This is a genomic window from Exiguobacterium sp. (assembly GCF_020832205.1).
In the GTDB taxonomy this organism is placed as follows: domain Bacteria; phylum Bacillota; class Bacilli; order Exiguobacteriales; family Exiguobacteriaceae; genus Exiguobacterium.
Map to the genome: position 1 here is coordinate 1 of NZ_JAFIFD010000029.1, position 40,993 is coordinate 40,993.

At 52.9% G+C, this 40,993-nt stretch carries 36 protein-coding genes and 1 riboswitch; of the genes, 18 read left to right on the forward strand and 18 right to left on the reverse strand.

Going from position 1 to position 40,993, the window contains the following annotated elements:
* On the forward strand, positions 1 to 303 hold a 303-nt coding region (locus tag JJU47_RS06640; RefSeq protein WP_228617417.1), incomplete at its 5' end, for an AzlD domain-containing protein.
* 46 nt (positions 304 to 349) lie between these two features.
* On the opposite strand, the gene JJU47_RS06645 is transcribed toward JJU47_RS06640, so the two are convergent.
* Positions 350 to 1,828 (reverse strand): HD domain-containing phosphohydrolase, encoded by a 1,479-nt coding sequence (locus JJU47_RS06645; RefSeq protein ID WP_228617419.1) that lies wholly within the window; start codon positions 1,826 to 1,828, stop codon positions 350 to 352.
* A gap of 116 nt (positions 1,829 to 1,944) precedes the next feature.
* Entirely contained in the window at positions 1,945 to 3,726 is a 1,782-nt protein-coding gene (locus JJU47_RS06650) for a mechanosensitive ion channel (protein ID WP_228617422.1), read from the reverse strand.
* Between the two features lie 212 nt (positions 3,727 to 3,938).
* Here JJU47_RS06650 and JJU47_RS06655 point away from each other — a divergent pair, with 212 nt between their 5' ends.
* The 4 genes from JJU47_RS06655 to JJU47_RS06670 all read left to right on the forward strand — a co-directional run bounded on the left by JJU47_RS06655 (position 3,939) and on the right by JJU47_RS06670 (position 6,514).
* Complete coding sequence (locus JJU47_RS06655; RefSeq protein WP_228617425.1) at positions 3,939 to 4,352, forward strand: methylglyoxal synthase; 414 nt, start codon at positions 3,939 to 3,941, stop codon at positions 4,350 to 4,352.
* Positions 4,294 to 5,256: a hypothetical protein gene (locus tag JJU47_RS06660; RefSeq protein WP_228617428.1), complete on the forward strand. Its 963-nt coding sequence runs from the start codon at positions 4,294 to 4,296 to the stop codon at positions 5,254 to 5,256. The genes JJU47_RS06655 and JJU47_RS06660 overlap by 59 nt, the downstream gene beginning before the upstream one ends.
* Positions 5,257 to 5,374: 118 nt before the next feature.
* Positions 5,375 to 5,890 carry a YflT domain-containing protein gene (locus tag JJU47_RS06665; RefSeq protein ID WP_228617431.1) on the forward strand — a complete coding sequence of 172 codons (516 nt, stop codon included), beginning with the start codon at positions 5,375 to 5,377 and terminating at the stop codon, positions 5,888 to 5,890.
* Positions 5,891 to 5,902: 12 nt separating this feature from the next.
* Positions 5,903 to 6,514, forward strand: coding sequence for a YflT domain-containing protein (locus tag JJU47_RS06670; protein ID WP_228617433.1), 612 nt, complete (start codon positions 5,903 to 5,905; stop codon positions 6,512 to 6,514).
* Between the two features lie 39 nt (positions 6,515 to 6,553).
* Here the strand turns inward: JJU47_RS06670 and JJU47_RS06675 are convergent, their stop codons facing one another.
* Genes JJU47_RS06675 through JJU47_RS06685 form a run of 3 tightly spaced genes read right to left on the reverse strand, consistent with a single transcriptional unit; the run spans position 6,554 to position 9,813 of the window.
* A complete protein-coding gene (locus tag JJU47_RS06675; protein WP_228617436.1) occupies positions 6,554 to 7,516 on the reverse strand; it encodes a 2-hydroxyacid dehydrogenase in 963 nt (320 codons plus the stop codon).
* 23 nt (positions 7,517 to 7,539) lie between these two features.
* Positions 7,540 to 8,682, reverse strand: coding sequence for a YcjF family protein (locus JJU47_RS06680; protein ID WP_228617439.1), 1,143 nt, complete (start codon positions 8,680 to 8,682; stop codon positions 7,540 to 7,542).
* 12 nt (positions 8,683 to 8,694) lie between these two features.
* Positions 8,695 to 9,813 carry a GTPase gene (locus JJU47_RS06685; protein WP_228617443.1) on the reverse strand — a complete coding sequence of 373 codons (1,119 nt, stop codon included), beginning with the start codon at positions 9,811 to 9,813 and terminating at the stop codon, positions 8,695 to 8,697.
* Between the two features lie 81 nt (positions 9,814 to 9,894).
* Here JJU47_RS06685 and JJU47_RS06690 point away from each other — a divergent pair, with 81 nt between their 5' ends.
* Both JJU47_RS06690 and JJU47_RS06695 read left to right on the forward strand, forming a co-directional pair.
* Positions 9,895 to 10,281 (forward strand): VOC family protein, encoded by a 387-nt coding sequence (locus JJU47_RS06690; protein WP_228617446.1) that lies wholly within the window; start codon positions 9,895 to 9,897, stop codon positions 10,279 to 10,281.
* A gap of 95 nt (positions 10,282 to 10,376) precedes the next feature.
* Positions 10,377 to 11,177, forward strand: a complete 801-nt coding sequence (locus JJU47_RS06695; protein WP_228617448.1) for a formate/nitrite transporter family protein — start codon at positions 10,377 to 10,379, stop codon at positions 11,175 to 11,177.
* Between the two features lie 43 nt (positions 11,178 to 11,220).
* On the opposite strand, the gene JJU47_RS06700 is transcribed toward JJU47_RS06695, so the two are convergent.
* Positions 11,221 to 12,693 (reverse strand): alanine/glycine:cation symporter family protein, encoded by a 1,473-nt coding sequence (locus JJU47_RS06700; RefSeq protein WP_228617450.1) that lies wholly within the window; start codon positions 12,691 to 12,693, stop codon positions 11,221 to 11,223.
* Positions 12,694 to 13,165: 472 nt separating this feature from the next.
* Positions 13,166 to 13,250, forward strand: a riboswitch (cyclic di-GMP riboswitch).
* A gap of 23 nt (positions 13,251 to 13,273) precedes the next feature.
* On the opposite strand from JJU47_RS06700, the gene JJU47_RS06705 reads away from it, so the two are divergent.
* Complete coding sequence (locus JJU47_RS06705; protein ID WP_228617452.1) at positions 13,274 to 13,960, forward strand: hypothetical protein; 687 nt, start codon at positions 13,274 to 13,276, stop codon at positions 13,958 to 13,960.
* A gap of 168 nt (positions 13,961 to 14,128) precedes the next feature.
* Positions 14,129 to 15,100: a hypothetical protein gene (locus JJU47_RS06710; protein WP_228617455.1), complete on the forward strand. Its 972-nt coding sequence runs from the start codon at positions 14,129 to 14,131 to the stop codon at positions 15,098 to 15,100.
* Between the two features lie 50 nt (positions 15,101 to 15,150).
* On the opposite strand, the gene JJU47_RS06715 is transcribed toward JJU47_RS06710, so the two are convergent.
* From JJU47_RS06715 to JJU47_RS06770, 12 genes are all read right to left on the reverse strand, one after another.
* Positions 15,151 to 15,318 (reverse strand): hypothetical protein, encoded by a 168-nt coding sequence (locus JJU47_RS06715; protein WP_228617457.1) that lies wholly within the window; start codon positions 15,316 to 15,318, stop codon positions 15,151 to 15,153.
* A 1-nt stretch (position 15,319) separates the two neighbouring features.
* Positions 15,320 to 15,523: a YwbE family protein gene (locus tag JJU47_RS06720; RefSeq protein ID WP_024370994.1), complete on the reverse strand. Its 204-nt coding sequence runs from the start codon at positions 15,521 to 15,523 to the stop codon at positions 15,320 to 15,322.
* 64 nt (positions 15,524 to 15,587) lie between these two features.
* The gene (locus tag JJU47_RS06725) at positions 15,588 to 15,920 is read right to left on the reverse strand and encodes a hypothetical protein (RefSeq protein ID WP_228617459.1); all 333 of its coding nucleotides are present in this window, start codon (positions 15,918 to 15,920) and stop codon (positions 15,588 to 15,590) included.
* 38 nt (positions 15,921 to 15,958) lie between these two features.
* Positions 15,959 to 16,318, reverse strand: coding sequence for a monovalent cation/H(+) antiporter subunit G (gene mnhG / locus JJU47_RS06730; protein ID WP_024370996.1), 360 nt, complete (start codon positions 16,316 to 16,318; stop codon positions 15,959 to 15,961).
* Positions 16,305 to 16,580 carry a Na(+)/H(+) antiporter subunit F1 gene (locus JJU47_RS06735; protein WP_228617461.1) on the reverse strand — a complete coding sequence of 92 codons (276 nt, stop codon included), beginning with the start codon at positions 16,578 to 16,580 and terminating at the stop codon, positions 16,305 to 16,307. Before JJU47_RS06735 ends, mnhG begins: the two co-directional genes overlap by 14 nt.
* The gene (locus tag JJU47_RS06740) at positions 16,580 to 17,056 is read right to left on the reverse strand and encodes a Na+/H+ antiporter subunit E (protein ID WP_024370998.1); all 477 of its coding nucleotides are present in this window, start codon (positions 17,054 to 17,056) and stop codon (positions 16,580 to 16,582) included. Before JJU47_RS06740 ends, JJU47_RS06735 begins: the two co-directional genes overlap by 1 nt.
* On the reverse strand, positions 17,053 to 18,543 hold the full coding sequence (locus tag JJU47_RS06745) for a Na+/H+ antiporter subunit D (RefSeq protein ID WP_228617463.1): 1,491 nt from the start codon (positions 18,541 to 18,543) through the stop codon (positions 17,053 to 17,055). Before JJU47_RS06745 ends, JJU47_RS06740 begins: the two co-directional genes overlap by 4 nt.
* Positions 18,536 to 18,874 carry a Na(+)/H(+) antiporter subunit C gene (locus JJU47_RS06750; protein ID WP_024371000.1) on the reverse strand — a complete coding sequence of 113 codons (339 nt, stop codon included), beginning with the start codon at positions 18,872 to 18,874 and terminating at the stop codon, positions 18,536 to 18,538. The genes JJU47_RS06745 and JJU47_RS06750 overlap by 8 nt, the downstream gene beginning before the upstream one ends.
* Positions 18,874 to 19,311: a Na(+)/H(+) antiporter subunit B gene (locus JJU47_RS06755; RefSeq protein ID WP_024371001.1), complete on the reverse strand. Its 438-nt coding sequence runs from the start codon at positions 19,309 to 19,311 to the stop codon at positions 18,874 to 18,876. Before JJU47_RS06755 ends, JJU47_RS06750 begins: the two co-directional genes overlap by 1 nt.
* A complete protein-coding gene (locus JJU47_RS06760; protein WP_228617466.1) occupies positions 19,308 to 21,716 on the reverse strand; it encodes a Na+/H+ antiporter subunit A in 2,409 nt (802 codons plus the stop codon). Before JJU47_RS06760 ends, JJU47_RS06755 begins: the two co-directional genes overlap by 4 nt.
* Positions 21,717 to 22,159: 443 nt before the next feature.
* Positions 22,160 to 23,851, reverse strand: a complete 1,692-nt coding sequence (locus tag JJU47_RS06765; protein ID WP_228617468.1) for a glycoside hydrolase family 13 protein — start codon at positions 23,849 to 23,851, stop codon at positions 22,160 to 22,162.
* Positions 23,852 to 23,987: 136 nt separating this feature from the next.
* Positions 23,988 to 24,743, reverse strand: coding sequence for an alpha/beta hydrolase (locus JJU47_RS06770; protein ID WP_228617470.1), 756 nt, complete (start codon positions 24,741 to 24,743; stop codon positions 23,988 to 23,990).
* Positions 24,744 to 25,141: 398 nt separating this feature from the next.
* On the opposite strand from JJU47_RS06770, the gene JJU47_RS06775 reads away from it, so the two are divergent.
* From JJU47_RS06775 to guaC, 9 genes are all read left to right on the forward strand, one after another.
* A complete protein-coding gene (locus tag JJU47_RS06775) occupies positions 25,142 to 28,660 on the forward strand; it encodes a lamin tail domain-containing protein (RefSeq protein WP_228617472.1) in 3,519 nt (1,172 codons plus the stop codon).
* A gap of 100 nt (positions 28,661 to 28,760) precedes the next feature.
* Positions 28,761 to 29,987 carry an NAD(P)/FAD-dependent oxidoreductase gene (locus JJU47_RS06780; RefSeq protein ID WP_228617474.1) on the forward strand — a complete coding sequence of 409 codons (1,227 nt, stop codon included), beginning with the start codon at positions 28,761 to 28,763 and terminating at the stop codon, positions 29,985 to 29,987.
* A gap of 42 nt (positions 29,988 to 30,029) precedes the next feature.
* Positions 30,030 to 30,692, forward strand: a complete 663-nt coding sequence (locus JJU47_RS06785) for a hypothetical protein (RefSeq protein WP_228617476.1) — start codon at positions 30,030 to 30,032, stop codon at positions 30,690 to 30,692.
* Between the two features lie 98 nt (positions 30,693 to 30,790).
* On the forward strand, positions 30,791 to 32,749 hold the full coding sequence (locus tag JJU47_RS06790; protein ID WP_228617478.1) for a heparinase II/III family protein: 1,959 nt from the start codon (positions 30,791 to 30,793) through the stop codon (positions 32,747 to 32,749).
* 113 nt (positions 32,750 to 32,862) lie between these two features.
* Positions 32,863 to 34,872: a catalase gene (locus JJU47_RS06795; RefSeq protein ID WP_228617480.1), complete on the forward strand. Its 2,010-nt coding sequence runs from the start codon at positions 32,863 to 32,865 to the stop codon at positions 34,870 to 34,872.
* Positions 34,873 to 34,996: 124 nt separating this feature from the next.
* Entirely contained in the window at positions 34,997 to 36,247 is a 1,251-nt protein-coding gene (locus tag JJU47_RS06800) for an MFS transporter (protein ID WP_228617483.1), read from the forward strand.
* A gap of 141 nt (positions 36,248 to 36,388) precedes the next feature.
* Positions 36,389 to 37,573 carry an MFS transporter gene (locus JJU47_RS06805; protein WP_228617485.1) on the forward strand — a complete coding sequence of 395 codons (1,185 nt, stop codon included), beginning with the start codon at positions 36,389 to 36,391 and terminating at the stop codon, positions 37,571 to 37,573.
* A 111-nt stretch (positions 37,574 to 37,684) separates the two neighbouring features.
* A complete protein-coding gene (locus JJU47_RS06810) occupies positions 37,685 to 39,742 on the forward strand; it encodes a PAS domain S-box protein (RefSeq protein ID WP_228617487.1) in 2,058 nt (685 codons plus the stop codon).
* Positions 39,743 to 39,940: 198 nt separating this feature from the next.
* Positions 39,941 to 40,924, forward strand: coding sequence for a GMP reductase (gene guaC, locus JJU47_RS06815; protein WP_300997556.1), 984 nt, complete (start codon positions 39,941 to 39,943; stop codon positions 40,922 to 40,924).
* The last annotated feature ends 69 nt before the right edge of the window (positions 40,925 to 40,993 follow it).

Sequence of the window (40,993 nt, forward strand, 5' to 3'; positions counted from 1 at the left end):
ATGATCAGTTTATTTCTGCTCGTCTTAGCGATGGCGATCGTGACGTACATCCCGAGACTCGTGCCGCTCCTCTGGCTCAAGGAATTGAAGCTGCCGCCGCTCTTGAAACGTTTCTTATTGTTCACGCCTTACGCGGTGCTCGCAAGTCTTATTTTCCCCGAAATGTTGCACGCAACGAGCAACACGACTTCGGCCATCGCCGGTGGCTTCCTCGCCGCCGTCCTGGCCTTGTTGCGCATGAACCTCGTCCTTGTCGTCCTCGGCGGAATTGCCGGTGTGTACGTCATGGAAGCCTTTCTTTAACGAACAGGCGTGCTCTCAATTGATCGGGAGCACGCCTGTTTTCTATTCACGCAGACACCGCTTCACGTCGCAATTGAATGAACACGTCGACGAACGCCGCGTCCCATTGCGTCCCGCGTCCGCCTTCTAAAATCGAGAGCGCCTTCTCGACCGGCATGCCTTGGCGATATGGACGGTCCGACGTCATCGCGTCGTACGCATCAGCGATCGCCATGATGCGACCGAAGAGCGGAATCGTTTCCCCTGCGAGACCGTCCGGATACCCGCGCCCATCAATGCGCTCATGGTGTGAACGTACACCTGCCAAAATCGGCTGCAGCGAGTCTGGCAATGTGATTTGATTCAAAATGTGGATGCCGATGGTCGGATGCTCTTGGATTTGGGCGAACTCCTCGTCCGTCAATCTGCCTTCTTTCAGTAAAACATCATCGCGGACACCGATTTTTCCGATGTCGTGAAGGAGTGCCGACTTACGAAGCAACTCAATTTGATGCGAAGGCAATCGGAGAGCCGTCGCCAACTCAACCGAATACGCGGCGACACGTTCGGAATGCCCGGCCGTGTAGGAGTCTCGAGCGTCTAACGTCGCAGCGAACAAGACGAACAGACTGTTCAACAACTGTTCGTTCTCGGCCTCTCGGCGGGTCACGTTCTCGACCATATGATTGAACCCGGTCACGAGCCGACCGAACTCATCGGAAAAAGGGTTCGCGATCGGTTGGAGCTTTCCGGCATCAAGGGCGGCGACCCCTTCGGTCAACGCACCGAGCGGACGTTTGATACTGTCATATAGCAATATGCTGCTGAACGTGGCCACACAGACGATGACGACTAGGATGAGAGCGGCCCACCCCCAATACGCATCGACTTGTTCGACGTTCGATAATTGCACGCCTGAGGCGAGCGTGAACAACATGACAGGGAACACCCCGATGACGAGCATACTGAACAATAACTTCGTTCGGACACTGAGCGACTGGTACGTCGTGTGCAGCGGCTGACCCGTCAACTGTTCACTCTTTTTCTGTAAATGGAGAAGCATCGGTTCGACCGTACGATACGTTAAAAAGAATTCGATGAGGGCATGAAGAATCGCAATCAATACGGCACCGAGTGCAGCCAGCCCGATCATTCGATACGGCAAGTCGACCCACCCTCGTTGAATGGCAACTGCGGATAGAGCCATCGCTGGAATCGATAGCCCGAACAAGTGTGGACCGAGAATGCGTTTGACCGTCAGCACCGGGAAACGGCTCGTCTGACTGTACGCTTGTTGGAGCGCCGCATGATCCGGGAACTCGGTCAGACACACTGCCCGGATCGGTGCCACGTGTCGACGATACATGGACAGTTCAAGTCCGGCCATGACCGCCCCTGATGCGCCCATGATGGAAAATAAAATCATAATCTCAGACGTCGACAACTCAAGCGTCTGGAAAATAAATAAGCCGCCGACCCCGAATACAGCGATTCCTGATCCGAGCACGTAATTGAATAACAACGTCCGTTGAAACGTTTTAAACACAATATCCACTCCTGCCTCTGACTACTAATTACCTTATATATCGACTGTGCGACTCCAACTATTGATGCCAACACAAAAAAACAGGCCTCTCAGAGAGAGACCTGTGCAACTAACGATTACGGACGGAGTGGTCCTTCATTGTCATCAAGCGACCGGTTATCTTGGTCTGGCGTGATGTTTTCGTGGAACGGGTTCGGTTCTGGACCGTCGACGTTCGTCTGGTTCGGCATGTTCGTCCGATCCGCTTCACGTTTCAACTCTTGTTTCGTTTGATTCGCTTCACGTTTCGATTGATCCATGCCTTGTTTCGCCTGACGCTTCGCAGCTTCGGCTTCTTCGTTCATTTGGGCTTTTTCTTGTTCGAGTCCTTCTTTTGAGACTTCTGTCTCATCAATGCTTTTCTCAGCTTTTTTCAAGTAACGGGCCGCTGTTTCACGTCCACCGAGACCGAAGGCAAGGCCGAAAGCGAGAGCGACTGCACCGAGGATGAGCAAGAACGCCGTATTGACGATCATCGGCGCGATGCCGAGCTGACTGATTGCCATGAAGAAGGCAATCCCGAGAATCGCATATTTCGCTACGTGACGGAGAACGCTCGGTTGTCCCGCTCCATCGACGAGCACACTGCCGACGAGACGCTCTGCCATGTTAGCGAGCCAGAAACCGACGGCCAAGATGATGATGGCCGCGATGACCATTGGCAAGTAAGCGAAGATTGCTGTCGCAAGCGACGCCATGAAGTCGAGATTAGCGACTTGGAGCGCCTCTGAGACGAACAACAAGATCACGATGATTTGAACGATCGTTCCAATCACTTGAGCGACCGACGTCGATGACGCAGAACGTCCACCGAAGCCCATCTTTCCAGCGAGCGAGTTGACGCCTAAGTTCTCAAGGAGTGAGACGACGACACCTTTGAGCCACTTTGCAACGAACACACCGACGAGAATCAAGACGATGGCAACGATGATGTTTGGAATCATCGCCAAAATATTGTTAAGCATCGAAATCGCCGGATCTGAAATACCACGGATGTTCAACGCTTCAAGCGCTGAAATCGTGACCGGGATCATGATCAGGATGAACACGATCGTGCCGACTGCTTTCGCAAGGCTCGACCCTTTGACGTAATCCGATAAATGGAGTTTCTCAGCAAATTTGTTCAAACCTGCTGCTTCCAAGAACTTCGTTAAAATATCGCGTACGATTTTCGCCACGATGTAACCGATAGCGAAGATGAGTGCTGCCGCGACAAGTTTCGGAATGAAGGCAAGGAAACTGTTCAACAAATCTTCGAACGGTCCACTGATCCCGCGTAATCCGAGGGCGTCAAGGACGGCCGGGAGCGCTAATAGCAAGACGAGGTAGAAGACGATGTTTGCGACCGTATCGACCCATTTCGTTTGATTGACGCTCGTCGACTCTTGTCCGGTCTTTTCCATCAACTTGTTCAAGTTGAGACGGTGACCCGCCATCTGAATCGCTTTTTTCAACAACGTCGCGATAATCCAGGCAACGAGTAAAATGAGACCCGCTTTCACGACTCCTGTGATCAATCCAGAGAGCCCAGCATAGATTTGGCTGAACGGTTGCGTGACTGCTGGTACGTTCATAAATTCGAAGATGATCAAGAAGGCGAGGAGCAATACTCCAAAGAAGACGACCTTACCGATAATCCGTTCAGGCGTCCACCGCTTTTCCTCTCTTCCAGGCTTACCTGGTTCTCCTTCTTTTTTGACACCAACGCGTTCATCAAGGCGGGCTTTACGAAGCGCCTTGCGTGTCACGTTTTCCAGAACTTTCGCTAAAATAAAACCGACGACAAGGACTAAAAGTGCGAGTAAAAGATCTGGTAGCCATGACATGAACGTGTTGAAATTATATGTTGTATTGTTCATCCAACATCTTCCTCCTATCTCTTTTAAATTTTGGTTAACATTGACTCTCTGTATTAATACCAACATTTTCATGGGACTAAACCTCGCCTGTTTTATATAGTGTGATAAAGATTTAGGAATAATTGATTTTGCTTTCATTAGAAAGAAGACGTGTCTTTCCTAATCAAATGTGGTACGAATGAGGAGGAAAATCTTTTTTAGGAGGAGTCAAGATGAACATCGCCCTGATTGCCCATGACAAGAAGAAAGATGATTTGATTCAACTCGTGAAAACGTACGCCCACATCTTAGAGCACCATCAACTGTTCGCAACCGGCACGACCGGAACGCGTGTAGCCGAGGCGACCGGACTTCCGGTCCATTGTTTCAAGTCGGGACCGCTCGGTGGTGACCAAGAGATCGGGGCCGCCGTTGCCCGCGGAGAGATGGACATGATTCTCTTCTTCCGCGACCCGTTGACAGCCCAACCGCATGAACCTGACGTGAGTGCGCTCATGCGTCTTTGCGACGTTTATTCAATCCCGCTCGCCACGAACATGGGTGGAAGCGAGATTTTGATTCGCAGTATTGAACAAGGGGATTTCGAGGCGCGCCAACTCGACCATAACGACGAGCCGCCTTTATGAACCTTATAACGACAAGAAGAGAGGGATCATTCTGAAGCAACCAATATTTAACGATCCGGCCCTCCAAGCCTACTATGACCAAGTCCGAACCCATTTGTTGGAACTCGTCGACGACGAGGCAGAGGCAGAACGTTTACTCGAGAGCTTGGCCGGATACATCCATCAAGCCGAGAAGAACGGTCAATCACTTGAAGGACTACTAAAACAACACCCGAGTGAGTACGCTTTGTTTTTGGTCGAAAAGCCGGCCACGAACGAAGAGTTCAGACGACGATACCATACGATCGTCGAACAGTCCGACGAACTCAAGCCTCACGAAAAAACACAAGTCACCTGTGAGTTCGATTGGGCGATTGATCGCTTGAACGAGATGAAATTAAAATTGCAGGACATCGAGATGAGAGACGTCTCCTTCCTCGCCTATACGAAAATCGAGGCGATGAAATCATCGCGCCGCGCCTGGAACCAGTTCGGATGGCTGCTCGGCATGATTCTCGCTTTCGCCTATGCGAATCTGTTGCTTGTCATGGACGATTTGTTCAGCTTGCGTCTCTTTACTGCCCCGACCGGCACGTATGCGATCGACTATTTCGGGTTCGTCCTCCCGGTTCTGCTGACCGGGGCCGTCTTCGGGATCTTGACCCGATTTCGTCATCATTTCCAAACGCTTGGGCGACGCATCTTGTTCGCACTCTTCATCGTGCTCGTCTATATCGGTTTCGTCATTTTGACCCAACCGCTGCTCATGGCGCTCGAGTGGTCGTTTTTGATTCAATTGACCCCGATCTATGCGATCGTCCTGCTCGGCATCAGCGGATTCATGGCGTTATGGACTTTAATCGAATTCGTCTGGCGGAACACCCGCTGCCGACTCGGCAATGACGACATCATCATCTACTATTAAAATGTCACGCCTTTTCTTACGAGAAGGCGTTTTTTGTTTGAATCTAGCCAAGAACGGAAATTACTAATAGCGTGACGCCAATTTGTAAAGTACGACAACATAACAAAGGAGGCACAATATGTCTGACCGTAAAATTATCGGGCTGTTTGCAAGCGAGCAAGAAGTAATGGACAAAGTAGATGAGCTTCGGACGGCTGGGGAAGCCGAGAAGAACATGCACGTCGTCGCCAAGCGGGACGGGGAAATCTCCGCATTGCGCTATCATACCGACGTGAACGCCGAAGCCGGGATTCGTGACGTGAACTGGCTTGACCGCGTCAAATCATTCCTTCACGGAAGTGACCGAATTCGCGACGAGTTACGCAATATGGGGTTGAGTGACGCCGAGGCAGAAGAGTACCACACCGCGATCGACGCCGGCAAACTGTTGCTTTACGTCGATAAGCATTCATACGAGCGCTATCCGAACATGTATAAAAAAGATAGCGAGCTCGACCATGAAAAAGGGGAAGAAGCGGACGGCATCGCTTTTGATGCCAAACCGTTCAACGATCATGATGAAAAACCGCGCGGTACGAAAGACGACCCGATTGTGCGCGGCCATTCCGGACTAGAAGACCATCGCCGATTATAAGGAGGAACACACATGAGTGAGAAACGGTTCATTAGCATGTTCGACACCCAACAGTCAGCCCTCGGTAAAGTCGAGGAACTGCGTGCCAAAGGGTATAAGGATTCAGACATTTACGTCGTCGCCAAGCACGAGGATAACGTCTCGATTTTGCGTCGACAAACTGACGTCCACACAGAAGCGTCGCACGATACAGGCTGGTTCGATAAAGTCCGCGCTTTCCTAAGCGGTCATGAGGACGTCCATAGCGGCCTTCGCAACATGGGACTCAGTGAAGAAGAAGTCAAACGCCACTATCGCGACGTCGAAGACGGCAAAATCCTCATCTACGTCGACGAAGACTTCGAACGTCGCCACAATGAAGGCTTGACGATCGATTCGACGCCATACAACGATTCAAAGCATGACACGAGCCACCAAGGGCATCACACGGCGGACGGACTCGAAATCGATTCGAAACCGTTCAATGAATCGGTCGGAGACAATCCAAACCGGGCCGTTGATCCTGAACAGGACAAACTGGATGAAAAAGCTAAATTGAACGACAAAGAAGCGAAACTCCGCGGTCTCGATGACCGGGCGCTTCGTAACGACCATGAAGATCCGGATAATATCCGCCGCTTCTAAACAAAGCAAGGAGCCTGACACGTGTCAGACTCCTTTTTCTTATGTTAATCGGTTTTTTGGCTCTGCGCCGGTCAACACACTCATGATCGCTTCTCGGTTGAGTGCCATCATGGCGAGACGGGTTCGAATCGAGGCGCTGCCGATGTGCGGCAACGTCGTGACGTTCGGAAGCGTCAACAACGGATGATCCATCGAGATCGGTTCTTTCGCGAACACATCGAGGCCGGCTGCCCAGATCCGTTTCTCCTTCAACGCATCGTATAGCGCTTCTTCATCGACGATCTCACCGCGGGCGACGTTGATGAACACAGCCGTCTCTTTCATCTTACCGAATTCGGCGGCACCGAGCATACCGCGCGTCTCTTCAGTGAGCGGTGCGAGCACGACGACGAAATCAGACTCAGCGAGGAGTTCATCGAGTTCAGCGTAAACGAAACCGTACATCGATTCCGACTCATGCCGTCTTGTCCGGTTGTGATACAACACGTCCATATCAAACCCACGAGCCCGGCGCGCGACCGCTTCCCCGATGCGTCCCATGCCGATAATCCCGAGTTTGGCCCGATACACGTCCATGCCGACGTATCCCATCGGCGTCCACGACTTCCATTCCCCGGCCCGTAAATCACGTTCGGCTTCACCGAGACGGCGTGCCGTCATCATCATCAATCCGAAAGCGAGGTCTGCTGTCGTCTCGCTCAATACGTCCGGCGTATTCGTGACGATGATTCCCCGTTCCTTCGCTGCCTCCACGTCGATATTGTTGTAGCCGACCGCCAAGTTCGAGATGACTTCGAGATGAGGCGCTTGCTCGATCAATTCCCGGTCGATCGTATCGCTCAACATCGTCCACAGCCCATGGGCCGCCGCTGCTTCTTCGAGCAACACGTCACGCGGCACACTCACGGCCTCTTCTTCCCACATCCGTACGTCAAATTCCTCTCGCAGCGGAGCCACCGCTTCTTCTGGCAAGCGTCTCGTAATATAAATACGTTTCTTCATCCAATCGCTCCTCGTCTCTATAGTCAGTCTTTCTTTTTTGTCACCGGATTCTGTTCCATAAACTGTTCGAATAGCGAACCGAAGTCACTGTTGAGCAATTGTTCGATCGTCTTCGACGAATCCATCGCATTTCGGAAAGCGATCTCGTTGATGGCGAGACCGATCGCCCATGTGATGCCGGAAGCGACCGTCGCGTTGATGACGCTCGCCGCCGCGTTCGCCCCTGGGAAGAATTTCATCACGTTAAGTAAAATCGTCTTCGATAGCGCCCGGCCGATTTGGGGAATGATCGTACTCCCGATTAACGTCTTCAACATGTCATCGTTCGCTTTCACACCCCAATACCGGAACAAATGGACGCTCATCGTCACTTGAATCGGTGTCAACGCGATCGCGTCCGCGAACGGGAGCGGCACGGCGGCCGCGGTCCCCGCACTGGCGACGTAGCCCGAAATGATTCGATTCGCTTTTTTCCGCTTCAACTTGAGCATCGCTTCGCTCTCAGCGTGAATTTCCATGAGCAGTCCTTCTTGAAGCGACTGGTCGAGTTGATCGACGGACCACGTGACAAGACGTTCCCAGTCGAGATGGGCGCGTAGTTCCTGATCGTTTAACAGTTCTTCGGCGACACTGAGTTGGAATACCGCCTCGCTCGCCACCACATCTTTTAACTCGTTTCGTAAAGCGGCCAGTTCATCGGCATCGACTTGATCAATTTGCGTCAACAAGACAGCCACCGACGTCACGGCGCTCAACCGTTTGATGAGTGCCTGATCAAGAGGGGTGACCCGCTTCATCGATGCGTTGATGGCATACCAGACGAGGTGCATCTGTTCGGCAGCCCCTTTCGCTTGTGCCCGCTCCACAAAACCGATCACTTCGTCCGCATACGCCTCTTGCCGGGCGCTCCCGATTTCATAGCCTTCACTGTCGTAAAGGACGATGGCGACATCCTCACTCATAAACTGATGAATCCCTCGTGTGACCGGTTCCCCGGCCGCGACTTTCGTCAAATCCCGGCCGAACACGTGGTTGACGACCGAACTTTTACCCGATCCGGTGGCCCCGGCGATTAAAATATTCGGTTTCTTCACTTTTCCGCGTAACCGGTCCAATTCTTCTTTCAGGTCATACGTGTCTAAGTTGAACGGTATTTTTTTCTCCATCGGAATTCCTCCTCATTGACTGAGCGTTCGTCCGAGCCGGCGCATCTCTTCCTCGAAACCTCGGCGGACATCCAACTCAATCGTCTGTTTGACCAATTCGTATTGCTGATCGACCGCTTTTTTGATTCCTCGCTCCGCCGTCCGTCGTTTGAACGCCCAATAAATGAAATGGACACCGGGAATCATCCCGAGCACCATCTTACGAATCGTCCGCTTGAACGAGTAGTCGAAACCGAGCTCGACTCGACGTGTTTTGAACACGAGGTCAGAAGGCGCTCCGACGAGCGGATACCGTTGCATCAGTTGAATGTAGTGGCGGATTCCTTGCGACATCGCCTCTTCCGTCGTCTCGGCTGCCGCCTCGAGTGTCTGTTCTAAGTCTTTCTCGATGCGTCTAGCCTTCCAACTGATCATCGCCTGCGGCGTGATCATGCGGATCGTTTCAGCAGAGCGATAGCTTCGTTGACGCCACGCCTCGAGCTCGTCCAATAAGTGCCGAGTCAAATTGAGCGGCAATTTTCGTTCGACGTCCCGCCATAAGTTCGTCCGGTTTCTGTTCCATACGGCCTCATAACCGATATGCGGAACGACTTGCCCGCTCAGCAACTTCTTCTCGACACTGTTGACGCGAATGATCGCATCACGGGTCACACCGAGCTCACGGATCAAGACGTCTTCCATCGCCTCCGCCTTCTCGACGTTCATGGCGCTGTCTGGATTGTAGTTCGTTAAAATGATCGTCACGTTGCTCTGTTTCGCATAGAGCGGTTTTAAAATCGATTCTAGCTCGTACGCCTCTACTCGTCCTGAGTTGATGGACAACAAGTAATAGATGGTATGAAACCAGTCCGCGATGTCGAGCGCGCCTTCCCGTTCATTGACGATCGATAGGATTGCATCGTGCCATTCATCCGACCGGTCCGCCTCAAGCCCCCACGTGTCAAAAAAACGAAATAAGATGCCGCGCTCGAGGTCATAATACTCATACTCGTGCAACCCTTCGCCCGTCACTGGTCTGCCGGCCCGCGACTCGGCGACGTCACGTCCGTAAATATAGTTTAAAAACGCGCTCTTCCCCACCCCGGTCTTCCCCGCGATTAAAATGTTCGAGACAAGCCCCGTGTTGTCCATATCGTTCCCCCTGCCTTCATCGTATAATAACCATTATACTAAATGGACAAGTTTGAAACGTCCGACGAAAGGATGAGACAGATGTTGCACCATCTCGAACTATACGTCTCCGATTTGAAAAAAAGCCTCACGGCCTGGGATTGGCTCCTCACCGAACTCGGCTACACCGTCTATCAGCAATGGGAGCATGGCCGTAGTTACCGCTTCGGGGAAACGTATCTCGTCTTCGTCCAAACCGAGGCCGCACATCTGGAGCCCCCTTACCATCGAAAAAAGACCGGTTTGAACCACCTCGCCTTTCATGCGGAGTCACTCGATCAGCTCGAACGGTTGCGCCCAGAGTTGCCGCGTCACGGGTTCAGGGAACTGTATGCCGACCGCTTCCCTTATGCTGGCGGTCCGAACGATATCGCCCTCTATTTCGAGGACCCGGACCGGATCAAAGTCGAACTCGTGGCAACGATGTGAACGATTGGAACGGCACCTATCAAAAGTTTGTGAAAACAATTGCAAACTTTTATCTGACCTCCTAGACTTAAAAGTGTCTAAGGAGGTCTTTTCAAATGGAAAAACAAGTTGTGGAGTATATGGAAGAAGCTGCGTACAAAAAGGCGACGCTTCTGCGTCATTCTTTCGGCCAGTACGCACTCCGCTCGATTGTCGCTGGCTTTTTAATCGGGATCGGGGTCGTTTTCGCTTTTTCCGTCGGGAACATGTTCATCGACGTCCCTGGAACGATGCTGTTTGCCGGGATGAGCTTTTCTGTCGCTCTCGTCTTCATCGTTTGGATGGGCGGAGAGCTGTTCACGAGCAACACGATGTACTTGTATACCGGGGCGAAGCGAGGCCGGGTCGCGTGGCGTGACCTCGTTCACGTATGGGGCATCAGTTGGATCGGTAACTTGGTCGGTGCCCTCTTGCTCGTCGTCCTCGTCATCGGCGCCCACAGTATGGGTGAAGTCGGAAGTGATCATTTACTGTCCGTCGTGGCCGCGAAAAAAATGGGTGGCGACGCGTTCGCGATTTTTTTGAAAGGGATTCTATGTAACATCCTCGTCTGTATCGCCATTTTCATGCCGCTCAAGACGCAAAATGACGTTGCGAAGATCATGCTGACGATGTTGCCGGTCGTCGTGTTTTTCGCTGCCGGTTTCGAGCACTCGATTGCCAACATGGGCATCTTCGGACTCGCACTGTACTACGCGCCTTCTGAAATGATCAACATCGGGCTCGCCTTGAACAACTTGCTCTTCGCCACACTCGGCAATATCGTCGGTGGCGCCTTGTTCGTCGCCGGCACGTATGTCCATTTGAACGCACAATCTTCCTCGACTACCGTTAAATCTATCCGCCAAAACGCATAAAGACAGGGGCCCCGATTAGCAGGGCCCCTGTTGTTGCAATCGATTATGCTTTTGATGAGTCGGCAGCGGCCGCTTGGACCGTACCTTGCGCGACTTCGTCTTCTTCGACGTCCCAACACTCCGTGTTCTCGATGCCGAGTTTACGGGCCGAGAAGCGTGGGTTGAGACCTTGGGCGCGCTGTTCTTCATAGTCACGGAGGACTTTGAAGGCTACGCCGCCGAGAAGCGTGATCGCCGCCAAGTTGATGAGTGTCATGCCGGCCATGAACAAGTCGGCGAGGCTCCAAACGAAGCCGAGACTTGCGACCGATCCGAGGAAGACGAAGCCCATCGTGAGAAGACGGAAGCCGAAGACGGCACCTTTGCTCTTCTTGATGAATTCGATGTTCGTCTCACCGTAGTAGTAGCTACCTACGATTGAGCTGAAGGCGAACAAGAGAACGCTGATGGCGATGAAAGCAGGTGCCCACGAGCCGATTTGCTCAGCCAACGCGTTTTGAAGGAGGGCGATCCCTTCGCCGTTACCAGACGCGTAGCTGTCCGAAAGAAGAACGATAGCTGCTGTTGCCGTACAGACGATCAACGTGTCCAAGAAGACTCCGAGTGTCTGCATGAAACCTTGTTTCGCCGGGTGAGACACTTCTGCTGTCGCAGCGGCGTTTGGTGCCGAACCCATACCGGCTTCGTTCGAGAAGAGACCACGACGTACACCCATCATGATCGCCGCTCCGACCGATCCGCCGAACGCTTGCTCGAGACCGAACGCGCTTTGGAAGATCATGCCGAGGACTGCTGGCATTTCTGTGATATTCACGACGACGACGTAAAGAGCGACGATCAAGTAAAGGACTGCCATGAATGGGACGACGATCGCCGAGAAGTTCGCGACGCGTTGAACGCCTCCGAAGATGACGAGACCTGTCAACACGACGAGTACGGCTCCGCCGATGGCCGCTTCAAGACCGAACGCGTTGTCGAACGCTGCCGCGATCGTGTTCGATTGAACCGAGTTGAAGATGAGACCGAACGTGAAGGCGATCAATACCGCAAAGATGATACCGAGGACACGGTTGTTGAGTCCTTTTTCAATGTAGTAAGCTGGGCCGCCGCGGTACGCGACGTCGTCTTTCACTTTGTATACTTGAGCGAGCGTGCTCTCGATCATCGCTGTCGCTCCACCGAGGAGCGCGACGATCCACATCCAGAAGACGGCACCAGGACCGCCGAGTGTGATGGCGACCGTTACCCCGGCCAAGTTACCCGTTCCGATTCGTGTCGCCGCTCCAATGAAGAACGACTTCGCTGAACTGATGCTCTTGCCATCTTTCGCGAGTGTGACGTCTGATTTGTCAGTGACGACGCGGAACATTTCTTTTAAGTAACGGAATTGCATAAATCGTGTTTTGATGGTGAAGTAAATCCCTGCTCCGACAAGTGCGACGATCAACACGTACGTCCATAAAACGTTGTTTAAAAAGTCGACGCTTCCTTGCAATAAGTTTTGTACAGCTTCCATGAATAAGTTCCTCCCTGTTGTGTGAATCTGAAGTTGTTGAGATTTTATAATGTCTTGTTTTGAATTATACAAAGATTCTGACAATTAGCAATAATTTTTTTATAGGTTGGTTCACAGAAAGTTCACATAAAATTCGACATAAATCCCGAAAAACCGACACTTAAAGCGCTTACAAAAGTTTTTAAAAGAAATAAAAAATCATCAATTGCTTACATAAAGTTGACTATCCGTTACAGTTTTTTTGTCATTTCAGACTTTTTCTTCATTATATATACTATCTACATATATAAGTAGTAATAAATACCTATAAAATAATAATATAGGTAAATACAACCATTTTGACTTATACTGAATATAGTGAACCGCTTACAGCGAGTCATGATTGAGCGCATGCTTTTTGGGTAATGCGATGAAGCCTTCTCTGTATCTGGACACTTGGGGAAGGTGGAGCGAGTAGTGTAACCGGACCCCCTAATAGAAGGGGCGCGATGAAGTATAGACTCGTATATGGACACTTGAGCTATACGGAGCGAGTAGTGTAACCGACCCTCTTAATCTACTTTAAGAGGAGACTAAAACCATGAAAAAACAAGTTGGTATGACCATGTTGGCAGCATCACTATTATTTGTCGGAGCGGCTGACGCATCAGCAGCGACGAACGGCAAAACGGCGAGTAAGTTCGAATCACTCGCAGACGGCCGTCAAACGAACGGGATTGGCACAGGCGTCATCGAAGGGCTCGCCTTCTCAGGCACGGAACTCGTCGAAGGCGATGCCCTCACGATTTCGGTCGATGGCGTCGTCATCGATGGACCACTCGATACATTGAAATGGTCAATCACGGATCAATCTGGACAAGCTTATGACTTTGGCGACCATGTCCTTGCTCCTGGCACGTATACGTTCACAGTTCAAGCAAGCACATACTTCAAAAATGGTCAGAAAGCCGGTCTCGTCCATAGCACAACTGCACCACAGACCGTCTCGGTCACAGTCGTTGAAAAACCTGAGGCGGTCGCCGTCACAGTCGTTTCGGCTGAAGTAGTAGCTTACAACTATACCGTCGCCAAAACGAATGCTCATGGCGCCATTCTCGGCTATCACTTGGAAGCGACCGTCGCATTCAAGTTGAGCAATGGCGAAACGCTTTACGATACACGTCACTTCAATAACGTCCAACCGTCACAGTCACTCGGTTTCTCAGTGATCTACGGCGAAGAGACGTTCGTGACGTCATTCGCACCACCTGCTTACCCAGCAAAGTAAACGATTCACTTTCCCTAGTGCGCGCTCAAGCTAGGGATTTTTTTTTGATTTTTAGGACAATTTTCCCATATCTCTGAATGAATTCCGACTAACCGGGTAATGAATTACTATAGGTGCGCACCTTCTCTAACACCACGTTCAGTCATCACGAAGAAAGAAGGGAATGAGATGAAGAAGCATCGCAAATGGTGGTCACTGCTGTTCGTGCTCATGTTCGTGCTGTCGCTGTTGCCAATGAAAGGAGTAGTCGCGGAAGAAAGTAGCCAACAATGGTGTGTCTCGACGACGTCGGATAAAACGATCTATGCGGGACAAGACATCCCCATCGGTACGGTCGACTTTGAGTTTGTCGCAAACGGGCTGAAAATCGTGATTGATTTGAATGACGAGGTCGTGCTGAAAGACGCCGCTGAAAACATCAAGATTGATTTCCGTTTATTGACCGAATCGCTTGAACGGGGAAGCCCAGGGGCATACGACTTTAAAACGTACTCGAACGTCGATCCGACACACTTGCTGATTCCGTATGCGGATCTCGCCTTCTACCTCGGAGTGCCTGTATCGACGCTCTTGTCGGACGGATTCCAATTCAACGTCTTCCTTCACTTGGACACATTGGTGAATGGCGCTGACGAAACCGCCTATCCAGGCGATCCAGGTACCGGAAATCCTTGGGTCCGCTACGTCAAGTTGACGGTGGAAGAATGCACACCACCGCCACCGATGGACGATTATGACGTCTATACGCTCGGGTTCTGGAAAAACATCTTCAACTTCGACAAAGTGACGTTCTCGTACGGCACGGTCATCAACATTGGAGGAACAGATTACAGTGTGATTCATGATCGCGAGGCACTCGCCCTTCTCATGGATCCTGCGAAAAAAGGAATGACAGAAGAGAAACGGTTGATCATGCAGTTGACGGCTGCGAAAATCAACGTCCTCTTGAACGACGCTGACTTCAAAAACCTTGAGCTCGTCTATAGAGACAGCGGGGTCGAGGTCGGTTTGACAGTCGGTGAGATGATTGCCGGTGCTGACGCGGCACTTGCGAGCCAGAACATCGACCAAATGAAGTATTATCAACAACTGCTCGACGACTTCAATAACGGGCTTTTCATCGGTACGTCGCATGACTGAACGGGTGTGAACGAAGAAAAAGGCAGTCGCTCCAATTGAGCGGCTGCCTTTTAGATGCCTGTCCGTTTCTTCTGGTTATTCGGCTTCTTCGTCAACTGGTTCGTCAACGGTTTCTGCTTCGTCCCATGAAGTCCTGTCGGCACTTTCGTCTGACTTTGTTTCTTCTCGGCGAGTTTTTGCTTCATCGCCTCTTGAAAATTGAGTTTTTTCTCACTCATCTTATTCACCTCCAGCTTCGATCACTTTCACCCGACCGACCTGTCCATCGCTTAAGCGTACTTTAATGCCGTGCGGGTGACGCGGCGAGTTCGTCAAAATGTCTTTGACGACGCCTTTCGTCAACTTCCCACTCCGCTGATCTTGTTTAAGGACAATCTGGACGTGGAGCCCTGGGCGAATGTCCGCGCGTTTCGTGCCATCCATACCCGACACCCCTTTCCGTATAGTCAACCTCTATCATATGCTCTTTTCCCGCTTTTGTCACAACCTATTCGATGACGCCGATTTGAGCGAGTGCCGGAGTCACATAACTTTGGTCGGTGCGAAACGTCCGAACCGATCCGCCGCGGACGATACGGACGTCGACGACACCGCGTTTGAACGTCAACGTCACAATCGCGTGTCCGGCTTCATTGACAAGTTGTGCCGTGCCGTCAAGTTTGTGGTAGGCTTCTGTGAGGGCCCGGGCAAACAGGACATAATCGACTGTCTTGACGGCTTCGACGTGCCCGAAAATATCGATGGACACCGTCTTTCGACTAGCCCATACGATGGTCAGCCGATGCGTCTCGACTTCATTCCCGATTTCAATTCGATGCATCGAACCCCTCCTAAAAACACTCCCCGGAACGGAGAGTGTCAGTGTACGTCTTTTCGTGCTTCCGGATACTTCTTTTTCAAATCATCCTGCGTCGTCAATTTAGAGAGCGGGACGCCGGTCCGATACGCGGCCCGCGAAACCATGAGCGCGGCGAGCGGCGCCGTCAAGAAGACGAAGAGAATCGTCAGCAAGATTTTTCCGGAGAACATCCCTTCTGCCAACAAGAAGTAGAGGAACGTCCCGACCATGACGGTGATGACGCCGAGCGTGGCGCTCTTCGTCGCCGAATGCGTCCGCCCGTAAACGTCCGGAAAGCGAATAAAACCGATTCCGCCGACGAGACTGAGGAACCCACCGATCAGACAAAGAATCGCAACAATCCATTCAATCGCGGTCAAAGATATCCCCCCTCTCCACAAATTTCGACAGTGCAATCGTCCCGATGAACGCCAATATACCGATGACGAGGATGACTTCAGCGTAGGCGATCGTCTCCTGCAAGATCATCAAGATACCGATGACCCCGATGAGCGTGATACCGATCGCATCAAGCGCGACGATTCGGTCTGGCATCGTCGGCCCTTTCACCGTCCGGACGAACGAGATGACGAGTGAGATCGACATGAAGAACAACGCGATCATAAGCAACACTTTAAACATCAGTGCGTCACCTCCATTATCGCTTTTTCGAACGTGTCGTGAATCTCGCGAATCATCTGTTCCTTGTCCGGTACGTGAATCGAATGGACGAAAATCGACTTCTTGTCTTCTGAGAAATCCATCGATAACGTCCCCGGCGTCAGACTGATGAGCGAGGCAAGGAGCGTCAACTCCCAATCCGACTTGAGTTGGGTCGGGACTTCGATGATGCCGGGCTCGATGTCGAATTTAGGACTAAGGAGCACTTTGACGACATCGATGTTCGACATGATCAGCTCTTTGATAAATAACGCGATCAGTTTGAAGGCGGCGAAGACGCGGCGCATATAGAAATCGAAATGAAGGAAGCGGCGCAAGACGAACAAGATAAAGATCCCGACGATATAGCCGAGCAGGAAGTCGACACCGGTGTAGCTATTCCAAAGCACTGCCCACATGATGGCGATGACCGTGTTTAAGACGACTTGGAACGTCATGCTCCCCCTCCTTTCAAGACCGAATCAATATAAATCGATGGGTCGAGCAACTGGTTCGACGCCTCAAGGAAGAACGAGAGGATCGGCTGCGCCGCGACACCGAGCACCGTCGTCAAGATGACGAGCGGGATGGCCGGCAGCAACAAGTCGCCAACTTTCGTCTTGCCTTGTGCTTTCGTATGCTTCTGTTCGCCCCAGAACACGTACATGAAGATTTTGATCATCGAGAAGAGCGTCAGCATCCCGACGGCGAGCGCAATGCCGCCGACGACGTAGTGCTCGGTCTCAAAACTCGAGACGACGAGCGACAGTTTACTGACGAAACCGCTGAACGGCGGGATGCCGGCGATGGCGATCCCGGTGATGAAGAACATCCAGCCGAGGAGCGGATGCGTCTTCAACAGCCCGCCCATCTGTTTCAGGTCGGTCGTACCGGTAATACGTTGCGCCGTCCCTGCATAGAGGAAGAGCGCCGTCTTCACGATAATGTTGTGGACGATATAATAAATCGCCGCCGCAACCGCAAGACTCGTATATAGCCCGAGACCGATGACCATATAGCCGACCTGCGACACGATATGATACGACAGGATGCGTTTAAAGTCGAAGTTCGAGACGGCACCAAGGCCGCCGATAACGATCGTGACCGCACCGACCCAGATGAGAATCGGTTGGGTGAACTCTTGGTTGTGCGGGAAAATGAGCGTGAACGTACGGATGATCGCGTAAATCCCGACTTTCGTCAACAGGCCACCGAACAAGGCGGCGACTGCAGCCGGCGGTCCGAAGTACGAACGCGGCAGCCAGAAGTAAAGCGGGAACAATGCCCCTTTCATCCCGAAGACGATGAAGTAGAACATGGCGATGACGTTTAGCACACCGACTTGTTCAAGCTCGGCGACGCGCTCGGCGAGTTGCGCCATGTTGAGCGTGCCCGTCACGGCGTACGTGAACGCCATCGTCGCGATGAACAAAATCGAGGCGAAGATGTTCATGACGACGTACTTGAGCGACTCGCGCAGCTGGTAGTTCGTCCCGCCCATGACGATCAACACGTAAGACGAGATAAGCATCACTTCGAAGAAGACGAACAAGTTGAAAATGTCACCTGTCAAGAACGCCCCGTTCACCCCCGTCAACAAGAAGAAGTAGAACGGATAGAAGTAGAACTTCTCACGTTCCGGTGCGATTGTCCGAAACGCAAAGAAGAGACAGAGCAGACCGACGATCGCTGACATGAGTACCATGATAGCCGCGAACAAGTCGGCGACAAGAACGATCCCGAACGGTGCCGACCAATTCCCGACCTCGAGAACGACGACCCCTTCGGCCCGGACGACACTGAGCAAGTAAATCGCGACGCCGAGCATGAGGATTGCCGTCAAACCACTCAAGAAGCGCTGTAATCCGATTCGCTTCGAGAACAAAATCAAGATTGCTCCGACCGCGAACGGGATTAAAAATGGGAGTACGAGCAAGTTATTCATCAGCCGACCCCCTCAATTGTTCTAAATCGTCCGTCTTGAACGCTTTGTACGTCCGGTATGACAAGACGAGTAAAAATGAAGTCATCCCGAAACTGATGACGAGCGCCGTCAAAACGAGCGCTTGCGGCAACGGGTCAGCATAAGCTTCTGAATTTAAGTTAAGGAGCGGCGGGGTCCCGCTTTGCAGTCCCGACATCGTTAACAGTAAGAAGTGCGCCCCGTGCGACAAAAGGATTAAACCGAGCACGATTCGCAACAAGCTTTTCGTCAGTAACAGGTAAGTGCCGACCATGAAGAGGACACCGACCGTAATCGACATGAGTATTTCCATTACGAATCATCCTCCGCAATCGCTAAAATTATCGTCAAGGCAATGGCCACGACTACCAAGTAAATCCCGAGGTCGAACGGGAGCGCCGTCGACAGCTCGGTCGTCCCGAGGACCGGTAAGTCGTAGTAGTCAAAAAACTGGGTCAAAAACGGATAACCGAACAACATGCTCGATACACCTGTGAACAAGGCGACGAGCAGGCCGACGGCGATCATCGTCGTAAAGTTGAACGGAAGCGCCTTTTTAATGCGCTTCATGTCAAAGCCCAAATACATGAGGAGAAGCGCGCTCGCCGTCATCAATCCACCGATGAATCCTCCGCCGGGGTTGTTGTGTCCGGCGAAGAACAAGTAAATCGAAAATGCGAGCAAGACGAATGTGACGACCCGGGTGATGCTGTGGAGCATCAAATTGCTCGCTCTCACATGTCTCTTCATACGTCTTCTCCTCCTTTCAAGCGCAGTTTAATCAATGTGACAATCCCGAGGGCAGCGACGGCCAACACGAGCACTTCAAGCAGCGTATCGAGCCCACGGAAGTCGACGAGAATGACGTTGACGACGTTGTATCCGCCGGCGAGTTCTTTCGCATTCTCGAGGAAGTAATCTGAAATCGACTCGTATCCTGCCTCGTTCCCGAGTGCCGCCGAACTGAGGGCGACGAGTGTCATCATGACTCCGACGCCAATCGAGATCAACAGGTTCGCCACGTTCAGTCGCGGCGTGAACTTCTCTTTTCGCATTTCCGGCAAGTGATAGAAAGCGAGCATGAAGATGACGAGCGTCACCGTCTCAACGAGCAGTTTCGTCAAAGCGAGGTCCGGCGCGCGGAACACGATGAGCAAGAGCGCGAGCAAGAACCCGATGACCCCGACGACGATGACCGCCGTGATGCGGTGGTTCAAGAATGGGATCGTGACGATCGCCCCGATGAGGAGCGGGATCAGAATCCACATGAACGGCTCGATCACACTCGTATTCGCCGTATCGATAGCGAACGCATCGAACCGCCAGAACGTGTAGCCGACGAGAAGCAACATGAACGTGAAGATGTAAGCGAAGTAATCGCGCAACAGCCCTGTCATTTGAAGACGCGTGATCCACTGTGATCCCGACGTGAGGCCAGTGAGCGCATTGTCATAGAACCAGTTGAACGGGTCACGCTCGCGGTTGTAGATTGCAAGTTTCGCCCAACGGTGCATGAGATAGAACAAGAACGAGGCGATCAAGACGACACCGAGCGTCATGAGCAGTTCTGTGTTGACGCCGTGCCAAATCTTGATATTGACGACGAACTGTTCGCCTTCCGGCAAGACCGTCGGCAAAATCGCTTGTTTCGCCGGTTCAATGATCGAGTACGACAACAAGTTCGGGAACAAGCCGAAGACGATGACGAGCACAACGAGAATGATCGGGCTGATCAGCATCCCGATTGGCGCCTCGTGCACCTTTCGTTCATAGTTGCTCGGCTCGAACTTTCCGCGGAACGTGTGGAAGAACATGATCAAGCTGTAGAGGAACGTAAAGATACTCGCGATCCAGGCGATAAGCGGGAATAGAAAACCGAGCGAACCGACGTCGAAAGCTTCAAAGTTACGCACGTTCAACATCGCCGAGAAGAACTTCTCCTTACTCAAGAACCCGTTGAACGGCGGGAGCCCCGCCATCGAGGCGAGACCGATGAGCGAGACGGTGAACGTGATCGGCATGACCGTCATCAAGCCTCCGAGCTTGCGGATGTCCCGCGTCCCCGTCTCGTGGTCGATGATCCCGACCGCCATGAAGAGCGCGCCTTTGAACGTCGCGTGGTTGAACAAGTGGAAAATCGCGACGAGAATCGCTTGCGAGTAAATCGGGTCATCTGCCCCAACCGTCAGCGCAGCCGAGCCGACACCAAGGAGCGACATGATGAGACCAAGTTGGCTCACCGTCGAGAAAGCGAGAATCCCTTTCAAGTCCTTTTGCCGGACGGCTGAAATCGAGCCCCATAGGAGCGTCACGAGTCCGACGATCGACAGCGTCCAAAACCAAACGTTCGAGCCGCCGAATACAGGTGTCATCCGAGCGACGAGATAAATCCCGGCTTTGACCATCGTCGCCGAGTGGAGGTACGCACTGACCGGCGTCGGTGCTTCCATCGCGTCCGGCAACCAGATGTGGAACGGGAACTGGGCCGACTTCGTGAACGCACCGAGCAAAATGAGCAGCATCGCCGGAACGAACAGCGGGCTCGCTTGAACGACATCAACGTTGTCGATGATCGTCCGAATACTGAACGTGCCCGTCATTTGATAGAGCAAGATGAAACCACCGAGCATGGCGAGTCCGCCTGCGACGGTGATGAGCATCGACTTTTGGGCACCTTTCGTCGACTTGTCCTTATGGAACCAGTAACTGATCAGAAGCGCCGACGCCATGCTCGTCACTTCCCAGAACACGTACAAGACGATCAGGTTATCGGACAAGACGACACCGAGCATCGCCCCCATGAAGAGCATCAAGTATACATAGAAGTTACCGAGACGCTCTTTTTTAGACAGATAGAAGATGGAATAGAGCACGACGAGCGAGCCGATCCCAGTAATCAAAAGCACAAACAGCATGCTCAATCCGTCTAGATAAGCAGTGAAATCAATGCCGAGCGCAGGGATCCATGAAATGGTCGTCTCGACGACTTGGCCAGACGAGATGACCGGCAACCAGTTCATGAAATAGATGAACAGTGCCGTCGGCAACAGCCAGACGAACCAACCCGTATGAATTTTCGAGACGTACTTAAACAAGAACGGTATGATGAGCGCGAATAAAAAAGGCGATAAGATCACCCAATGCAGTGCGGACAATGTGTTCCCTCCTTCAACTTTTCTCAATATGCCTTGTAAGGTAATCTTTTACATTAGTGAATGTAGATTCCTTTTCTAAGGAGCGGATGATCGTTTCGGTTTTCTAAACTTCGATACCCGATTTTTCACCCGCTCAACCTCACACATTATTTTGAATGCTCTCTTGATTTGTTGTTGATTCCCAGTATAACTCACTTTTTCGTTCGATTCATCTCTCCCGCTCTCTCTAATTCAAATTCATATGACCTTGTTAATAAGAAGAAACGCGATATTTTTTTATTTTAAACGCCGTTTGTAAAAACCTTTTATTGTAAATTAATTTACTCTTAAATCCAAAAATGGCTCTTTAAAATCTTTTATTTTCAAACCTGTTACATCCTAAGACTCTCTGCAGGCGACAAAAAAAGCACTTCCGAGTCTTCGGAAAGTGCTTCTTTCTTCGGTCAAAGACGATAAAGTCTCGCCTCGAACGGTTTCAACATAAACGTTTCGGTATCGATCGGTTCTGGGTCCGTCTCGTTCGTCAAGACGAGGGTCGCCTCTAGAACGTCCGGGAGCGTGACGATGGCCGGATTCGCCGTCAAGTTGACGACAATCATGAAGCGTGTATTCTCGAACGCGCGCTCATAGACGTACGCTTGCGTATGGTCCGGTAAAGCGTCCGTGTAACTGCCGTACGTGAACGTCTCTTCGGCACGGCGAAGACGGATCATCGCTTTGTAGAACGATAGAATCGAATGCGCGTCTTTCGTCTGCGCCTCGACATTGAGCGTCTCGTACTCTTCGTGGACCGGCATCCACGGCGCTGCCGTCGAGAACCCGGCATGCGGCGAAGCGTCCCATTGAATCGGGGTCCGGACGTTGTCCCGGGACGTCCCCCACACTTGTTGCATCGAATCGATCTCGCTCATGCCGTTGGCGATGCGCTCGAAATACTCGTTTTTCGTGGCGACATCGTCGTAATCATGGATCGATGGGAGCGGCACGTTTTTCATTCCGATCTCTTGCCCTTGGTAGATGAACGGTGTCCCGTGCATGAAGAAGTACATCATTCCGAGCGCGGTCGCACTCTCCCTCCAATAGTGATTTTCATCACCGACGAGCGAGACGGCCCGGACCATGTCATGGTTTTCGATGTAAAGGGCGTTCCACCCCGTCTCGAGGAGCCCTTGTTGCCATTTGTCGAAGATTCGCTTCAACTCTACGACGTCAAGCGGAGCCAGGCGTGACTTTCGCATAATATCGACGTGGTCGAAGTGGAACGCCATGTTCATCGCCCCATTTTCCGGTCCCATCCATAAGTCCGCCGCTTCCGGCTCGATGCCGTTCGTCTCCCCGACCGTCATGATGTCGTATTTCGAAAACGTCTCGCGTTTCATCTCTTGGAGATAGTCGTGGATCCCCTCGATGTTCGAATACATCGAGAACGCCGTCACGTATGTTTTCCCATCCGGCGAGGGGAGGATCGTATCCGTCGGTTTCTTTTTAATGTGGCTGATCGCGTCGACACGGAACCCGTCGATGCCTTTGTCGAGCCACCAGTTGATCATATCGTAGATTGCCGTGCGCACTTCCCCGTTCTCCCAGTTGAGGTCGGGTTGTTTCTTTGAAAACACGTGCAAATAATATTGGTCGGTCTCGGGGTCGAGCTCCCACGCCGAACCACCGAAGATGCTCGCCCAGTTGTTCGGCGGTCCGCCATCTTCCCCGTCACGCCAAATGTACCAGTCTCGTTTCGGGTTGTCCTTCGACTGTTTCGACTCGACGAACCATGGATGCTCGTCTGACGTGTGGTTGACGACGAGGTCTAAGAGCAGCTTCATTCCGCGCGCATGGACGGCTTTAAGAAGTGCATCGAAATCTTCCATCGTCCCGAACTCTTCCATGATGCCTTGGTAATCGCTGATGTCATAGCCGTTGTCATCGTTCGGCGACTTATACATCGGACAAATCCAGATCACATCGATGCCAAGCTCCTCAAGATAATCCAGCTTCTCGATGATGCCACGGAGATCGCCGATGCCGTCACCGTTTGAATCTTTGAAACTGCGCGGATAGATTTGGTATGCGATCGCCTCTTTCCACCATGCCCGCGCGACCCCTTGTTGCTCCACTCGTCTGAACGCCGTCTCCATACGTCAATTTCCCCCTAGTGATTGTAGTCAATTTATAAAGAAGGTACATACCTGTTTTTACGTGAATCTAATCCTACAATAGCATTAGTGCAAGCGTTTGCAAATAGAGAGGGCACAAAAAAATGCAGTCCGTAGACTACATTTTCGTGACGGTCGCGACTTGTTCACAAAATGACGCAATGAGGTGGGAAAGTCGCTCCCGGTCGTGATCCATCGTGGCCACGTGATAGGAGCGCTCGAGCACGTCTCGTCGCTTTGGTGCTCGAATCTGTTCATGCAACCAAACCGAGTCTTCCGGCGGAACGACGTTGTCGACCGCGGAATGGATGACGTATGTCGGGACATTGATTTCAGAAACTTGAGGACGAACTTCTTCAATCAAGGCGAGCAACTCTCGAATCGCCGTCGTCGGCACGATTGGATAGACGATTTCATGAACGCCTTCCGCCAAAATATCCGGGTCGTCCTCATCGATGAAACGACACTCCCCGTCCTTCGCATGACAAGCATATCCCGGGACAGATAGTGCCGCGTTGATCGTGATGACGGCCTCGACTTTTCCAGCGAGCGCCGCTTTCAAAGCGAGCGTCCCGCCCATCGATTGACCGACGATAACGACGTGACGACATCGTTCTTGCAAAAAATGGAGCCCGTTGATGACCGTCTCGTACCATTGCTGATAAGTCGTCCCTCTAAACTCCTCCGGGTCTGTCCCGTGGCCGGCAAGCCGCGGGGCATACACCGTGAAGCCTCGGCTCATCAAATCGAGACCGACATCGTGAACGCTTTGCGGAGTCCCGTTGAACCCATGGCATAACAAGATGCCGATTCCATTTCCTTCATAGTAGAACGAGCCTGCTCCCGGTATGACCGGATAAGTTGCTGTCGTCATTTGTTTCCTCCTTTTAATCCACAGTTAGCCGATACATTTAATTTGTATTAGAGAATTGTAAGAGGAGAACGTCATTCCGTCAACCTAATTCGACAATCCAAAAACCCGTTTACCTTTGTCATCAAAATGTAACATGAACTTCGCAATAAGAGGATTGAGTTCTGACGTCTGCTTGGTTATGTTTAACATGTAGTTAAAAAGTTGGTAAATGATAACGAAATACACCAAACCATCCAAGAATTCAAACGCTTCGGCGATTCGACAAGTGGAGTAATGTAAGCGCTATCATTTATTGTTTGGTTTTTTTATGGAGGGGGCTAACCGACTCAACAAGCGACGACAACGAAGTGGGACATCGTATCGGACATCTTACATAAGTCAAGGGAGACGAAAAAAACATGGGGAATCAATCTACACGCTCGTTCAAAAAAATGACAGGGTTCGCTTTGTCGGTAGGACTCATCGCGAGCAGTTTGACGCCAATCGCGGCCAACGTGCAAGCAGAAGGACTCAATGCGACAGACTTATTCATCTCGGAATACGTGGAAGGCTCGAGCAACAATAAAGCCATCGAACTGTTCAACGGCACAAACTCGGTCATCAATCTCGCTGATTACAAGTTGGAGTTGTACACGAACGGTAGTGCGACAGCTGGAACGACATTGAACTTGACGGGGACGTTACAACCAGGGGCGACATACGTCATCGTCAACAGCGGTGCAAACGATGCGCTTAAAGCAAAATCGAACGCCACGAGTGGTGTGACGAACTTCAACGGGGACGATGCGATCGTCTTGAAGAAAGGGTCGACCGTCCTCGACGTGTTCGGACAAGTCGGCTTTGATCCTGGGACGAAATGGGGAACGACGGTCTCGACAGTGGATCAAACGTTAGTCCGCAAAGACACGGTCACAGCAGGCGATACGAACGGCAGCGACGCGTTCGAACCGGCCGACGAGTGGAACAGCCTTCCAATCGATACGTTCACAAACCTCGGGAAGCACACGTTCCAGGGCGTCGAGTATGGTAACGGCGGGACAATCGAAGAGCCTCCGGCACCGGCGACACCGATTTCGATCGCAGATGCGCGGACGCAAGCCGATGGCGCGACAGTGACGGTCAAAGGTGTTGTCACGGCGAAGCTAGCGAACACGATTTCCATCCAAGACGAGACAGGCGGTCTCTCGATTCGTCCGACGTCTCTTGCGGTCAACGTCGGTGATGAAATCGTCGTCACAGGCGCGCTTGGCTCGTATCGTGAACTCCTTCAATTGAACAACGCCGTCGTCGTCTCAAAACAAACGACGACCGTTCCGGCCCCGCAAGTGTTGACGGGCGACCAAATCAATGAAGACGTTGAATCTGAACTCGTCACCGTAAAGAACGTGACACTCTCGGGCAGCGGCCAAAACTTGACGGCGACAGACGGGACGAAAGAATTCGTCGTCCGTGATGAGCGCGGCATCCTTGATCTTCAAACGGACGTCAACTATTCATCGATCACTGGAATCGTCCAGCAGTTTGACAATACGTATCAAATCATTCCCCGCAGTGCAGCCGACACCGTGATCGATAATTCGGTCCTCCGTCCGGCCATCGCGACACCGGGTGCGGGTACGTTCGTCGGACCGCAAGATGTGGCGCTCACGACGACGACCGCCGATGCGGAGATTTACTACACGCTCGACGGTTCGGACCCGAAAGTGAACGGTATTCGCTACACGGCACCGATCCGCATCGAGTCGTCGAAGACGTTGAAGACGGCTGTCAAATCGAACGACACGTTCAGCGCCGTGACGACGTACGACTATAAAATCACGGACAAGATTCGCATCCACGATATCCAAGGCGCAAGCCATACGTCCCCGATGAACGGGCAGACTGTTGAAGGCGTCGAAGGGATCGTCACGTACTCGTTCGTATCGATGGGAACGACTTATTACTACATTCAAACGCCGGACATGGAAGCAGACCAGGACCCACGCACGTCTGAAGCGATCGTGTTGTACGGCGGCCGATCGATTCCTGGCCTCCAAGTCGGCGACCTCGTCAGCGTGAAAGGTCTCGTCAGCGAATATGCGATCGAGGGCTACAGCGATCGCCAGCAGACAGACATGAAGATGACGCAAATCGACACACGCAACGGAAAAGTCGACGTGCTCAAGAGCGGCGTCACGCTTCCAAAACCGGTCAAAATCGACGAGTCGAACTTGCCGACCGAATTCATCGACAGTGATGCGCTCGCCATCTTCAACCCGGAGAAAGATGCGATCGACTTCTGGGAGAGCCTTGAAGGCATGCGTGTCGAGACAGGCAACCTCAAATCAGTCGCTCCGCAACAGTATGGCGACCTCGTCACCGTCCTCGAGAGCACACCGACCGAGACGTTCAACGGCGGAATCCTCTTGAAAAAAGATGATGCGAACGCCGAGCGGATCCAGTTCCGTCTCGAGCCGAACGTCGAAGCGCGTGAGTTTGACGTGGCGACGGGCGACTTGTTCAACGGCCCGATTGTCGGTGTCGTCGGCTACTCGTTCGGTAACTATAAGATCCAAGTCGGTCTCGATGAGATGAAATCTGCCTTCGTCAAAGGCGATGCCAAACGCGAGACGACGTTCATCCAAGCAGAAGAAGATAAATTGACGATCGCTTCATACAACCTCGAGAACTTCTCGAACAACGTGAAAGAGACGTCAGATGACAAAGCCCTCAAACTCGCGAAAGCGTTCGTCGAAGAGTTGAACAGCCCGGACATCATCGGCGTGACTGAAGTTCAAGACAACAACGGTCAAAGCACTGGCGACTCGAAAGCGGATCAAAGCTACCAGCGCTTGATCGACAACATCGTCGCTGTCGGCGGTAAGACGTATAAGTACGTCAACATCGACCCAGAAAACAACAAGGACGGCGGTGCGCCGAACGCCAACATCCGTGTCGGTTTCCTGTATGACCCAGAGCGCGTCTCGCTCACAGAAGGTGCGCCAGAAGGTGACGCGACGACGGCTGTCGGTTATGAGAATGGTAAATTGACACATAACCCAGGGCGAATCGACCCGCTCAACCCGGCGTTCAACAGCTCGCGTAAACCGCTCGCAGCCCAGTTTGATTTCCAAGGCGAGAACGTCATCGTCATCGCCAACCATTGGAACTCAAAAGGCGGCGACACAGGCTTCTTCGGTTCACAGCAACCGGTCGTGCTCGGCAGTGAAGTCCAACGTAAAAAAATCGCACAAATCGTCCATAATTTCGTGGCCGATGTGAAAGCCGACAACCCAGACGCGAACGTCGTCGCCCTCGGTGACTTCAACGACTTCGAGTTCTCGGACGCCATGCAAATCTTCAAAGGCGACTTGATGACGAACATGGTCGAGAAAGTCCCGGCCGTCGACCGTTACTCGTACGTTTATCAAGGCAACTCGCAAGTGCTCGATCACATCCTCGTGTCGAACCGTCTCGCTGCGTCGACTGAGATCGATATGATTCACGTCAACGCCGACTTCACAGAGATGTCAGGCCGCGCCAGTGACCACGATCCGGTACTCGTTCAAATCGACCTCACGCCAGAGCCAGAAACGCCAGAAGTCGAGTTGACGCGTTATACGGTCGAGAACCACCCGGCCGCCCGCCTCGTCCTTCAAGACGACTACATCGGCGTGACGATCGGTAAAGGGACGAACTTCAAGAACGGTATCTTCGTCCGCGGCATCTACACGGAATTGACAGGTGACCCGCTCAAGAACATCGTCGTGCAAGTGAAGCCAAAAGAAGCCGGTGCCATCATCGACTTCAAAGGTGCGACGGTCAAAGAAGTGATCGTCGACGGGACGAACCTCGCCGAGATTCGAGGCGCAGAAAACGTCAAACGCATCACGTATACGAAAGGCGCATCCGCCAAAACAGTCGTCATCACAAACTGACGCGTATGACCGCAGACGAGTCCGTCTGCGGTTTTTTGTGTTTCCATTTTTGAAATTCGGGGATTTAAAAGAAGATGTGAACGAAGCGGAGGCTGACGAGATGGAGATGCATAACGGTGAACTGTATTGGCCGAAGACAGAATCAGAACAGGTCGTCCTCGAACGGCCGAAGAAAAAAGAACGCTATGACGTGCTCGTAATCGGGGCCGGCATGTCTGGCACGCTGACCGCGTACACGCTTTATCAAGACGGTGTCGATTTCGCCGTCCTCGACAAAGGAAAAGTCGGGGCTGGGAGCACGGCCGCGAACACCGGGCTCATCCAATACTCGAACGACATCATGTTGCACGAGCTCGCCGCGCAAATCGGCGAGGCCGACGCCGTCCGGTTTTATAAGCTTTGCGCGGAGGCGGTCGATTCACTCGACGAGGTGGCCAAGACGGTGGGTGCGAAAGACGTATATATTCGACGGGACAGTCTCTGTTTCGCCAGCTGTGACGAAGATGTCACTAAATTGAGACGTGAATATGAGATGCTAACGAAACATGGCTTTGCGGCCGAGTGGCTCGAGCGCGACGAATTGAAGACGCGTTTCCCGTTCGATAAACCCGCTGCCCTCGTCACGAAAGGCGATGCCGAAGTGAACCCGCTCACGCTCAGCCGCCAAGTCGTCCGTCACTTGTCACAGGCGAACGTCCCGATTTTTGAAGAGACCGACGTCACCGACGTCGTATCGGACGGGGACGGTTGGCTCGTCGTGACGCCGGGCGCCACGTTCAAAGCGAACCACGTCATCTTTGCGACAGGGTATGGGGCTTCTCCCCTGCTCGACTCCCATCGGATCGAACTGAACCGCTCATACGCCATCGCCACAAACCCCGTCGACGATTTCCGCGCCTGGGACGGCCGAGCACTCATTTGGGAGACGAAGCGGCCGTACTTGTACGTGCGGACGACCGTCGACGGTCGAATCATTGCCGGTGGGCTCGATGAAGAGAAGCCGGAGACCCCGCATAGCGAAGCTCTCATCCAACACCGGGCCGAACAGATCCGCCAAGCAGTCGAGGCGCTGTTCCCGATGTACGACTTGACAGTTGAATACGCTTGGGTCGCGTTGTTCGGGGAATCGATCGATCAGTTGCCGTTCATCGGGGAGCACCCCGACCGGCCGAACCTTTATTACCTGCTCGGTTACGGAGGCAACGGCACCGTGTACAGTATGCTCGGCTCTAAAATGTTGAGTGATGCCGTGCGCGGCGTCGAGAACGAAGATGCACGCATCGTCCGGCTCGAACGGACGCGCCAATCAGACTTGACCTTCCCCTGACATTCAGGGGATGTTTTTGTACATAGGCAAGGAGTGAATGACATGACAATCAATCAAAACCAAAAACCGCGCTGGGTATACCGCTTAAGGAGAGGTCTGCTCTTCCTTCCAGCCGTCGCTTTCGCCATTTACGCTTGGCCGAACGAATCCGAGTCAGAACAGGCGGAGACCGTCCAAACGACCGAAGCGACAAACGATGTCGCGTATACAATTGAAGCGAGCCGTGCCGTAGAAGAAGACGGTTCGCTCCGTTATGAGTACGACGTCGTCGTGCACGGTCAACCGGACGTCGAAGCGTTGCAGGCAATCAGCCACGACGTCATCGACGAAGTCACAATGCGTGACACGTTCCAGGCGGCGTTAATCCAATTTTATGACCACGAGGCCTATATCGGCACGGTTTCCCCACTCGGTCAAGCCGTATTCGGTCCCGGAGGTGATTGGGGGCTTGCCGGGACGGTCGAACCTGGGGATTACGACGAGATGTCGTTCGGGTGGCAACTGCGTGAGAAGGAATGGGATACGCAGCTGTCCGAAGATGAGGTACGCGTCTGGCGGGCATGGAACGACGTCTATGAAGAGAAAGATTCCGACCATCCCGACATTCGATCGCGGGTGACCCGTACCATCTCTTCCAAGTACGGGCTCGAACCGGAAGACGTACAGCACATCGTCTTGAAACAAAACGTCTGGGCGGCGTTGTAACACCCTTTTCGATATGACATGCAGGACTTTCCTTCCCTTTCGGCTAACTGGATAGGGAAGGTTTTTTGTGCACCGCTCACCTAGAAAGGACGACATCTATGAAAAGACATTTGTTCGTATGGATTGCTTTGTTTCTCATCGGTTCGACCCTCACCCCGGTAACCGCCGAAGCCGCCACGAACTCTCCCTATCAACTGAACGTTCGGACCGGCGCCGTCCTTTATCAATTTGTCGGCAAGACGCTCGTCCCGAAGACGACGCTTAAAAGCGCCAAGACGTTCCCTGCCGTCACGACGTCCGGCAGCTATTATCGCGTGCTCGACGGAAAAACGACGTGGTACGTTCGTAAACAAGACGGAGCGCTTCAAGCGACGAACTTGTCCCGCTCGATCCTTTCAGCGAGTACATATGCGCGACTGACCCACGAGTATATGCGGACACTCCCGCGCGGCCATACCCCTTATAACTACGATGAACTCAAACCTTCGACCGCGGTCTCCCGGGCCGATGCCGTGTTGAAAGGGAATTGGTATATCCCTTCTCCCCCTTACGAACTGCGGGTCCCGAATATCGATACATACCGGTTCGACGCATCGATCCCGAACGTCGACTCGAACTCGTTCAAGTTCCAAATTCATTACTTCACGACACTCAACCAGTTGACCCAAGCGTACACGGTAAACGGACGGGACGATTATCTCCGTTACGGGAAACGAATCATCTTAAGTTGGACGAAACAATATCCGGTCCAAGATTATCAACGCCATCCTTGGCCGTACCACGACCACGGCACCGCGATTCGGACGTTTCACCTGCTCAATTTTTGGAACGTGTATCGGACATCACGCGTGAACGATGACCCGGCGTTCTCCCAACTGTTTGCCAAGACGTTATATGAGCACGCGGCACTCTTATCGACCCCGAGCTTTTATAAGCCGAACAACAATCATGGCATCTTTCAAGATATGGCGCTGACCGCGGTCGCCGAGACACATCGTTCGTTCGACCGCTCCGCCGCTTGGCGTTCCCTCGCCACGACACGCCTCACGAAACAACTGAATCATAGTTTGAGCACCGACGGAGTGCATCTCGAACACTCCCCGTTCTATCAAATCTATATGTATGATACGCTCAGCCGCTTCAACGACTGGGCGGCGGCCAACCGGTTCACGTTATCGAACCGGATGCGGGACGTTAGGGACATGCCGAGCGCCCTGACGTATATGCTCAAACCGAACGGTACGTTGCCGATGTTCGGAGACACCCCGTCTCTCGTCCACCGCCCAGAGGCCATTCCCCACATCGAGCGTTATCCTCATCTTCGTTATGCGATGAGCGGTGGAACGAGCGGCACGGCTCCGACGACACGAGTCGGGCGGCTATCGGATCAGTACGCTTTTTTCCGTCAACATTGGGGCGGACGGGCCGGTAAATTCCAAGACGCGGTCCATATCATGATGACGGCCGGCTATCATAGCAACGTCCACAAACATGCCGACGACTTGTCGATCGACGTATCCGGCTACGGACGCGACTTCATCGTCGAAAGCGGCCGTTATGCCTATACGAACCGGCCCGAACGCCAAAGCGTCTTGCAGGCAGCCGCTCACAACACCGTTCACGTCTCTGGTCAAAGCTTCAAGCTGATGCCAAGTAACTTGGGACGGAGCAGCATCACGTCAGTCGGTGTCGCCTCGACGTTTGTCCAACGGTTCCATCTCGGCGTCGGGTTGAATCGGGTCGAGAACGGCAGTCGTTACGCCTACTTCAAAGATGCGGCTGGACGCTCCCTCCACGTGTTGCAACTAGACATCGGACCTGTGCCAAAACTCGCCGTCGGTTCGAGCTACGTCTCGTATCGTGATTACGACTGGCAACGACGCAACCAAGTCGTGACGACGAAACGGGGAAAAGGCGTGACGTATTTGACGCTCCTTCATCTTGGCGACAAACCAACAAAAATCAAATCGTATAAAGTAGAGACAACGCCCCGTCACCATCTCGTCCGTTACACACTTTCTGACGGCACGATAGGGACGCTGTCGATGCTCCGCTGACTCCTCCCTCTTTCCTAAAAAGAGGGTTTTTTTCCGTTCGGTTAGGGAAAACTCGTTAAGTAGGCCAAATTGGGGCTTGCGTCGGGAGTGCATACTTAAGGGGAGGCAACAACATGGGGAACAAAAAAGAAGAGCAGTTGAAGCAACATACGATTGATAACGAACAGTCAGCAGGATTGACGACGAATCAAGGCTTGAAGATGGCAGAAGATGAGTTCTCGCTCAAAGCCGGACGTCGTGGACCGACGCTCATCGAAGACTTCCACTTCCGTGAGAAGATGACCCACTTCGACCACGAGCGTATCCCGGAGCGCATCGTTCATGCCCGTGGTGTCGGGGCGCACGGAGAGTTTCAAGTGTATGAGCCGCTCGCCGAGTATACGAAAGCCGACTTTTTGAACGACCCGTCGAAAGTGACGCCGGTGTTCGTCCGTTTTTCGACGGTGCAAGGATCACGCGGATCGGGGGACACCGTCCGTGACGTCCGTGGGTTCGCGACGAAGTTCTATACGGATGAAGGTAACTATGACCTCGTCGGGAACAATATGCCGGTCTTCTTCATCCAAGACGCCATCAAGTTCCCGGACCTCGTCCACGCCGTCAAACCGGAGCCGCACACGGAAGTGCCACAAGGCGGCAGCGCCCACGACACGTTCTGGGACTTCGTCGGCCAAAACCATGAGGCGGCCCACCACGTGATGTGGGCGATGAGTGACCGGGGCATCCCGCGCAGCCTGCGGATGATGGAAGGGTTCGGTGTGCACACGTTCCGACTCGTCAATCGTGAAGGAAAAGCCCATTTCGTCAAGTTCCACTGGAAACCGAAGCTCGGCGTCCATTCACAAGTATGGGACGAAGCCCAGAAGGCGGTCGGCAAGAACGCCGACTTCCATCGCGTCGATTTATATGAAGCCATCGATAAAGGCGATTATCCGGAGTGGGAGCTCGGACTTCAAATCATCGCGGAAGAGGATGAGTTCAAATTCGACTTCGATATCCTCGACCCGACGAAACTGTGGCCGGAAGAAGAAGTGCCGGTCAAACTCGTCGGCAAGATGACGCTCAATCGAAACGTCGACAACTTCTTCGCTGAGACCGAGCAAGTCGCATTCCACCCTGGTCACCTCGTGCCGGGAATCGACTTCTCGAACGACCCACTCCTGCAAGGTCGCTTGTTCTCGTATACGGATACGCAGCTGTCGCGCCTCGGCGGACCAAACTTCCATCAAATTCCGATCAACAAGCCGGTCTGTCCATTCCATAACAACCAACGTGACGGAATGCATCAGATGGCCGTCCATAAAGGGCAGACGAGCTACCATAAAAATGTGCTCAATAACAATCAACCGGAACCCGTCCCAGCCGACCAGGGCGGATTCGAGCACTATCAAGAGAAAGTCGACGGCCATAAGATTCGTGGACGCAGCGACAGCTTCCTCGACTTTTATTCGCAAGCGAAACTTTTCTATAACAGCATGACCGACGTCGAGAAGCAGCACATTCAAGACGCCTACAGTTTCGAGCTCGGCAAATGTGAGTCGGACATGGTCAAAGAGAACGCCGTCGACTTGTTGAACCGAATCGATCGTCACCTCGCCTCGGTCGTCGCCGACAACTTAGGCGTCGAGCTCCCGGCCGAGAACAATGAAGTCGTCTCGGACAAGACGTCACCGGCTCTCAGCATGGCCAACACCGTCATGAAACCCGATACGAAGAGCGTCGCCGTTTTGCTTGCCGGAGACGTCGATGCCGCGCAAGTGAAGGCGTGGGTGCAAGTACTCGCCGACAACAAGGTGAACTATAGCCTCGTCGGGAAGAAATCGTATACGCTCGGTGACCTCAAAGTGAAAGAGACGTACGACACGGTCGATTCAAGCCTGTTCGACGCCGCTTTCCTCGTCAGTGCCGCCAGCAGCGTAGAAGATGACGTCCTCGAGTTTATCGAGAACACGTACAAGCACTTCAAGCCGCTCGCGTTGCATCTGCATCACGATGAAGTGCTCGCGAAGTGCCGCGTGAAGACGGATCAACCCGGGGTGTTCTCATTCCCGGAACACAGTCTCGACGGATTCGATACGTTTATCGACGGGATTGCCAAGGGCCGATTCTGGGACCGGACGTAAACATATGAACGATGCAAAGACTCGACCCGTTAAATCGGGCGAGTCTTTTTCATGTCACTTTCTTTTCTCTAGATGTCCGCGTTATACTTGGTGGGGTATATATCGATCAGGGAGGAATTACTTCATGAAACACATGTCATACGTTGACGACCCGGATCAACAACGACGTTTGTATAAGCGGACGTTGTTCGTCGTCGTGCTCTCGCAAATTTTCGGGGGTGCCGGGCTTGCCGCCGGGATTACGGTCGGCGCGTTGCTCGCACGTGACCTGCTCGGCACCGACGCTTATGCCGGTGTCCCGACGGCACTCTTTACGCTCGGTTCTGCCGCAGCAGCCTTTTTAATCGGTCTCATGTCACAACGTGTCGGCCGCCGGTTCGGACTCGCCACTGGTTTTATGACAGGGGCGTTCGGGGCGTTCGGCGTCATCCTCGCAGCTACGCTTGAAAACGTGCCATTGCTGTTCGCCGCGCTTCTCATCTACGGGGCCGGGACAGCGACGAATCTCCAAGCGCGCTATGCCGGTACGGATTTAGCGAATGCGACGGAGCGGGCGACAGCTGTCAGCATCGCCATGGTGTCGACGACGTTCGGGGCCGTCGCCGGACCGAATTTAGTGGAACCGATGGGACGCGTCGCCGACAGCATCGGACTGCCTACGCTCACCGGACCGTTCTTATTGGCAGGGGCCGCCTATTTCGTGGCCGGACTCATCTTGCTCATCTTTTTGAACCCGGATCCGCTTCTCGTCGCCCGGGCCATCGAATCGAAACGGAAAGCCTCGCTTGATGCGACGCAACCTCAATCGGAAGATGTACATAACCGAAACGGCGTCTATGTCGGAGCGTTCGTCATGGTACTCAGTCAAATCGTCATGGTCGCCATCATGACGATGACTCCCGTCCATATGCGGCATCACGGTCACGAACTGAGCGCGGTCGGGCTCGTTATCGGGTTCCATATCGGGGCGATGTACTTGCCCTCGCTTGTGACCGGTGTGCTCGTCGATAAAGTCGGCCGTGAAATTATGGCCATCGCCTCCGGCGTGACGTTATTCTTCGCAGGGATCGTCGCCGCCTTCGCCCCGGCCGACTCGCTCTTCTTGTTAATCGTCGGGCTCGTCTTACTCGGCATCGGTTGGAATTTCGGCTTGATTAGCGGAACCGCCATTTTGGTCGATGCGACGACGCCTGAGACTCGGGCGAAGACGCAAGGGTCGGTCGATGTGTGGATCGCCTTATCGGGCGCTTCAGGTGGCATGTTGTCCGGGGTCATCGCGTCGCAGTCGAGCTATTTGACGTTGTCCCTCCTCGGCGGGATCGTATCGCTCGTCCTCGTCCCGCTCGTTCTGTGGTATCGTCGCCAGTCGATTTGACGATGAACCGATTCGCTCACGTGAATCGGTTTTTTTGTGCATAATGCGTCGTCTCTGACAAGCTTCCCTCAATTTGCTATACTCCTTTAGTTATGTTTACTAACTATTCAGGTTCGAACAAATAAGGAGGCGTCATCGCCGATGCAATTGACCGCACAAAAATTATGGACGAAAGACTTCCTCATCATCTCGCTCGTCAACTTCTTGTTGACGCTCATCTTCTTTTTACTCATGGTCACGATTGGGGTTCACGCCGTGTCGACATACGGGGCGACGACAAGCGAGGCCGGGCTCGTCACCGGTATTTTCATCATCGGGACGCTCGTCGGCCGTCTCTTCATCGGGCGACTCATCGATTCGATTGGCCGCTGCAAAACGTTGCTGATCGGTCTCACGTTTTTCACGGCGACGATTTTACTTTATTTTGTCGATCTCGGTGTCGGTTTCCTGTTGTTTACCCGTTTCGTGCACGGTCTCGGGATGGGGCTATCGAGCACGGCGACCGGGACGATCGTCGCCCAAGTCATCCCGGCTTCAAGAAAAGGAGAAGGCATCGGCTATTACAGCATGAGTTCGACGCTCGCGACGGCCATCGGTCCGTTCGTCGGTCTGCTGATGAGTCAATATACGAGCTTTTCGACCATCTTTTTCAGCTGTCTCGTCGTCGGTGCGGTCAGTCTCGTGAGCGCTTTATTCGTCAACGTGCCGGAAGCACACAATCCGTCCGTCATCCGCGGGTTCTCACTGAGCGCCTTCGTTGAACCGAAGGCTCTCCCGATTGCGCTCATCGTCGCCGTCGCCGCGCTCAGCTTTTCGAGCGTGTTGTCCTATATTAACTTTTATGCCACCGAACTCGACCTCGTCGAAGCGGCGAGCGTCTTCTTCCTCGTCTATTCGATCTCGGTCCTCATCTCGCGCCCGATCACGGGGCGGCTCATGGACGCACGCGGAGCGAACATCGTCATGTATCCAGCCATTGCTGTCTTTGCCATCGGGTTGCTCGTGTTGAGCCAAACGACGACCGCTGTCGGTTTATTGGTAGCCGGTGCGTTGATTGGGCTCGGCTTCGGCAACATTCAATCCGGGACACAAGCGATTGCCGTTAAGGCCGCGTCTCCAGCCCGGATGGGGATGGCCACTTCAACGTTCTTCATCGCGCTCGACGCCGGCCTCGGTTTTGGCCCTTACTTCATCGGCCTCATCATTCCGTTGACCGGTTTTTCGACACTTTATCTCGGACTCGCAAGTGTCGTGGCCCTATTGATTTTCTTATATGACGTCATGAACGGGCGCCAGGAACGGACTCAGTTACGACGGTCAGCATGACAGGACTTTCCAAAGTTCTGTCTTTTTTTTGAATGTTCACACATTTAGATTCAGCTTACGGTAATATAAAAATGACGTGTCAAAAAGCTTTGGATGGAAATGAGGAACATTATGCACGCTGACCAGACGATTTATAACCACTATGCCGCCTTGCTCCGGACGTTTGATAAAATTTCAGATTATGTGTTCTTCATGGAAGTCGACGGTCCGACATACCGGTACGCCTTCGTCAACGAGCCCGGGCAGCGCGCCATCGGTTGGAAAGAAGATGACCTCGGGAAAAGCATTGAGGACTTGGTCCCGCCCGAGACGGCACTGTTGATTAGGCGACATTACGACGAAGCGATCCGTGAACGAAAGAGTGTCGTCTTCGAGGACTATCGTCTCGCCGATTCGTTCTTTACAGATACGCTGGAATCGACAGACGTCCTCTCGTTGCCGCTCCACTACTTCGAGTCGGAAGTGACGCCCGTCTTTGACGGGGAGACGTGCACCCATGTTATTTCTGTCGTCCGAGAAGTGACGGAACGAAAACGCCGAGAGCTCGAATTGACGATTTTGCGGGATCAACACGAATCACTTCGACGGTACTCTCCGCACGGAATTTTCGTCCTCGACCACCATTTTCGGATCAAGTCGCTCAACCCGGCCGTGACGACCATTACCGGTTACACGGAAGCCGATTTGATTGACCATTCATTCATTGACTGGGTCGACCCGTCCGAGCGAGAGACGGTTCAAGCCGGGCTCGAGCACGCCATGGCGGGGGCACCGCACAAATATACAATCCAGGGACAGCGGAAGTCGGGCGCCTCACTCGACCTGGCAATCTTGAATATCCCGATCGAGGTCGGTGGTCACATCAATGGGCTGTTCGCCATCATCATCGACCACACGCCCGAGAAAGACGCGGAACGAGCGACACAAGAGAGTGAGCGACGTTACCGTCAATTGATCGAGACGATTCCTGAAGGGATCATCGTCCATCGGGAAGGAGAAATCGTGTACGCCAATACGTTAGCGCTTGAGACGATCGGTGAAACCACGATCACGGGCATGTCCGTCTTCACGTTCGTCGCACCGGAGTATCGCGAAGCGGCTGCCGCTCGACTCGCCTCGATGCGCCCTGATGATGCGGTACAAGAAATGGAACTTGTCGTCATGTCACGCGCTGGCCGACGTTTCCATATGGACGTGGCCAGTCTCGTCATTGACTATGAAGGGACAGCTGCCATCTTGACCGTCCTTCGCGATGTCACGGAGAAACGGGACATTGAACGGGCACTCCGTCAAAGCGAGATGCGCTACCGATTAATCACCGAGAACATGAGCGACCTCGTCTGCATGCTCGAGGCGGACGGAACGGTCCGGTATGCGAGCCCGTCTCACCTCCACGTGCTCGGCTATCCCCCGTCGTTCTATGAAGGGAAGAATACGCTTGACTTCATTCATCCACGCGACGTCGAACTGGCGCGCCTGCAGCTCCACGCGTCGGCGCACGGAAGCGAACCGCTCACACTCGAATTTCGTCACGCCCACGACGACGGTCGCTGGATTTGGCTTGAAACGAAAATCCAAGCCATCTATCACGAGGATGGCAAGTTGCTGCATTATTTGACGGTCACTCGAGAGATCATGCAGCGGAAAGTCGTCGAAAAGCAGTTACGCCACTTGGCTTACCACGATACGTTGACGGACTTGCCGAACCGACGCTATTTTCTCGCCTATCTCGAGGAGTCACTCACACGGATCGAAGACGAGACGGAAGCGCTCGCCATTCTTTCGCTCGACCTCGACCGTTTCAAACAAATCAATGATACACTCGGCCATGACGTCGGCGATGAACTGTTGCGTCAATTCGCGTCTCGCCTAAAGACCGCCCTCCGCAAACAGGACGTCGTCGCGCGGTTCGGGGGTGACGAATTCACCGTGTTGATTCGCTATAACGATCCGGTCGCACCGCACCGGGTCGCTGAAAAGTTACTGGCTGCTCTCAAACTGCCTTGGCATATCGAAAATCATACGTTCGTGACGACGTCGAGCATCGGGGTCGCCTGTTGCAAAACCGGGCTTACACCGAAGCAGTTATTAAAACAAGCCGATCTCGCCTTGTACGAGGCCAAGTCGAACGGCCGAAACCGTTATGCGTTGTTCCAAGACCGCCAATGAGCGGTCTTTTTCACGTGAAACAATCAATTTCTAATCAAAACACGAACATTAAAATGTGTTTTTAGTTAAATATCAGTTAAAAACATAGTTTCTTCCCCTAAACCTTTGACTTTATCGAGTATTTGCGTTACATTACCGAATGGACGAAGTATTTCTGATGTGAGTAACTAAAATGTTCGTAAATAGGGGTGTTTGATGATGGATAAAGTATTTGATTATGAAGATATTCAATTGATTCCCGCAAAATGTATCGTCGATAGCCGTTCGGAATGTGATACGAGCGTGACGCTCGGCGGTTTCACGTTCCGCCTGCCGGTCGTACCCGCAAACATGCAGACGATCGTCGATGAGAATGTGGCGCTCTCGCTCGCGGAGAACGGCTATTTCTATATCATGCATCGGTTCAACCCAGAGTCGCGGCTGCGTTTCATCGAAGACATGCACGGACGCGGCCTGTACGCCTCAATCAGCGTTGGCGTGAAAGAGGATGAATACCGTTTCATCGAGATGCTCGCCGAATCCGGCCATACGCCAGAGTTCATCACGATCGACATCGCTCATGGGCACTCGAATGCGGTCATCCGGATGATTCAACATATTAAACACCACCTGCCACAATCATTCGTCATCGCCGGGAACGTCGGGACGCCGGAAGCGGTACGTGAACTCGAGCATGCGGGGGCCGACGCGACGAAAGTCGGGATCGGGCCAGGAAAAGTGTGCATCACGAAAATCAAGACCGGCTTCGGCACGGGCGGTTGGCAACTCGCCGCACTTCGTTGGTGTGCCAAGGCGGCCACAAAACCGATCATTGCGGATGGGGGCATTCGCACACATGGGGATATCGCCAAATCGATCCGGTTCGGCGCCTCGATGGTCATGATCGGTTCACTGTTCGCCGGTCACGATGAGTCTCCGGGAGAGACGTTTGAGCAGGATGGGAAGTTGCTCAAAGAGTATTTCGGGTCGGCGTCTGAATTCCAAAAAGGGGAACGGAAGAACGTCGAAGGCAAGAAGGTGTTTGTGGAGCATAAAGGGGCATTGCAAGACACGTTGACCGAGATGGAGCAAGACCTTCAGTCGGCCATCTCTTACTCGGGTGGGGACACGCTCGACGCGTTACGTACCGTCGATTACGTCATGGTAAAAAACTCAATCTTTAACGGGGATAAAGTGTACTAAAAAAGACGACTAGCCCGACTATTGATTTTATAAAATTACGTCAAAAGCATATTAATCATGTTATTATAA

Bases quoted from the DNA above. Each gene is read 5' to 3' on its own strand.
- JJU47_RS06780 (WP_228617474.1), top strand. From the start codon at position 28,761: ATGGAGATGCATAACGGTGAACTGTATTGGCCGAAGACAGAATCAGAA.
- JJU47_RS06775 (WP_228617472.1), top strand. From the start codon at position 25,142: ATGGGGAATCAATCTACACGCTCGTTCAAAAAAATGACAGGGTTCGCT.
- JJU47_RS06690 (WP_228617446.1), top strand. From the start codon at position 9,895: ATGTTGCACCATCTCGAACTATACGTCTCCGATTTGAAAAAAAGCCTC.
- JJU47_RS06665 (WP_228617431.1), top strand. From the start codon at position 5,375: ATGTCTGACCGTAAAATTATCGGGCTGTTTGCAAGCGAGCAAGAAGTA.
- JJU47_RS06795 (WP_228617480.1), top strand. From the start codon at position 32,863: ATGGGGAACAAAAAAGAAGAGCAGTTGAAGCAACATACGATTGATAAC.
- JJU47_RS06800 (WP_228617483.1), top strand. From the start codon at position 34,997: ATGAAACACATGTCATACGTTGACGACCCGGATCAACAACGACGTTTG.
- JJU47_RS06750 (WP_024371000.1), bottom strand. From the start codon at position 18,874: ATGGAAATACTCATGTCGATTACGGTCGGTGTCCTCTTCATGGTCGGC.
- JJU47_RS06700 (WP_228617450.1), bottom strand. From the start codon at position 12,693: ATGGAAGCTGTACAAAACTTATTGCAAGGAAGCGTCGACTTTTTAAAC.
- JJU47_RS06790 (WP_228617478.1), top strand. From the start codon at position 30,791: ATGAAAAGACATTTGTTCGTATGGATTGCTTTGTTTCTCATCGGTTCG.
- JJU47_RS06675 (WP_228617436.1), bottom strand. From the start codon at position 7,516: ATGAAGAAACGTATTTATATTACGAGACGCTTGCCAGAAGAAGCGGTG.
- JJU47_RS06715 (WP_228617457.1), bottom strand. From the start codon at position 15,318: ATGAGTGAGAAAAAACTCAATTTTCAAGAGGCGATGAAGCAAAAACTC.
- JJU47_RS06650 (WP_228617422.1), bottom strand. From the start codon at position 3,726: ATGAACAATACAACATATAATTTCAACACGTTCATGTCATGGCTACCA.
- JJU47_RS06735 (WP_228617461.1), bottom strand. From the start codon at position 16,580: ATGTTTAAAGTGTTGCTTATGATCGCGTTGTTCTTCATGTCGATCTCA.
- JJU47_RS06785 (WP_228617476.1), top strand. From the start codon at position 30,030: ATGACAATCAATCAAAACCAAAAACCGCGCTGGGTATACCGCTTAAGG.
- JJU47_RS06695 (WP_228617448.1), top strand. From the start codon at position 10,377: ATGGAAAAACAAGTTGTGGAGTATATGGAAGAAGCTGCGTACAAAAAG.
- JJU47_RS06740 (WP_024370998.1), bottom strand. From the start codon at position 17,056: ATGACGTTCCAAGTCGTCTTAAACACGGTCATCGCCATCATGTGGGCA.
- JJU47_RS06810 (WP_228617487.1), top strand. From the start codon at position 37,685: ATGCACGCTGACCAGACGATTTATAACCACTATGCCGCCTTGCTCCGG.
- JJU47_RS06765 (WP_228617468.1), bottom strand. From the start codon at position 23,851: ATGGAGACGGCGTTCAGACGAGTGGAGCAACAAGGGGTCGCGCGGGCA.
- JJU47_RS06770 (WP_228617470.1), bottom strand. From the start codon at position 24,743: ATGACGACAGCAACTTATCCGGTCATACCGGGAGCAGGCTCGTTCTAC.
- JJU47_RS06725 (WP_228617459.1), bottom strand. From the start codon at position 15,920: ATGCATCGAATTGAAATCGGGAATGAAGTCGAGACGCATCGGCTGACC.
- JJU47_RS06680 (WP_228617439.1), bottom strand. From the start codon at position 8,682: ATGGAGAAAAAAATACCGTTCAACTTAGACACGTATGACCTGAAAGAA.
- JJU47_RS06755 (WP_024371001.1), bottom strand. From the start codon at position 19,311: ATGAAGAGACATGTGAGAGCGAGCAATTTGATGCTCCACAGCATCACC.
- JJU47_RS06720 (WP_024370994.1), bottom strand. From the start codon at position 15,523: ATGGATGGCACGAAACGCGCGGACATTCGCCCAGGGCTCCACGTCCAG.
- JJU47_RS06705 (WP_228617452.1), top strand. From the start codon at position 13,274: ATGAAAAAACAAGTTGGTATGACCATGTTGGCAGCATCACTATTATTT.
- JJU47_RS06685 (WP_228617443.1), bottom strand. From the start codon at position 9,813: ATGGACAACACGGGGCTTGTCTCGAACATTTTAATCGCGGGGAAGACC.
- JJU47_RS06655 (WP_228617425.1), top strand. From the start codon at position 3,939: ATGAACATCGCCCTGATTGCCCATGACAAGAAGAAAGATGATTTGATT.
- JJU47_RS06805 (WP_228617485.1), top strand. From the start codon at position 36,389: ATGCAATTGACCGCACAAAAATTATGGACGAAAGACTTCCTCATCATC.
- JJU47_RS06745 (WP_228617463.1), bottom strand. From the start codon at position 18,543: ATGAATAACTTGCTCGTACTCCCATTTTTAATCCCGTTCGCGGTCGGA.
- JJU47_RS06710 (WP_228617455.1), top strand. From the start codon at position 14,129: ATGAAGAAGCATCGCAAATGGTGGTCACTGCTGTTCGTGCTCATGTTC.
- JJU47_RS06670 (WP_228617433.1), top strand. From the start codon at position 5,903: ATGAGTGAGAAACGGTTCATTAGCATGTTCGACACCCAACAGTCAGCC.
- guaC (WP_300997556.1), top strand. From the start codon at position 39,941: ATGGATAAAGTATTTGATTATGAAGATATTCAATTGATTCCCGCAAAA.